Genomic DNA, 41,786 nt, shown 5'->3' with positions numbered 1-41,786 from the left:
CTTTGGGTGGTCTCTCCTTGGAATCGGCGGCTGGGCTGGGGTGAGCGCAACCCCTCCTGCCCCCCTGGGGCCCCCCGGGGGGCTCGTGCCCCCGCGCCGTCACCGCCCGCCCGCGGGCCGGCCACGGAAAGAAGCCGGGCCATCGGTGCCGGACCGGCAACCTTTCCGTCCTCGGCGGCCACTGAGTGGTGCAACGTCGACTCGATCTACCGGAATTGGATGGGCATGAGGGCAACGAAGCACGCCGACCCGCGGGCGCGGCGAAGGCAAGGACTGATCGTGGGCATTCCGTTGGCAGTGGCGGCCGTCGGCGTGCTGGTGTGCCTGGCCCTCGCGCTCCTCACGGGGAACGGGGGCGGTCCCGGCCCCGACGCCGCGCAACCGGCGGCCGCCTCCGTCGCGGTCACCGAGCCGAGCGCTCCGCCCGGTACCGGTGTCCCGGTCGAAGCCACGCCCTCGGCGTCGCCGTCGCCGGCCACCAGCCCCCCGCCCTCGGCCACCGTCACCCCGTCGCCGTCGGCCACGCCCACCCCCACGCCGCGACCGTCGACCACCACGGCCACGGCCACGGCGTCACCCTCGGCCGCCGCCGGCGGTGCCCGCACGGCACCGGTCACGACGTCCCCGGCCGGGCGGATCAAGCCGGGGTCGAGCTACCCGGGCGTCGCCACGTCCTACGACGCGGCCGACGGCAACGGCGCCTGCTCGTTCGGCCCGTCCGGCGACCTCATGATCGCGGCGATGAACCACACCGACTACGAGTCGTCCAGTGCCTGCGGGGCGTACGTGCTCGTCCGCGCCGCCAACGGGGCGAGCATCACGGTGCGGATCGTCAACGAGTGCCCGCTGCCCTGCGCGCCCGGGCAGCTCGACCTGAGCCACGAGGCCTTCGGCAAGCTCGCGGAGCTGTCGGTGGGCCGGCTCCCGATCACCTGGACGCTGCTGAGCCCCGTCACGGCGCCGGACACCATGTCGATCCGGTACAAGACCGGGTCCAGCCAGTGGTGGTGCGGGATCCAGGTGATCGGCCACCGGAACCCGGTGGCGACGCTGGAGGTGCGGACCGGCGGCGGCTGGCGGCAGCTGTCCCGCACCGACTACAACTACTTCCTCTCCCCCGACGGCAGCGGATGCGGCGGATCGATCAGGGTCACCGACATCTACGGCGAGCAGCAGACCGTCGATGGGCTCGCCGTGAAGCCGGACGTCGTCCAACCGACCCGCGTGCAGTTCGCCCGGCATTGACCGCGCCGCCCGTCTGTCGGCCTGCGGGCGTGACCCTCCGGGGCGGGGACCGCCCCGCCCCGGGAACGGGCACTGCTAGTCTCATGCCGACTGTTAACGTTCACATTGCAGGGAGAGGGCGACCGGGGGAAATGCTCCTCGATGACACGTCCGCGGAATTCCACGACTTCTTCGAACGCCACTACGCCGAACTCGCCCGTCTCGCCCACCTCCTGACCGGCGAGACGGACGCGGCGGACGATCTCGCCGCGGACGCCCTGCTCGCCCTGTGGCAACGCTGGGACCGGCTCCGTGCGGCCGACCACCCGCTCGCCTACGCCCGCGGAGTGGTCGCCAACATGGCCCGGGCCCGGATCCGCAGCGCGGTCCGCGAACGGCGCCGCGTCCTGCTGTTCTGGACCCGGAGCCCCGAGAAGACCGACGGACCGGACGTGGCCGCCGTGCTGGACGTCCGTGCGGCGCTCGCCCGGCTACCGTTCCGCAAGCGGGCGTGCGTGGTGCTACGGCACGCCTTCGACCTCTCGGAGAAGGACACCGCCGCGGCGCTGGGCATATCGGTCGGTACGGTGAAGAGCCAGACCTCAAAGGGGATGGCCGAGCTGGAGAGAGCACTCGGCGCACGAGCGGTCGGCGAACTGACGGCAGGAAGGAGGAACCGGTGAACGAGCACATCGCCCGGCAGCTGCGCGAGGCCGCCGAGGCCCACCACCCCGACCCCGCACGGATGCTGGCCCGCGTGCAGCGCGGCGCGGCCGGTCCCGCCGTCCGTCACCGTGCGCGGTCGGGCCTGCGGTCATGGCCCAGGGTCGCGCTCGCGGGCCTCGCCACCGCCGGCGTCCTGGCCACCGGCGGACTCGCCGTGGCCGCCATCGTCCGGACCCCGCCGCCGTCGGACACCGCCACCACCGCACCGGCCGCCCCCTCGCCGACGATCACGTCGACGCCGACGCGGTCCGCTCCCCCGACCGCCGCCCCGGCACCGGCCCCGGCGACCACCACGCCGCCCACCGGCACCCCGGTCGGCCCTCGCCCGACCCCGTCGGCGAGCAGCCGGGCCCAGAACGGCCCGCTGTGGTCGGAGGGGTCGGTCGACCCGCACAGCAGCGTCTACTGGGCCCAGAGCAACCTCACCCTCAGGACCACCCAGCCGCTCACCTCGCTCACGGTCGAACTGCGCGTCGCGCAGACCGGCGACGTGCGCGACACCGGCAACTGGCGGACCCTGCCCGACGACGACTTCACCGTCACCGTCCAGGAGACCGGCGGCGCACTGGTCTACCGCTGGGTGCTCAAGCCGGGCCGTTCCGTCCCGGCCGGGCAGCACGAGTTCGCCGGCCAGTACAACCACGCCACCGGCGTGCGCACCTCCGCGAACGACGGCTACCGCATCGACGCCCAGTCCGCGGGTGGCTCCGCGTCCGTCTGGGGAGGCTTCCCCCCGGGCCGGTGACGGCTGGACGGTTTCTCCGGAAGCGGCCCGTGTGAGCGTGCACACGGGCCGCTTTCCGGCCTACGTGCACGCTCACACAGCAGCCTGCCGGTTCGCGCATGGGCTCCGCGTTCCTCCCGCCGGATCGGGGAGGAACGCCGCCGAAGGCTGTCCGCGCTCCCCTTCGCGGACGCGAACGGGGCGCCCGCTCGACTGAGCGGGCGCCCCGAACCGGCCCGGACTCCGGCCCGCCGGATCACTGCCGGACGCACCTCACGAAGGCACCTCACGAAGGCACCCCACGAAGGCACCTTGCGAAGGCACCTCGCGGGCCGTCGGTCAGGCGCCGACCAGCTCCTTCTCGGTGGCGAGGGAGTCCGGAGCCGCCGAGGTGGCGGGCCTGCGCATCCCCTTGAGCAGGACGACCACTGCCGTGGTGACCACCGTGCCCGCAGCGACCGCGATCAGGTACAGGAACGGGCTGCCGATCAGCGGAAGCACCCAGATTCCGCCGTGCGGTGCACGCAGGGTGGAGCCGAAGGCCATCACCAGGCCACCGGCGGTCATGCTGCCGACCATGTTCGCCGGGATGACCCGCAGCGGATCGGCCGCCGCGAACGGGATCGCACCCTCGGTGATGAACGACGCGCCGAGCACCCAGGCAGCCTTGCCGTTCTCCCGCTCCTCGGGGCTGAACAGCTTGCGCCGGACGACGGTCGCCAGGGCCATGCCGAGCGGCGGGGTCATGCCGGCGGCCATCACGGCAGCCATCACCTTGAGGCTGCCGGCGTCGGGGGTGGTGCCCGCGGCGGTGAGCGCACCGGCCGCGAAGGTGTAGGCGACCTTGTTGAGCGGGCCGCCCATGTCGAAGGCCATCATCGCGCCGAGCAGCAGACCGAGCAGGATCGCGTTGGAGCCGGAGAGGCCGTTCAGCCAGTCGGTCAGGCCGTTCATCGCCGAGGCGATCGGCGAGCCGACCACCACGAACATCAGGAAGCCGACCACCGCCACCGACAACAGCGGGATCACCACGACCGGCATGATGCCCCTGACCGCCCGCGGCACGTTCCAGCGGATCATCCACAGCACCAGGAAGCCCGCGACCAGGCCTGACACCATGCCGCCGAGGAAGCCCGCGCCGACTGCCACCGAGACGGCACCGCCGGCGATGCCGGCCGCCAGTGCTGCCCGGTCCGCGATCGCCCAGGCGATGTATCCGGAGAGGATCGGGACCAGGAAGCCGAAGGAGATCTTGCCGGTCTGGAACAGCATCGCCGCCCAGCTGTGCGAGGAAGTCCAGTCGAAGTGGCCCAGCACGGACGGGGCGGAGGCGATCTGGTAGCCGCCGATCGCGAAGGCGAGGGCGATCAACAGTCCACCGGCCGCGACGAAGGGAATCATGTAACTGACGCCCGTCATCAGGTAGGTGCGCAGTCGCTGGGCCCAGTGCTCGCCCGCCGGTGCCTTCGGTGCGGCGACCCGGTCTGCGGCGGTACGTGCGCCGCTGCCGACCCCGGCGACCAGCCCGGCGGCCTGCGCGATGAGGTCGTCGGCGCGGTTGACGGCAGCCTTCACGCCCACGTCCACGGTCGGCTTGCCGGCAAAGCGGGCGCGGTCCCGGACCTCGACGTCATGGGCGAAGATCACCGCGTCCGCGGCCGCGATCACCTCGGGGGCCAGCAGCGTCGTCCCGGCCGAGCCCTGGGTCTCGACCTGGATCCGCGCGCCGACCCGGGCGGCAGCCAGTTCCAGGGCCTTGGCGGCCATGTAGGTGTGGGCGATGCCGGTCGGGCAGGAGGTCACCGCGACCAGCCGCAGCCCGCCCTCGGTGACCGGCTCCTGAGCGGTGACCGGCTCCTGAGCGGCGGCCGGCTGCGGGGTAGCCGCCGGTGCCTCCTCGCCGTTGATCAGGGCCGCGACCGCGCCCGGGCTCTCGGCGTCGCGCAGGGCACCGGTGAAAGCGGGGTCCATCAGCCTGCGGGCCAACGCGGCGAGGATCTGCAGGTGGGTGTCGTCCGCGCCGGCCGGTGCCGCGATCATGAAGACCAGGTCGGCGGGCCGTCCGTCCGGGGCGTCGAAGTCCACGCCCCTGGCGCTGCGGCCGAAGGCCAGGCTCGGTCGCGTGACATGGGGTGATCTGCAGTGCGGGATGCCGATGCCGTCGCCCATCCCGGTCGGGGCCTGGTCCTCGCGGGCGGCGACGTCGGCGAGGAAGGCCTCGAGGTCGGTGACCCGGCCCTCGGCGACCAGCCGCTGGGCGAGGGCGCGAAGCGCTTCGCTCTTGTCCTGGGGGGCGAGGTGGAGATCAACGAGTGCGGGTGTGATCAGTCCGCTGGTGTCGCTCATCGTGTCGGTCCTTCGACTGGTGCCTGAGAGTGTTCCCTTGCCCCCGGGAATGGTCGCCCTTCCGTCCCACACGGTCGGGCGTGGTGCCTCCGGCAGGAGGCGCCGGACGTTCGCCTGCGCGGTGCCCGCTCGGCCTGCTGGGTCGCAGTGGCCGCGCCGGCGCCGCGTTCGACGTCCGTCCGTCGGTGCCCTCCCACCGGGAGGGCCGTTCTCAACCGCGAAGCGGTCGTTCGAGCGGAATGTCCGCTGTCACGACCACGACGGCCGGGTCCAGGTCCGCCGGGGTCGGCATGACGCTCCCCGGCAGTTGTACGGCGGCGGCGCCGTGCGCCAAGGCCGCCGCGAGTGCCCCGGGGCCGGTGCCACCGGCTCCGAGGAAGCCCGCGAGTGAGGCGTCGCCCGCGCCCACGTCGCTGCGTACGGCGGCGACCGGTGCGCTGCCGTACCAGCTGCCCTCCTCGGCGATCAACAGCATCCCGTCCGCGCCGAGGCTGGCGAGGACCTGCTGGGCGCCGCACCTGCGCAGCTCCCCGGCCGCGTCCACGGCGTCGCCGACGGTGGCGACCCGGCGGCCCACGGCCTCCGCGAGTTCCTCCCGGTTGGGCTTGACCACGTCGGGGCGGGCCGAGAGCGCGGCGACCAGCGCGGGACCGGAGGTGTCCAGCGCGATCCGGGCACCGCCCGAGTGCACCTGCGCGACCAGCTCGGCGTACCACTCGGGCGCCAGTCCGCGCGGCAGGCTGCCGCAGCAGGCCAGCCAGTCCACGCCGGTCCCGGTGCCCTGTCCGGTGTGCTGGGCGTCGCGGACGCGGGCCAGCAGCGCGGCCGACTCGGCGGCACTGAGCTCGGGGCCCACCGCGTTGATCTTCGTGAGGCTGCCGCCGTCCTCGGCGATCGAGACGTTGATCCGGGTGTCGCCCGAGATCGCGACCGCCGCGACGTCGATGCCCTGGCGGCGCAGGAGGTCGGCGAGCACCTGCCCGGATGCGCCGCCCAGGGGGAGCACGGCGCTGGTGCGGTGTCCGGCGACCGTGAGCGCGCGGGAGACGTTGACGCCCTTGCCGCCCGGGTCGAGCCGGTCGTGCCCGGCTCGGTTGACCTCGCCCAGGGCGAGCGTTCCCAGCTCGTAGGTGCGGTCGAGGCTGGGGTTCGGGGTGATGGTGACGATCATGCGCGGATGACTTCCGGTCCGTGGTTCTCGATCTCGGCGGCCTGCTCGTCGGTCAGTCCGGTGTCCGTGACCAGTACGTCCACCTGGTCCAGCGAGCCGAACCGCGCGAAGTGGCGGGCGCCGTACTTGGAGGAGTCGGCCACCAGGACCACCCGCCGGGCACCGGCGAGCATGGCCCGTTTGACGGCCGCCTCGGCGAGGTCCGGCGTCGAAAGGCCCCCCTCCGGGGAGAAGCCGTTGGTGGCGACCACCGCGACGTCGGCGTGGATGTCGGCCAGGTCGCGCAGTGCCCAGGCGTCGACGGCGGCCTGCGTGCGGTGGCGCAGCCGCCCGCCGACCAGGTGGAGGGCGAGCTCCGGATGGTCGGCCAGCCGGGCTGCGACCGGGAGAGCGTTGGTGACGACCGTGAGGGCGCAGTCGGCGGGCAGCAGGCCGGCCAGCCGGGAGACGGTCGTCCCGGCGTCCAGGATCACGCTGCCCTCGCTGGGCAGCAGGGCCAGGGCCGCCTTGGCGATGCGCTCCTTCTCGGCCGCGGCGGTGGAGTCCCGTTCGGCCAGGCCGGGCTCCAGGTGCAGGGCGCCGGCGGGCAGCGCGCCGCCGTGCACCCGATGCAGCAGACCGGCCCGGTCCAGAGCGCTCAGGTCACGCCGGATGGTCTCCTGCGTGACGCCGAAGTCCTCGGCGAGCGTCGGCACGTCCACCCTGCCCAGTTCCTGGACAAGGCGGAGGATCTGTTGCTGCCGCTCGGGTGCATACATGTGGGTTTGCGTCCGTTTCATGTCCGTTCACGCCTGACGAGGCCCGACCATACGCGCTCGGACCGAAAAAGCAAGAGCTCGTTCAGCCTCCGGTTCGCCAGCGACGGACTGCCCGAATGTGTTGACATCCCTCGGTAACCGGGCGTAGAACCAATCGAAACAACACGCCAACGGGCGTGAAACCACGAACTGCCCGGTCTTCGCCACTGCCCCCGTACCGCGAAGACCCGGGCACGAACACGGTGGCCCGCGCTTCACCCTCCGCGCGGGCCACCGTGCCCAACTTCCCGCCGATCCGGCTCCCACCCGGACCGGCGATCGTCCCCCGAGGAATCCCGATGCACTCGATCCAGGTCACCGTCGGCACCGAGAGCGGCCTGCACGCCCGCCCGGCGTCCCAGTTCGTCCGGGCTGCCGCCCTGCAGCCGGCCAAGGTCACCGTCGGCCGCCCGGGCCAGACCCCGGTCGACGCCCGCAGCCTGCTCTCCGTCCTCGCCCTGGCCGCCGGCCGCGGCGAGACCCTCGAGCTCACCGCCTCCGGCGACGGAGCCCAGGACGCACTCAAGGCGCTCGCCGACCTGCTCGCCTCCGACCTCGACGCAACGGCATGAGCCGCCCGATGCGCGGGATCGGCGTCGGCCGCGGCAGTGCCGCAGGCCCCGTCGCCCGGATGGCATCCGCACCGACGCTGCCCGCACCGAGGCCTGTCACCGACCCTGCGGCCGAGGCCGAGGCCGTCCGCGCCGCCCTCGGCGCGGTCGTCGCCGACCTGGACGAGCGCGCCGCCCGCACGAGCGGCCCCGGCTCCGAGGTGCTCGCCGCCCAGGGCATGATGGCCGCCGACCCGGCCCTCGCCGACCGGGCGGCCGCCCTCGCCGAGCAGGGCACCGACGGCGCCCACGCGCTCGCCGCCGCCTTCGACGGCTTCCGCACCGCGCTGGCCGCCGCCGGCGGGTACTTCGCGGAACGCACCGCCGACCTGGACGACCTGCGCGACCGCGCCGTGGCCCACCTGCTCGGTCTGCCCGTGCCCGGCCTGCCCGACCCCGGTCACCCCTACGTCCTGGTCGCCGACGACCTGGCACCCGCCGACACCGCCCTGCTCGACCCCGAACGGGTGCTGGCCCTCGTCACCGTCCGCGGCGGGCCGACCAGCCACACCGCCATCCTCGCCAAGGCGCTCGGCCTGCCCGCCGTGGTCGGCTGCGCCGGCGCCGCGGCGCTCCAGGACGGCCGGCAGGTCCTGGTGCACGGCGCGGACGGCGTGGTCGAGCCCGATCCGAGTCCGGAGGCGGTCGACCGGGCCGGCGAGCACGAGCGCCGTCGCCGCGAGCGGCTGGCCGGATTCCGGGGACCGGGCCGGACCGCGGACGGCCACCCGGTCACGCTGCTGGTCAACCTCGGCGCGCCCCACGAACTGGCCGGCGCGGCCGCCGCCGATGCCGAGGGCGTGGGCCTGTTCCGCACCGAGTTCCTCTTCCTGGACCGCATCGAGGCACCGGGCCGCGCCGAGCAGGCCGCCGCCTACCGGAAGGTCTTCGCGGCCTTCGCCGGCCGCCGTGTCATCGTCCGCACGCTCGACGCGGGCGCGGACAAGCCGCTGCCCTTCGCGAGCTCCACCGACGAGGAGAACCCGGCGCTGGGCGTCCGCGGTCTGCGGACGGCCATCCGCGACCCGCAGCTCCTGGAGACCCAGCTCGCCGCGATCGCCCAGGCCGCCGAAGACAGCACCGCGCAGGTCTGGGTGATGGCCCCGATGGTCTCGATCCCGCGTGAGGCCGCGGAGTTCGCCGCCCTGGTCCGCGCACACGGACTGCCGCAGGCCGGCGCGATGATCGAGGTCCCGGCAGCCGCCCTGCGGACCGACCGGCTGGCCGAGTTCTGCGACTTCTTCAGCATCGGCACCAACGACCTGGCCCAGTACGCCTTCGCGGCCGACCGGACGCTCGGCACGCTCGCCGAGCTGCTCGATCCCTGGCAGCCCGCCCTGCTCGGACTGGTCGCCACCGCCGCCGCATCCGCGGCCGAGCACGGCCGTCCGATCGGCGTCTGCGGCGAGGCCGCCGCCGACCCGGCACTCGCCCTCGTCCTGGTCGGCCTCGGGATCACCAGCCTGTCCGCCGCACCCGCCTCGCTACCCGAGGTGCGGGCGGCGCTGGCCGCCCACACCCTCGCGCAGTGCCGCGAACTCGCCGAAACGGCCCTGCTCGCCGACGACGCCGCCACCGCGCGCAGCACGGTCCGGTCGCGCATGACGGGACACTGATCCGCTCCTCCGACATCGGGCGGTCGTCTCGTCCTCCCTCAAGCGGTCGGCCCGACATTCCCACGGGGTGACAGGATCCGCGGGCACCGTGCCCCGCCCACGACCGGATGCGGTCGCGCCGTGGACGGCCGCACGGCGTTCTTACGACAGTGCTTGACCAGTGGGAGCGCTCCCACTGTGCGGGATCCCCGTGAGCCGGTCAAGAGGCTTGAAGAGTCGAACACTTCCGCTCACCAATCCCGGCAACTCCTCTTTTCCTTTGCGGCAGTTGGCGCTACGGTCAGTGCCCACCAGTGGGAGCGATTCCGTCAGTCGACGTGCCGGGAGCGGCGCGTCCTCGCTGCAAGGAGTCGCTCATGCGACACCCCCCACCCCTCACAGCGCTGTTCGGCGGCGCGGTCCTCGCCCTGGTGAGTGCCGTGTCCGCCGCGGCGGGTGCGGGCCCGGGCACTGCCGCTCCGTTCGGCTGCTCCGTGGACTACTCCACGGTCAACCAGTGGGCCGGCGGCTTCCAGGCCTCCGTCGTCATCACCAACAACGGTGCACCGAGCAGTGGTTGGAGCCTCGGCTTCCACTTCACCGGTGGCCAGCACCTCACCCAGGGCTGGGGCGCCACCTGGTCCCAGTCCGGCACCGACGTCACGGCCACGAACGAGAGCTGGAACGGCTCGCTCGGGACCGGCACGAGCGTCACCCTCGGCATCATCGCCTCCTGGTCCGGCGCCAACCCCGACCCGGCCGGGTTCACTCTCAACGGCCTTGCCTGCTCGACCGGTTCGGGGTCATCCCCCGGCCCGACCGACACCCCGACCCCGACCAGCACCCCGACCTCGACCAGCACCGCGACCCCGACCACCACCCCTGCCCCGACCGCCGGTGCGCCCGAACTGAGCGTCAGCGGCAACCGGTTGACCGACCCGAGCGGCGCCACCCGCCGCCTGCTCGGCGTCAATCGCTCCGGCGGTGAGTTCATGTGCGTCCAGGGCCACGGCATCTTCGACGGCCCGGTGGACGACGCCGCCGTCCAGGCCATCGCGGACTGGAAGGCCAACACCGTCCGGATCACGCTCAACGAGGAGTGCTGGCTCGGCCTGGACGACATCCGGCCCGAGTACCGGGGCGCCGCCTATGTCGACGCCGTCAAGGAACTGGTGACCCGCGTCCTCGCGCACGGGATGACCCCCGTGGTCGAACTCCACTGGACGTACGGCCAGTACACCGGCAACTCGGCGGGCTGCCCGGACGTGCACGCCTCCTGCCAGAAGCCGATGCCGGACGCCCGCTACGCCCCGGCGTTCTGGACCTCGGTGGCGAACACCTTCAAGGACGACCGCCGGGTGGTCTTCGACTTGTTCAACGAGCCCTACCCGGACCGGGCCACCGCCACCACCGAGCAGGCCTGGGCCTGCTGGCGCGACGGCGGCACCTGCCCGGGCATCGGCTACGAGGTGGCCGGCATGCAGGACCTCCTCGACGCCGTCCGCGCCACCGGCTCGCGCAACGTCGTGCTCGTCCCCGGCATCGCCTACGCGAACGACCTGAGCGGCTGGCTCGCCCACGCCCCCTCGGACCCGACCGGCGATCTGGCCGCCGCCTGGCACATCTACAACTTCAACTCCTGCGCCGACGAAGCCTGCTGGACCTCCACCCTGGCCCCGGTCGCCGCCCGGGTCCCGCTCGTGGCGGGCGAGATCGGCGAGAACACCTGCGGACACGCGTTCGTCGACCGCGTCATGAAGTGGTCCGACGACCGCGGGCTCTCCTACCTGGGCTGGACCTGGAACACCTGGGACTGCTCCTCGGGCCCCGCCCTGATCAGCCGCTACGACGGCACTCCCACCGCCTTCGGCCTCGGACTGCGCGACCACCTGCGCGCCCTCGACGGACACTGAAAGGGACCCCCACCATGAGCCGCACCACCCCCACCCGCACCACGCACACGCACACGCACACCACCGTCAACCGGTTGCGCAGCAGCCGGACCGCCCTGCTCGCCGCCCTCGGCCTGCTCACCGCGACCGGCGCCACCGCCACCGTGCTGTCCACCTCGGCCGGCGCCGCCGCGGCCGGCTGCCGGGTCGACTACCAGGTCTCCAACCAGTGGGACACCGGCTTCGGCGCCAACGTCGTCGTCACCAACACCGGTGACCCGCTGAGCTCGTGGACGCTGGAGTGGACCTTCGCCGGCAACCAGCAGGTCACCCAGGGCTGGAACGCGACCATCAGCCAGTCCGGGGCCGCCGCCACCGCCCGTAACGTCTCGTACAACGGCAGCCTGACGACCGGCGGTTCCACCTCCTTCGGCTTCAACGGCTCCTACAGCGGCACGAACCCGGTGCCCACCGCCTTCAAGCTCAACGGCGTGCTCTGCAACGGCGCCACCACGACGCCGACCCCCACTCCCACCGGCACGCCGACGAGCACTCCCACGGCCACGCCCACGGGCACCCCGACGGGCACACCCACCACCCAGCCCGGCACCCGCGTCGACAACCCGTACGCCGGCGCGAAGGTCTACGTGAACCCCGAGTGGTCCGCGCACGCCGCCGCCGAGCCCGGCGGCGCCAAGGTCGCCGGCCAGCCCACCGGCATCTGGCTGGACCGGATCGCCGCCATCGCCGGCGCCAACGGCAGGATGGGGCTGCGCGCCCACCTCGACGAGGCGCTGCGCCAGAAGGGCAGCGGCGAGCTCGTCGTCCAGCTGGTGGTCTACGACCTGCCCGGCCGGGACTGCGCCGCCCTCTCCTCCAACGGCGAACTCGGTCCGACCGAGATCGACCGGTACAGGACGGAGTTCATCGACCCGATCGCGGCCATCCTCGCCGACCCCAAGTACGCCGGCCTGCGGATCGTCACCACCGTCGAGCTCGACTCGCTGCCGAACCTGGTCACCAACACCACGCCGCGTGCCACCGCCACTCCCACCTGCGACGTGATGAAGGCCAACGGCAACTACATCAAGGGCATCGGCTACGCCCTCAAGAAGCTCGGCGCCATCCCCAACGTCTACAACTACGCCGACGCCGGCCACCACGGCTGGCTCGGCTGGGACGACAACCTCGGCGCGTCCGCCGAGCTGTTCAAGCAGGCGGCGACCGCCGAGGGCTCCACCGTCGCCAACGTCCACGGCTTCATCGTCAACACCGCGAACTACAGCGCGCTCAAGGAGGACAACTTCACCATCGACGACAGCGTCAACGGCACCTCCGTCCGCCAGTCCAAGTGGGTGGACTGGAACCGGTACGTCGACGAGCTCTCCTACGCGCAGGGGCTGCGCACCAAGCTGGTCTCGCTGGGCTTCGACCCCAACCTCGGCATGCTGATCGACACCTCGCGCAACGGCTGGGGCGGCGCCGCCCGGCCGGCCGGTCCCGGGCCGCGCACCAGCGTCGACGCCTATGTCGACGGTGGGCGCTACGACCGGCGGCTGAACACCGGCAACTGGTGCAACCAGGCGGGCGCGGGCCTCGGCGAACGGCCGCAGGCTGCCCCGGCGCCGGGCATCGACGCGTACGTCTGGATGAAGCCTCCGGGCGAGTCGGACGGGGCCAGCAAGCAGATCCCGAACAACGACGGCAAGGGCTTCGACGGGATGTGCGACCCGACGTACACCGGTAACCCGAGGAACAACAACCACATGTCCGGTGCGCTGCCGGACGCGCCGCTGTCCGGCGAGTGGTTCTCCGCCCAGTTCCAGGAGCTGCTGAAGAACGCGTACCCGGCGCTGTGACACGGCGTTGAGCACCCCCGGCCGTCCGGAGCCCCGCGCGGCTCCGGACGGCCGGCCGGTCAGGAGGACTCCCGCACCACCAGCTCCGTCGGCAGCACCAGGCGGGACGGCTCGGTGTCCTCCCCCGCGATCTGCCGCAGCAGGAGCCCGGCCATCGTGCGGCCCATCTCCTCGATCGGCTGGCGGACGCTGGTCAGCGGCGGGTCGAGGTGGCGGGCCACCGGCGAGTCGTCGACGCCCACCAGCGCGACGTCGCCGGGCACGTCCAGGCCTCTGGCCCGCAGGACGGCGAGGGCGCCGACCGCCATCAGGTCGGAGGCGGCGAACACCGCGTCCACGTCGGGGCAGCGCTCCAGCAGCTCGCGCATCGCCCGGCGGCCGCCGTCCTCCGTGAAGTCACCGGTGGCGACGAGGTGTTCGTCCGCCGGCAGGCCGGCCGCCGCCAGCCCCTGGCGGTAGCCGGCCAAGCGGCCGTGCGCGGCGTCCATGTCCAGCGGGCCGGTGATGGTGGCGATGCGACGGCGCCCACGCCCGGCCAGGTGCTCCACCGCCGAGCGGCCCGCGCCCACGTTGTCGGAGTCGACGTACGCCACCGGCTCCTGCGGCGAACGGCGCCCGTTCAGCACGGCCGGCAGGCCCAGCGCGCGCACCTGGTCCGGCAGCGGGTCGTCCCGGTGGACGGAGACCAGCAGCACGCCGTCCACCCGCTGCGCGGCGAGGTACTGCTCGAAGCGCTGCCGCTCCTGCTCGGTGCGGATCAGCGTGAGCAGCAACTGCTTGTCCGCCGCGCCGAGTTCGGCACTCACCCCACGGATGATGTCCAGGAAGTACGGCTCCGCGAACAGCCGCGCCTCGGTCTCCGGTACGACCAGCGCGACCGCGTCCGTCCGGCTGCCGGCCAGCGCCCGGGCCGCCCGGTCGGGCACGTAGCCAAGCTCCGCGATGGCCCGGCCCACCGCCTCCCTCGCCTGTTCACTCACCCGCGACGAGCCGTTGATCACCCGCGACACCGTGCCGCGCCCGACCCCGGCCCGGGCCGCGACCTCCTCCAGGGTCGGCCTTCCGGTCTGCCGTCTGCTCACTGCCCCCGTGCCCTCCGTCGCCGCCGTCGGTCTCGCGCCCGCTTGGCAGAGGATCGTAGATCACCGGGGCGCGGCACCGCCATGGCTCGGCCGCGTTCAGGAAGTGACGGTGGCGTGCCAACGGCGGTGCGCCTGAGGGCAATTCGACTTCACCTCTTGACACCGGATCAGCTGAGGCAGGAACCTTCCGACATGGCGTGGGAGCGCTCCCATGCCTCCATGGGCCACCACCGGCGAGCCCACGTACCACCCCCGGACGACACCACCCCCGGACGAGGAGAGTGGAATGCGCACCACCGGCACCACCACCACCAGACGTCGACGCCTCACCGCGCTCATCGCCCTGGCCGCGGGCACCGCCCTCCTGGCCGGCTGTGGCAGCGGCGGCGGCACCGGCACGAAGGCCGACGGCGCAAGCGGCACCGTCACCCTGCGGATCGGCACCTTCGGATCCTTCGGCTACGACAACGACACCGGCGCCAAGCTCTACGCCGAGTACGAGAAGCTGCACCCCGGCATCAAGATCGTCGAGTCCAACGTGGCCGACGGCCAGAAGTACTGGGACACGCTCAAGCTGCGACTCTCCCGGGACAGCGGACTCGCCGACATCCAGGCCGTCGAGGTCGGTTACATCGCCGAGGCCACCGGGCCCGCCCTGGCGGGCAAGTGGGCGGACCTCGGCAAGACGGGCGGCGCGGACCTCGGCGCCTTCCTGGACTGGAAGGTGAAGCAGGCCACCACGGCGGACGGCAAGGTGATCGGCCTCGGCACCGACATCGGCCCGATGGCCATCTGCTACAACAAGGACCTGTTCGCCAAGGCCGGACTGCCGACCGACCGCGCGCAGGTCGGCGCGCTCTGGGCCGGCAGCTGGGACAAGTTCCTCGAAGCCGGGCGCGCCTACCAGGCGAAGGCCCCCGAGGGCACCGCGTTCCACGACTCCGCCAGCGGCCTCTTCAACGCCGTCGTCTCCAGCGAGCCGGTCCAGTACGCGGACGCCAAGGGCGAGTTGGACTACCGGAACAGTCCCGGGGTGAAGCAGGCCTGGTCCGTCGCCACCAGCGCCGCCACCGGCGGACTCACCGCCAAACTGCGGCAGTTCGACGAGAAGGGCACCTGGAACGCGGGCTTCAAGAACAACAGGTTCGCCACCGTCGCCTGCCCGAGCTGGATGACCGGGATCATCAAGGACCAGGCCGGCCAGGAGAACCAGGGCAAGTGGGACATCGCCCCCGCCCCGGTCGCGGGCAACTGGGGCGGTTCCTTCCTGGCCGTCCCGAAGTCCGGCCCGCACGTCAAGGAGGCCGCCGAGCTCGCGGCCTGGCTGACCGCGCCCGCGCAGCACGCGAAGGTCTTCGGCGTCAACGGCAACATCCCCTCCACCAAGGAGACCCTCTCCTCCCCCGCCGTCCGGAACGCCACCCTGCCGTTCTTCGGCGACACCCCGGTCGGCCGGATCTACTCGGAGGCCGCCGCCGGCATCAAGGCCGTCCCGATCAGCCGCTGGGACGGCCAGGTGAAGACCTTCATCACCGACAACGGCATCCTCGACATCGAGCAACGCGGCACCGATCCCGCGCAGGCGTGGGCCAACGTCAACAAGCTGATCGACGACAAGATCCAGAAGTAGTCACGGTGGACCTCATCGCCCCCAACACCCCATCAATCAGGCCGCGTTGGCGCAGCAGGCTGTACCGCTGGGACGTCCGCGCCGCGCCGTACGCCTTCGTCGCGCCGTTCTTCCTCTGCTTCGCGGCCTTCGGCCTCTTCCCGCTGGTCTACACCGGCTGGCTCTCCCTGCACCGGGTCGAGCTCGGCGGCGAGGCCCAGTGGCTCGGCCTGCGCAACTACACCGCCCTGTGGGACAGCGACTTCTTCTGGAACGCGCTCGGCAACACCTTCACCATCGGCGTGATCTCCACCGTGCCGCAGCTGCTGCTCGCCCTGGGCCTGGCCCATCTGCTCAACTACGAGATGCGCGGCCGGGGTTTCCTGCGGGTCGCGGTGCTCGCGCCGTACGCGACCTCGATCGCCGCCGCGACGCTGGTCTTCGCCCAACTGTTCAACAGCGACTACGGCCTGATCAACACCGTGATCGGCTGGGCGGGATTCCACCCGGTGGACTGGGAATCCTCCAAGTGGCCCGCGCAGATCGCCATTTCGGTGATCGTCACCTGGCGCTGGACGGGCTACAACGCGCTGATCTACCTCGCCGCGATGCAGGCCGTCCCGCAGGACCTGTACGAGGCGGCGGCACTCGACGGAGCCTCCCGGGCCCGGCAGTTCCTCAGCGTCACCATCCCGTCGATCCGCCCGACCATCCTGTTCACCATCGTGGTGTCCACCATCGGCGCCACCCAACTCTTCGGCGAGCCCATGCTGTTCGGCGGCAGCCTGGGGGTCAGCGGCGGCAGCGGCAACCAGTTCCAGACGCTCAGCCTGCTGATGTACGAGAAGGGGTGGGTGACCGGGGCGCTCGGCCAGGCCTCCGCGATCGCCTGGGTGATGCTGCTGCTCCTGCTGTCCGTGGGCGCCGTACAGGCGCTCGTCGTCCGCGTCCGTCACCCTCGCCGGAGGGGCTGAACCATGAGCACCGCATCCACGACACGCACCCGGTGGCGTCCGTCCGCCGGGCGCCAGCACCACGCCGGGCCGCTGACCTACGTCCTGCTCGGGCTCGCCGCCCTGGTCTCGCTCTTCCCGCTGTACTGGAACCTGGTCGCCGCCTCGCACTCCGGCGAGCGGGTGGTCGAGGCACCCGCGCCGCTGCTGCCGGGCCGGCACCTGTTCGACAACCTGGCCTTCGCCTGGAACCAGGTCGACATGGGCCGGGCACTGGTCAACACCACGGTCGTGGCCGGCCTGGTAGCCCTGTCCACCGTGCTGTTCTCCACCCTGGCCGGGTTCGCCTTCGCCAAACTGCCCTTCCGGGGCCGCAACGTGCTGCTCGCCCTCGTGGTCGCCACCATGACCATCCCGCCCCAGCTCAGCGTCATCCCGCTGTACGAGATCATCACCGACCTGGGCTGGGTGGACCAGCTGCAGTCGGTCGTGCTGCCCTCGCTGGTCGCCGCGTTCGGAGTCTTCTTCATGCGCCAGTACCTGGTCGAAGCCCTGCCGGTGGAGCTGGTCGAGGCCGCCCGGGTGGACGGCGCGCACAGCCTGCGGATCGTCTGGCACGTGGTCTTCCCGGTGGCGCGGCCCGCCATGGCCGTCCTCGGCATGCTGGTCTTCGTCCAGGCCTGGAACGACTTCTTCTGGCCCTTCATCGCCCTCACCCCGGAAGGCAACCCCACCCTCCAGGTCGCGCTCGCCGGCCTCGGATCGGGCAACCACAGCGTCGACCAGGCGATCGTGCTGACCGGCGCCCTCATCTCCACCGTGCCGCTGCTACTGGTCTTCGCACTGCTGGGCAAACACATCGTGGGCGGCATCACCGCCGGCGCCGTCAAGAACTGAACCTCCTCACCCCCGGGAGCAGCCCGTGCCCCTTCCCCCCGCCAGCCCCCTCACCCCTGCCACGACCCCACCCCCCGCCACGGCCCTGCCCCGCTTTCCGGCCGGGTTCCTCTGGGGCGCGGCCACCTCCGCCTACCAGGTGGAGGGCGCCACCGCCGAGGACGGCCGCACCGCCTCGATCTGGGACACCTTCTGCCGCACCCCCGGCAAGGTCTTCCAGGGGCACACCGGCGACGTCGCGGCCGACCACTACCACCGCTTCCGCGAGGACGTCCGGCTGATGGCCGAACTGGGCCTGACCGCCTACCGTTTCTCCGTCTCCTGGCCGCGCGTCCAGCCCACCGGCCACGGCCCGGCCGTCCAGCAGGGCCTGGACTTCTACCGCCGCCTCACCGACGAGCTGCTCACCGCCGGGATCACCCCCGTCGCCACGCTCTACCACTGGGACCTCCCGCAGGAGCTGGAGTCGGCCGGCGGCTGGCCCGAACGCACGACCGCCGAGCGGTTCGCCGAGTACGCCGCGCTGGTGGGCGAGGCCCTCGGCGACCGGGTCGAGCACTGGACCACCCTCAACGAGCCCTGGTGCAGCGCCTTCCTCGGCTACGGCTCCGGCGTCCACGCCCCCGGCCGCACCGACCCGGTGGCCGCCCTGCGGGCCGCCCACCACCTCAACCTCGGCCACGGCCTGGCCGTCACGGCACTGCGCGGCGTGCTGCCCGCCGCCGCCCGTCTGTCGGTCGCGCTCAACCTGCACGCACTGCGCCCGCTCACCCCGTCCGCCGCCGACCAGGACGCCGTGCGCCAAATCGACGCCGTCGGCAACCGGGTCTTCCTCGGCCCGATGCTGGAGGGCGCCTACCCGAAGGACCTGCTCGCCGACACGGCCCACCTCACCGACTGGACCTTCGTCCGCCCCGGCGACGAGGCCGCGATCCACCAGCCGCTGGACTGGCTGGGCGTCAACTACTACACGCCCACCGTCGTCTCGGCAACCGCCGAGGGCACCGCCCCCGCCCGCGAGGACGGCCACGGCGCCGGCGCCGGTACCCCCTGGCCGGGCGCCGACCGGGTCGGCTTCCACCCGGCCCCGGGCGAGCTGACCGCGATGGGCTGGGCCGTCGACCCCACCGGCCTGCACCAGCTGCTGACCGGACTGGCCCGACGCCACCCGAGCCTGCCACTCATGGTCACCGAGAACGGCGCGGCCTACCACGACGAGATCGGCGAGGACGGCACCGTCGACGACCCGGAACGCACCGCCTACCTCCACGCCCATCTCGCGGCCGCCCACCGGGCCGCAGCCGACGGCGCGGACCTGCGCGGCTACTTCGCCTGGTCCCTGCTCGACAACTTCGAGTGGGCGTACGGCTACGACAAGCGCTTCGGCCTGGTCCACGTCGACTACCCCACCCAGACCCGCACCACCAAGTCCAGCGCCCGCTGGTACGCCCGCGTCGCCCGCACCGGCGAACTGCAGCCGCCGACCGGCTCCTAGGAGCGCAGCGTCGAACGCCTCGTGACAGAGTTGGCCGGTGCCGGGCAGACCACCCGGCACCGGCCGCGACGCGCTCAACGGCGACCCGCCCCAGGAGACCCCGGCCGTCGCCCGCGGCCGCCTGTGCCACACCCCGTGACAGACCGTTCGCCGAACGGTGGACAGAGAGCAGGCGTCCTTGAACCAGCCCCCGACCCCCACGTCCGGCGGTCTGTTGATCATCGGCAGTGCCGCCCCGGCCGACACTCCCGGCGCCGGCCTGTCCACCGTCGGCTACGACGCCACCGGCACCATGGGTCTCCTTCGCACCCTGCCGGTCGACCGTCCGTCCTACGCGGCTGTCGACCCGACCCGCGCGGTCCTGCACGCCGTCCTGGAACAGAAAGCCGGGCAGGTCCTCTCCCTCCGGATCGATCCCCGCACGGGGACCCTCAGTCTGCCCGCCACCACCATGAGCGGTGGCATGGGCCCCTGCCACCTCGCGGTCCACCCCAGCGGTTCACACCTCTTCGCGGCCCACTACGGCGACGGCGTCCTCTCGGTCATCCCCACCGGCGCCGGCGACGCGGTCGCCGCCGCCGAGCCGGTGCAGACCGTCCGCCATCCCGGCCGCGAGGCCTCCGGCGAACTGCGCACCACCCCGCACGCCCACATGGCAGCCCCCTCGCCGGACGGACGGTTCCTCCTGTGTACCGACCTGGGCACCGACCGGGTCTACGTCTACGCCTTCCATCCGGCCACCGGCCGGCTCAGCGCACACCGAACCGTCCGACTGCCGGCCGGACGTGGCCCCCGGCACCTGGCGTTCCACCCGTCGGCAGGACACGTCTACGTCCTCAACGAACTCTCCTCCACCCTCACCGTCTGCACCTGGGACGCACTCTCCGGCCGCCTCGAACCCACCGCCGAGCTTCAGACGCGCCGGGATCCGGGTGCGCCGAACGCCAACCAAGCCGCCGCCGTCCGGGTGTCCGCGGACGGCCGCTTCCTCTACACGACCAACCGCGGCGACGACGCGATCGCCGTGCACGCCCTCCACGACGACGGGGCGGCCGTCGAGCTGATCGACGTCACCGCCTGTGGCGGGTCCTGGCCCCGCGACATCGCCCTCACCTCCGACGGGCGGCTCCTGTTCTGCGCCAACCAGGGTTCCGACACCCTGACGGCCTTCCACCGCAACCCGGCCTCCGGTCATCTGACCCCCGCCGGAGAGCCCCTCGTGATCACCGAACCCACCTCCGTCCTGCCGATCGGCCCCTGACCGGTGGAGGCGGCCGGCCCCGGCCCCGGACGGGGCCGGGCCGCGCCATGTCAGTAGCCGTAGATCATCTTGTAGGCGACCTCGGGTAGGAACTGCCCGGCGGTCGATCCGGCGCCGCCACCGCAGTTGCCGTCGGACTCGCCGGGCACCTTGATCCACAGCAGCATCTCGGCGCCGCCACCCCGCTGCGTGGGCGTCCCGATCCTCCTCCCCGCCGGGTTGCACCACGCGCCGTTGGAGCCGTTGCCGTTGCGGCTGGTGTCGACGACGTAGGGCTTGGTGAAGCCCTTCGCGGACTTCAGGGCCGCGTTGACGGCGTTGCCGTAGGCGACGTTCTCCGTCGTGGTGAGGTAGTTCGACACGTTCAGCGAGAACCCGTGCGCTCCGCTCACCCCGGCCGCGGCCAGGTGCTGGGCCATGGTGTCGGCGCTCAGCCAGCCGGGGTTGCCGGCGTCGAGATAGACCCAGGTGTTCGGGGCCTTGGCGTTGAACTGCGCGATGGCGTTGCTCAGCAGGGCGTTGCGCTCGGTGATCTGGGCCGGGGTCATGCAGCTCTCGTCGCCGAGCGAGTCGGGTTCGAGGACGACCACCGCGGGCCGGTTGCCGATGCCGCCGGCGAAGCCGGCGATCCAGGTCCGGTAGTCCGCGGCGCTTCCCGCCCCGCCGCCGGACTGCCCGGCGCAGATGTCGCGGTTAGGGATGTTGTACGCCACCAGGAGGGGCAGCTCGCCCTTGGCGGCGGCCGCGCCGGCGAAGGAGCCGGTCGCCGTCCCGATGGTGCCGCTCCAGTTGCCGAACCAGCGTGCCGTCGGCACGTCGGCGATCGATGACCGGACGGCGGGGGCGCGGCCGTCGCCCGGGTTGGCGTTGACCCACCGACGCGCGGAGGAATCGGGGTCGACGTAGAAGCCGCTGGTCATGGTGGTGGGGTCGGCGGCGTGGGCGGTCCCGGGGTGGACCGCGACCACGAGGGCGCCCAGCACCGGGGCCAGGAGCAGGGACCGCGTACGGAGCGAGCAGCGCATGGTGTTTCTCCACGGGGTGGGGGTGGGGGCGGGCGGGGCTCCCGGTGTCGTCGTCCTTGGAGCCCGTGTGGCCGTCCGGCCCGGTCCGGCTCCGCGCGCGTGGGCGGAGCCGGGACCGGGTCCGGGGCCGGGTCGGGGGCCGGGTCGGGGACCGAGCCGGAGCGGGTGGGCCGTCAGTTGCCCGGGTTGACGGTCGGGAACAGCTGGGCGAAGGTGTCGAAGGCGGTGGCGATGTCCGCCTCGGCCCAGAACCGGTGGTAGGTGAAGGTCGGCGCGGCGCCGCCGTCGAGGTAGGTCTGCACCTTGGACCATTGCGGGTCCTTGGTGTACCAGGGGCGGATCGACAGGAAGGTGTTGCTCGCCGAGCTGATCCGGGTGCCGTCCGGGTAGCTGCCGGTCCAGCCGGGCGGCACGTACAGGCCCTGGTGGGTGGTCGGCGAGTAGGCCTGGGTGAAGCGGCTGTAGTCGGCGCGGGTCTCGGCGGCCGAGTAGCCCAGGCCGTCGGTGTACCTGGCGTGCAGGGTGTCCAGGATGTTCTGGGCGAACTTCTGGGCGCTGCTGCTACCGGACTTGGCCGCGTAGTACGCGAGGGTCTTGGCGAGCGAGCCGGCCACGCCGACGTCGGTGCTGGTGCCGCTCGCGACGACGTGCAGGCCCGCGTTGCTTCCGGGGCTGGTGGCGTTCCAGGTGTCGGGCGCGCCGGTCCAGGTGAGCTTGTCGGGGGTGGTCAGGGTGCCGGTGGCCCGGTCGGCCCGGGAGACGGACATCGCCCACGGGATCCACTTGTCGAGGATGCCCTTCGCCCGGGTGTCGCCCGTGGCGTAGTAGTACTCGGCGAAGCGTTCCATCGACCAGGTCTGGAACCCGAACCACTGGTTGGAGGCGGGGTCGTGGTACTCGGGCTGCCAGTCGTAGTACAGGCCGTAGAAGGTCGGGTCGCCCGCCGGCGGTGCCGCGTCGTCGCCGTAGTTCCCGCCCCAGCTGTTGGTGGCGCCGCCGGCGATGCCGCCCTCGGTGGACTGCAGCCACTGGAAGAACTGGAGCTGCTTGTCCAGGCTGCCCGCCCAGTCGGTGGCGGCGCTCGGCGAGAGCGGCTTCAGGCCGGGGTCGTTGGCGAGCACCCACGCGGCCATCGGGTTCTGGTAGCCCTGGTGGGCGGCGGAGCCGGAGATCCGCCACGACCAGCTGCCGTCGGCCGCCCCTCCCCAGGCGAAGTACCAGGTCAGCAGGCCGAGTTGCTCGTTCGCCTTGGAGGTCCCGCCGGGGCAGGTGGTGGAGCCGAGGCAGTTGCCCGCCTGCTTGAAGTACTTGTCGTAGAGCGAGTAGCGCAGGTAGTCGCCGAGCTTGGCGGCCTTGGCGAGGGTCGCGGTGATGGCCGCGCTCTTGCCCTGCAACGTGGCGAACTGCTCCGCCCAGTAGGCGGCCTGGACCAGCCGGGCGTCGGCGTCGGGCGCGTCGGTGTACTTGTACTGCTTGCTGAAGGAGCCGCCGCCGTCGTTGAACAGGCTGAGGAAGCCGGAGCTGCTGTTGCCGTACGTGAACAGGTCGCAGTCGGGCTGCGGCACCGTCTCCCAGACCGACTCCTCCGGGCCGCGCTGGAAGGTGTTGATCAGGCTGGGCTTGCTGGTTCCGTCCTCGCACTGCCCGAAGCCGTACTTGTTGTCGGCGTCCAGCAGCCAGGCCGGGGCGTAGATGTCCGAGCTGCCGTAGGCCCGGCCCAGCTCCGCGGAGAGCGGGTCGGTGCCGACCGGTACACCGCCGTTCAACTTGGCCGGGTACTGGTCCGGTTGGGCCTTCTCGGGACCGTACTGGCCGGGCTTGGCCGGATTGTAGGTGCTCTGACCGGGCTGCTGGGCGTGACTGGGGATCAGGTGGGCCTCCAGGTTGGTCCAGGCGTTGTTGAAGCCCGTCCAGTCGCCGGTCACCCGGCCGTAGTCGGCCTCCAGCCACAGCCAGTAGCTGTAGGTCTCGGAGGTGGTCTCGTGGCCGTAGTCGGGAGCCTCCACGATCAGGGTTTCCACCGCGTGGTACGGGATGCCCTGCGGGCTGAAGTACCCGTTCGCCGGGTTCTTGAGCTTGCTGTAGAGGTCCAGGAAGTACTGGTCGTAGCCCGAGGTCTTCGCCGCCTCGGTCACCGTGACGGCGCCGGGGCCGAAGCCGGCCGCGGAGGCGGTGAAGGTGGCGGTCCCACCGACCTGCCCGGCATCGGTGCCGGCCGCGATGGTGACGGTCTGCGGGACGTTCCAGTTCCCGGGGGTGAAGGTGAGGCCGGCGCCGGATGTCACGCTCAGGTCCGGGTCGTTGCCCGAACGGTCCACCGTGACCGTGGTGTTCGCGGTCGGCGCCTGGGAGAGAGCGACGGTGAAGGTGCCGGTGCTCCCCTGCTGGACGGCGAGCGTGGCCGGGCTGACCAGGACGCTCGGCCCGGCCACCTTGATCGCGACCGGGCCGGAGGTCGTGGTGGCGCCGGCGTCGTCGGTGGCGACGGCGGTGACCGAGTAGTCGCCCGCCGCCACGTTCGCCCAGTCGACGCCGTACGGCGCGGTGACGGCGGTGCCGATCAGGGTGTTGGCGGCGGCCGAGGTCGAGGCGTAGAAGTCCACCTTCGAGACGGTGCCGTCGGCGTCGGCCGCGTCGGCGGCGAGCTTCACGGTGGAGCCCGGGGTGAAGGTCTGCCCGGCTGCCGGGGAGGTGAGCGAGACGGTCGGCGGCCGGTCGGCGCCGCGGCAGGGGGTGCCGTTGACGGTGAAGCCGGTGGGGGCGGTGTTGGCGGCGCTGTAGGAGAAGTTGGCGCTGGTGGTGTAGCCGGCGCCGGGGGCGATGGTGGTGGCGTAGCCGGGGTTGGTGACGGTGACGGTCTGTCCGGTCTGGCTCCAGGTGCCGTTCCAGCCGTTCTGGAGGGTCTGGTTGCCGGTGTAGGCGTAGCCGAGGGTCCAGCCGTTGATGGCGGTGGTGCCGGTGTCGGTGATGGTGATGTTGGCGGTGAAGCCGCTGCCCCAGTCGTTGACGGCGTAGCTCACGCCGCAGGACAGCCCGGCGGTCGCCGCCGCGGTGGGCACCGTGACGGCGCCGCCCGCCGCACCGACCAGGACGAGCGCGGTGGCCGTCGCGGTGAGAGTGAGCGGGTTGCCCCTGGCACGCAGGGTTTCGCGTCGCATGCGCGTCCTCCAGATGGGTGGGGTACCGCCACGCGGGTGGGGACGCGCGGCGGACGGAGGTGCTGCGAGCGATCGTGGGCTTGCGCGCCCGGCTTGGGAAGCGCCCGCAGGGCCCGGCGACGCCGGCCGGCGGGCCCTGCGGGGCCGGACAACGGCGGCGACCAGCGCGGAGCCGCGTCCCGGTGGCAGTGGGCCGCCCGGCTCGGCAGCGTGTAAGTTACAGCGTCCGCCGGGAGCGCTCCCACGGCCGTCGACGGTGTTTCACGGGCCCCGGCTTGATCCGTGGGGGATCGCCGGGTGCCCGGTGGTACGCGGAGGTGATCCGCCGCGCCGGGCTGCCCGACCCCGTGTGAGCGGGAGTGCCGGATCCCTTGACGCTGATCGCTCAACGGGCCAAGCTGGCAAGGGTGGTGGGTCGGCGCGGGTGACGGGTCCGGGGTGTGGTTCCCCTGTCGAGGACCGATCCAGGACGGCCCCATGCCCCAGCCCATTCCCGGCAAGGATCCCGCTCCGACGCTGGCCGAGGTCGCCCGTCTCGCCGGCGTCTCCACGGCGACCGCGTCCCGGGTGCTCAACCGTTCCGCCCGGGTCTCCACCGAGGCGGCGGCCCGGGTGGAACGGGCAGTGCGCGAGTTGGCGTACGTCCGCCGCCGGGCGCCCAGCACCCGGGCGACCGGCGTGGTGGCCGTCGTGGTCTTCGCGGATCCTCTGCAGTACCACGCGGACGCCTTCCCGGTACGGCTGCTGGCCGGGCTGCGGCGCTCCCTGTCCGGCGCAGAACGGGAGTTGGCCGTCTTCACGGTGCCCAGGCGCTGCCGGCGACCGCCGCTGGTGCGCTACCTGTGCGGCGGCCACGTCGACGGTGTGCTGCTGGTCGGCCCCTGGGGGGACACCTCGCTCGCCCGGTTGCTGCACGCGGCCGGGGTGCCCGTGGTGTCGCTGGGCCGGCCGCCGGAGCCGGGCACGGTGGCGTTCGTGGACGCTGACAACCTCGCCGGCGCCAGGGACGCGGTGCGACGGCTGTGCGCGTCCGGGCGTCGCTCCGTGGCCACCATCGCCGGGCCGCCGAACACCGCCGCCGGCGTGGACCGGCTGGCCGGCTACCACCAGACGGTGGCCGCGATGGCCGCGGCACGGCCGGCCGTGGCGTACGGCGACTTCAGCGGCGCCTCGGGCGAGCATGCGATGCAGCGACTGCTGGACCGGCGCCCCGAGGTCAACGCCGTGTTCGCCGCCTCCGACCAGATGGCAGCGGGCGCCCTCAGGACCCTTCGGCGGCACGGCCTGCGGGTCCCCGAGGACGTTGCCGTGGTCGGCTTCGACGACTCTCCTGTCGCCGCGCGGTGCCGGCCGGGGCTGACCACCGTCCGCCAGCCGGTGGAGGAACTCGGCTCCCATGCCATGGATCTGCTGCTGCGGAACCCGGCATGCGGCGAATCGGTGGTGCTGCCCACCCGGTTGGTCGTCCGGGCCTCGGGCTGAACGCGCCGCGCACCCGAGGCCGCCGGATGCGCCCGCGCCGTTCCGGAACCCGGTCGGTACCTGAGGTCACGTCAATCTCGCGTCTCCTGCCCACCCTTGACGCACCTTGTGCGCGGCTGGCTTCATTGGAAGTGGGAGCGCTCCCACGCCCTGGGCTCCCCTCTCCCCACCCCCAAAGGAAGGCCCCCACCCATGCCTCCCCTCCTCTCCGGCCGCGCACTGCCCCGACGCGCGGCCGCCGCGCTCACCGGCCTGGCCCTGGCCGCCGGCGGGCTGACCGCCACCGCGTTCGCCCCGGCCACCACCACAGCGGCCACGGCCACGGTCACCACCGCCGCCGACTTCCCCGTCCGCGTGAACCAGCTCGGCTACCTGCCGGACGGGCCCAAGCGGGCGACCGTGATCAGCTCCACGACCTCCCCACTCGCCTGGCAGCTGCGCGACGCCGCCGGCACGCAGGTCGCCGCCGGCACCACCACCGTGCACGGCGCCGACCAGGCGTCCGGCCAGTCCACGCACCTGGTGGACTTCGGCGCGTACACCGGCACCGGCACCGGCCTCACCCTGGTCGTGGACGGCCGGGCGAGCCACCCGTTCGACATCTCGGCGTCGCTGTACGACGGGCTGCGCGCCGACAGCATGTCGTTCTTCTACCAGCAGCGCAGCGGCATCGCCATCGACGCGGCCCTGGCCGGCAGCGCGTACGCGCGCCCCGCCGGCCACCTGGGCGTGGCGCCGAACCAAGGCGACACCAGCGTGCCGTGCCAGGCCGGGGTGTGCGACTACCGGTCGGACGTCCGCGGCGGCTGGTACGACGCCGGCGATCAGGGCAAGTACGTGGTCAACGGCGGCATCGCGGCCTGGGAGTTGGTCAACTCCTTCGAACGAGCCCACCGTTCGGGCGGCGACGCGGCGCTGGGCGACTCCACCCTGCGCGTTCCCGAGCGCGGCAACGGGGTGCCGGACGTGCTGGACGAGGCCCGCTGGGAACTGGACTTCCTGCTGCGGATGCAGGTCCCGGACGGCAAGCCGATGGCCGGGATGGCCTTCCACAAGATGCACGACGCGCAGTGGACCGGCCTGCCGACCCGGCCCGAACTCGACGAACAGCCACGCGAGTTGCACAAGCCCTCGACCGCCGCCACGCTCAACCTGGCCGCCACCGCGGCGCAGTGTGCCCGGGTGTACGCACCGTACGACGCCGCCTTCGCCGCCCGCTGCCTGGACGCGGCCCGCCGCGCCTGGACGGCGGCCAGGGCCAACCCGAACGTCCTCGCCCCGGCGACCGACAACACCGGCGGCGGCGCGTACGAGGACGCCGACGTCTCCGACGAGTTCTACTGGGCCGCGGCCGAACTCCTCGCCACCACCGGCGAGTCGCAGTACCGGGACGCGGTCACCTCCTCCCCGCACCACACCAAGCCGGTCGACGCGTTGTGGTGGGGCGGCACCGCGACGCTCGGCCGGATCACCCTGGCCACCGTGCCCGGCGTGGCCCTGCCCGCCGACGACGTGACGCGTCTGCGCGGCCTGCTGATCTCGGCCGCCGACGGCCACCTTTCCACCATGGCCGGACAGGGCTACGCGGTGCCGATCGCCGCCGACGGCTACGTCTGGGGGTCCAACAGCTCGGTCGCCGGCAACGCGATGGTGCTGGCCGTCGCCTACGAGCTGACCGGTGCCGCGCGCTACCGGACCGGCGCGCTGGAGGCGCTGGACTACCTGCTCGGCCGCAACGCGCTGGACCGCTCCTACGTGAGCGGCTACGGCGAGCGGGCCTCGGAGAACGAGCACCACCGGTTCTGGGCGCACCAGAACGACGCCTCGCTGCCGCACCCGCCGGCCGGCTCCCTCGCGGGCGGCCCGGACGCCGGCCTGGAGGATCCGGTGGCGAAGGCCCGACTGACGGGCTGCGCACCGGCCGCCTGCTACGTCGACGACATCGGCTCGTACTCCACCAACGAGGTGGCGATCAACTGGAACGCCTCGCTGGCCTGGCTCGCGGCGTTCGCCGCCGAACGGCGGGCGACACCGGCGCCGCCCGCGACGTCCTGCTCGGTGGCGTACCGGGTCGACAACGCCTGGAACGGCGGGTTCACCGCGACAGTGACCGTGCGGAACACCGGCACCGCCGCCGTCTCCGGCTGGACGCTCGGCTGGAGCTTCCCGGGTGACCAGCGGATCTCGAGCGGGTGGAACGCGGCCGTGGCCCAGTCCGGCAGCGCCGTGAGCGCGCGGGACGCCGGTTGGAACGGCACCCTGGCCGCCGGGGCGAGCGCGAGCTTCGGGTTCCAGGCGACGTACTCCGGCGCCAACACGGCACCGGCCCGCTTCACCCTGAACGGCACCGACTGCACCTGAGCACCGCCCGGGCGGTCTGCCCGCCGCGCCGTCACGGCGGGGCGGGCAGACCGCGCGGCTACGGCCGGACCGGGTCACCGCGACCGGCGCGACCGCGGCGACCTCCGATCATCCGAACGTCCACTGCTGGTTCCTGCCGCCGCTGCAGCTCCACAGCTGGACGGGCGAGCCGTCGGCGGTGGCCAGGCCGGCCACGTCCAGGCAGAGCCCCGACTGCACTCCGGTGATCGTGCCGTTCGAGTTCAGCTGCCACTGCTGGTTGGCCTGGCCGTTGCAGGACCAGACGACCACCTTGGTGGCGTCGGTGGTGCCCCTGGCGTTGGCGTCCAGGCACAGCGTGCTGCCGCCGACGGTCACGGTCAGCTGCTTCGATGCCGTACGGGTCCAGGTCTGGTTCTCGCTGCCGTTGCAGGTGTGGATCTGCTGCTGGGTGCCCGGCGTCGCGTTGTTCGCGTCGGTCAGGCACTTGCCCGCGGCCACCGCGTGCAGCGCGCCGGTCGTGGCGCTGCCGGAGGACCCCGCGTCCAGGCCCATGAAGTGGATGGCGTTGGCGGCCATCGCGGTTCCCTGGACGGGCAGTTGGTGCCCGGCCCCGACGATGCTGTACGCCTCGACCTGGGTGGTGCCGGCGCTGTTGTCGTACCGCGTACGGTTCCAGTTCACCGCGGGGGTGTCCGTGGCCGACGGGGTCTGGCTCACGCCGAGGACGTCGGTCCACTGCTTGATCTCTTCACCGAGGTTGTTGTGGCTCAGGATCGTGTCGGCGGTTCCGTGCCACAGCTGCACGCGCGGACGCGGACCGGTGTAGCCGGGATCCCCCGTGGTGCGGGCCAGTCCGCCCCACTGTTGCGGGCTCATGGACACCTTGCCCTGGGCGCAGTCCGCGTTCCAGCCGCGTACGGTGCCCGTGTGGAAGCAGTGGTAGGGCACTCCCATGAACGCCGCGCCCGCCTTGAACACATCGGGGTAGTCGGCGAGCATCACGTTCGTCATCATCCCGCCCGACGACTCGCCGGTCACGTACACGGCGTTGGCGTTGCCGCCGTAGTGCTGCTCCGTGTAGGTGATCATCGACATGAGCCCGACCGGGTCACTGCCGCCGTTGCGGGTCAGCGCCTGGTCCGAGGAGACGTCCCAGCAGCTTCCGCTCGGGTTCGTCGAGGGGTAGATGACGAGGAACCCGTACCGGTCGGCCAGCGACCCGAAGTCGGTGCTGGAGTACAGGTAGGGCCCCGTCCCCTGGCACCCGTGCAGGGCCAGCAGGATCGGTGGGTTGGCCCTGACGCTGCTCGGCACGTACAGGTGCATCAGCAGACCTGTCGGGTTGGTGCCGAAGTTCGTGATCTGCGTCAGCGAGGCGGCGGCCTGCGGGGTGGCAGCGGCCTGGGGCGCGGCCTGCAGGCTCAGGCCGACCGCGAGGCCGATCGCGGCGACGATGCCCAGGAGACGGGACGGTAACGAGCGGGATCGGAACATGGGACCTCTCCGTCGGGATTGCCAGGGGGTGTGGGGAAGGTTCCGTCGGCGGCCGGCCCGGTGACGGATCAGGTGCACCGGAAGTCCGCGTGCAGGCGCCGGGTGTGTTCCAGCGCGCGGACCGGGCCGTCCAGTCGGACGGTGGCGGTGAGCCGGACGTCGGTGCTGGAGGCGGAGACCCGCAGTTCCAGCTCGCCCGGCTCGACGATGCGTCGGCCGTCGCGTCCGGTGAAGGACGCGAGGTCGGCGGGGACGCGGACCCGGATCCGGGTCCGTGCCCCCGCGTCGAGGGTGATCCGCCGGTAGCCGATCAGCCGCAGGACCGGCTGGACGACGGAGGCGACGGGGTCGTGCAGGTAGAGCTGGACGGTCTCGCTGCCGCTCCGCTCACCGGTGTTGCGCAGGGTGAAGGCGAGGCCGAACTCGCCGTCGGTCGTGGCGGCGGCCTGCTCCACCTCCAGGTCAGTCCAGGCGAACGTGGTGTAGCCGATGCCGTGCCCGAATCCGAACGCGGGGGTCGGGTCGGTGCTGGACACCTCGCTGGGTCCGGCCAGGCGGGCGGCGAGGTAGGTGGAGGGCTGCACGGCCGGCCGGGCCGGGATGCTGACCGGCAGTCGGCCCGAGGGGTTGGTCCGGCCGCTGAGCACGGCGGCGATCGCCCCGGTCCCGGCCTCGCCGGGGAAGAAGGTCTGCACCAGGGCCGCCGCCTCGGTCGCCGCGCGTCCCAGCGCGTAGGGGCGGCCGGCGAGCAGCACCGGCACGACCGGCCTGCCGGTGTCCAGCAGTGCGTCGAGCAACTGCTGCTGCACGCCGGGCAGTTCCAGGGACTCGGCGTCGCAGCCCTCGCCACTGGTGCCGCGCCCGAACAGGCCGGCCCGGTCCCCGAGGGCGACGATCACGACATCGGCCTGCCGGGCCGCCTCGACGGCCTCGGCGAAGCCGGACGTGTCGAGCCCGTCGACGCTCGCCCCGGCCACCGTCCGGATCTCGCTGTCGGGGAACTCGGCTGCCAACGCCTGGCCCAGGGTGGGCAGTTCGATGCCGACCGGGATCCCGGGGTGCTGGCTGCCGACGTGCACGGGGAAGGCGTAGCAGCCCAGCACCGAGGTCGGGGTGTCGGCGTTGGGGCCGATCAGCGCGATCCGGCGGGGGCCGCGCAGCGGCAGGGTGCCGTCGTTGCGCAGCAGCACCACGGCCTGCTCGGCGATCTCCCGGGCGAGGGCGCGGTTCTCCGGGGGGTCCAGGTCGACCGAGCCGCGCAGCGCGTGCGGGTCGTCGAGCGGCCGACCGGCGATCGCCGCCGGGACGGCCTCCCAGTCCTGGTCCAGCAGGCCGAGTTGGGCCTTCTGCACCAGCACCCGGCGCAGCGCCCGGTCGACCAGCGACTCGGGCACGGTCCCGTCCTCGACGGCGCGCAGCAGCGGCTCCCCGTAGGTCTTGACGGTGGGCAGTTCCACGTCCACGCCGCTGGCCAGGGCGAGTGCGGCGGCCTCGGCCCAGTCTCCGGCGACGCCGTGCAGCACCTTGAGGAAGGCGATGCCGAAGTAGTCGGCGACCACGGTCCCCTCGAAGCCCCAGCTGTCGCGCAGCAGCCCGGTCAGCAGCGCCTCGTCGGCGGCCGAGGGGACGCCGTCGGTGTCGGTGTAGGCGTGCATGACCGAACGGGGCCGGCCCTCGCGCACCGCCATCTCGAAGGGCGGCAGGATCACGTCGGCACGCTCCCGCGCGCCCATGCCCACGGGGGCGAGGTTGCGTCCGGCGCGCGAGGCCGAGTACCCCGCGAAGTGCTTGAGCGTGGCGACGATCCCCGCCGACTCCAGGCCCTGCACGTAGGCGGTGGCCACCGTGCCGACCAGGTAGGGGTCTTCGCCGATGGTCTCCTCGACCCGGCCCCAGCGGGCGTCCCGGACGACGTCGAGGACTGGGGAGAGGCCCTGGTGGACGCCGACCGCGCGCATGTCGCGGCCGATGGCCGCGGCCATCCGCCGGATCAGGTCCGGGTCGAAGGTGGCACCCCAGGAGAGCGGCACCGGGTAGGCGGTGGCACCCCAGGCGGCGAAGCCGGCCAGGCACTCCTCGTGCGCGAGGGCCGGGATGCCGAACCGGTTCGCGGCGGCGATGCGCTGCTGGCTGCGGGCCAGTGAGAGCGCGCCCAGCGCCGGGTCGACCGGCACCGTGCCGAAGGGCCGGGTCAACTGGCCCAGCCCGGACGGGAGCAGGTCGTCGAGGGCGGGCGGATCCTCCATGTCGTGCTGGTGCGGGGCGACGTCTCCGCCCTCGTCGGAGGCGCCGACCCAGACGCCGACGAGCTGGGCCAGCTTCTCCGGCAGCGTCATCTCGGCGAGCACGGCGTCCGCGCGTTCCTCGGGGCTGAGCGCGCGGTCGCGCCAGCGGGCGGTCGGAGCGGTGGACGGGACGGCCAGGTTCATCGGATACCTCCGTGGATACCCCCGGCTTCAGCCGGGGGAGGAAACGGATTGCCCGCGTAGCGGGTCAGGGAAAGCCGAAGCGCCGTCAAGCTGGTGCGGTGTTTCGGTAGATGATCAAGCGTCATGTATCTATCAGGAATGGTGTTAGCGTGTGATCCGTGGAGACCACTTCGGTGAAGCGGGCGTTCAAGTTCCGCTTCTACCCTTCCGATGTGCAGGCAGCTGAGCTGTCGCGCACGTTCGGGTGTGTCCGGAAGGTCTACAACATGGCGTTGCACGCCCGTACGGAGGCGTGGACGCTGCGCCAGGAGCGGGTGAACTAGAACGCCACCAGCGCCATGCTGACGGCGTGGAAGAAGACCGAGGAACTGGCTCATCTCAACGAGGTGTCGTCGGTTCCGCTGCAGCAGGCGCTTCGGCATTTGCAGAGCGGCTTCTCGAACTTCTGGCAGAAGCGTGCCCGGTATCCCCGGTTCAAGTCCAAGCACAAGTCCCGTGCATCCACCGAGTACACCTCGTCGGCGTTCCGCTTCCGGGACGGCCGACTGAGGCTCGCGAAGATGACGGAACCGCTCGATATCGTGTGGTCCCGTCCGCTTCCCGCTGGTGCGCAGCCGTCCACCGTGACCGTCCGCCGGGACGGCGCCGGGCGATGGTTCGTCTCGATGTTGTGCGATGACCACCCCGAGCCCATGCCCGTCACCACGGCTGCCGTCGGGATCGACGCCGGGATCACCGCGCTGGTCACCCTGTCCACCGGGGAGAAGATCACCAACCCCCGCCATGAGCGCCGTGACCGCGAGCGCCTGACCAAGGCCCAGCGGGACCTGTCCCGCAAGGCCAAGGACTCCGCCAACCGGGCCGAGGCCCGGCTGAAGGTCGCCCGCGTCCACGCCCGTATCGCGGATCGCCGCAGGGACTTCCTGCATCAGCTCACCACTCGACTCGTGCGCGAAAACCAAACGCTCGTGATCGAGGACCTGTCTGTCCGCAACATGATCCAGAATCGGAAGCTGTCCCGTGCGATAGCCAACGCGTCGTGGTCCGCGATGCGGTCCATGCTGGAATACAAAGCCGGCTGGTACGGGCGGGAACTCGTGGTCGTCGACCGCTGGTTCCCCTCTTCCAAGCTGTGCTCGCAGTGCGGCACCCTGCGGGGCAGGATGGCGCTGAACGTCCGTGAGTGGGCGTGTGACTGCGAGACGACCCATGACCGGGACGTGAACGCGGCACGCAATATCCTGGCCGCCGGACTGGCGGTTGCAGCCTGTGGAGACGGTGTCAGACCTCAACGGAGCACTCCGGGCGGGCAGTCGTCGGCGAAGCAGGAAGTAGTCCCACCGCAGCGCACACGCGCAGCGGCTCAACCGCGAGGCTGAGGGGAATCCCCCTCGTCCACGAGGGAGAGGAAGTCAAGTTGCCGGTCACTTTCCTCCGACGCCCATGAGGCCTTGGACCAAGGCGCGTCGGGCGAACAGGTAGACGATGAGGACGGGGAGCGTCGACAGCACGACGGCGCTGAGCAGACCGGGCACGTCGACGCCGTGCTCGGTCTGGAAGTCGTACAGGCCGAGTGTGATGACCTTGGTGCTCTCCGACTGGGTGAGGATCAGCGGGAACAGGAAGCCGTTCCACGCCTGCAGCGCGGCGAAGACCACGACGGAGGAGAGACCGCCCCTGGACAGCGGCAGCACCAGCTGCCAGAACACCCGCCAGGGGGTGGCACCGTCCATGGCCATGGCCTCGTAGAGCTCGCCGGTGATGTCCCGCATCGCGCCGGTGAGGACCAGCGTGCACACCGGCAGGCAGAACGCCGCGGTGGGCAGGATGATTCCGAGCAGGTTGTCGTAGAGGCCGGCCTTGCTGATGACGTAGAACATCGGCACGATCACGGCCTGCGCCGGAATCGCCAGCCCCAGCAGGAAGATCCGGAAGACCGTGCCGATGGTCCTGCCCCGGGCCCGGACGATCGCGTAGGCGAGCGGGGGCACCACGAGCAGCACGATCGCGACCACGCTCACGGTGACGAGGAGCGTGTTGAGGAAGTCCCGGCCGAAGCCGTTGGAGAAGTCGTCGATGTAGTTCTGCAGGGTCAGCTGCGCGGGGAAGGTGAGCGGCCCCTGCGAGGAGTAGTCGGAGCGGGTCCGGAAGGTCGCGATCAGCAGGACGTACAGCGGGAAGCCGACCAGCGCCAGCCAGAGCAGCGAGCCGAGCCCGGCGAGGTGGTTGGGACGCCGTCGCATCAAAGTCCCTCCGTCGTGCTGCGCATCCTGTCGTAGCCGGACAGGCGCACGACGGCCAGCGAGATCAGGGCGGCGACCACCACGAGGACCAGGGCGATGGCCGAGCCCGCGCCGAAGTCGAAGCTCTTGAAGGCCTGTTGGTACATGTAGTAGGCGCTGTTGGTGGTGTCGGTGCCGGGGCCGCCCTGGGTGAGGATGAGGACGGTGTCGAAGGTGGTGAGGCCGCCGACCAGCATCAGGATCATCGACGTGATCACGGTGTTGCGCAGCTGCGGCAGGGTGATGTGGAAGAACTGCCGCACCTTGCCCGCGCCGTCGATGGACGCGGCCTGGTAGAGCACCTGCGGGATCGCCCGGGCGCCGCCCTGGTAGATCAGGGCGTGCATGGGCGTCCACTGCCACATGCCGACGAAGGTCAGCACCGCGATGGCACTTTTCTGACTACCCATCAGATTGCCGTCACCGAAGAGCCATTGCAGCTGCGACGGCACACCGAAGTTGGGGTCGAGGATGGCGCGCCAGACCACCGAGATCGCGGTCGCGGACAGCAGCAGCGGGACGAAGAAGATCGCGGACAGCACGGCACGGTTGCGTTGGCGACCGGCCGCCCACACGCCCAGCAGGATGCTCACCGGGGTCTGTACGACCACGCCGGCCACGGTCAGCACCAGGGTCAGACCGACGCTCTGCGTCATCACCGGGTCGTGCAGCAGCTTGGTCCAGTTGGCGAAGCCGTTGAACCGGGGGGCGTCGACGCCGTTCCAGCTGGTGAAGGAGAGCACCGCCACCAGGACCAGCGGCAGAAGCGCGAACATCAGGAAGAACACGGTCGCGGGCAGCGCCCAGGCAAGGCCCGGGCGGGTCACCCCGACGCCGGTCCGGCGAGGCCGCGCCCGCAGGCGGCGACCGTACCCGGACACCAAGGAGGGAGCACTCATGGCGATCCGTCTCAGGAGGCGGGCAGGGCCTGCATGGCCTTGATGAAGCCGTCCACGTCGAGCTTGCCGTTGAAGAACTGCTGGACGGCGGTGTGGATCGGCGCGTTGGCGGCCGGCGGGTACGCCTGGTCCCAGGACAGCTGGAACGACGGGGCGGCCTTGACCAGGTCGTACTGGTACTTCGAGTAGTCGGGGTTGTCCGCGGTGGCGAGGAACTGCTCGGTGTTGGTGGTGGTCGGCAGGTTGCCGATCGCCAGCTGTGCCTTCACGAACTCCTCGGAGTACATGAGCTTCAGGAAGGCGGCGGCTGCCTCGGGATGCCTGCTCTTCTTCAGCACCGAGTAGAAGTTGTTGGTGTTGCCGACCACGTCGGCCGGGTCGCCCTTGCCGCCGGCGATGGCGGGGAAGTTGCCGTACCCGAGACCGCTCTTGGCGAAGTCGGGGTTGGCGTCCCGCTGGGTGGCGTACTCCCAGGAGCCCATCAGCTCCAGGCCCGCCTTGCCCTTGGCCAGCAGGGCCGGGGAGCCGCCGTCGGTGAACTTGACCGAGTCGAAGTTCGAGCCGAACGCCCCGGCGTCGACCAGTTGCTTGAGCATGCCCAGGGCCTTCTTGGCGTCCTCGCTCTCCCAGGCGCTCCGGTCTCCGGACAGCGCCTTCCGGAACAGCTCGGGGCCCGCGACACGGTCGAACACGTACTCGTACCACATCAGGGTCGGCCACTGGTCGCCGCCGCCGAGGGCGATCGGGGTGATGCCCTTGGCCTTGAGCGCCCGGACGACGCCCAGCAGGTCGTCCCAGGTCTTCGGGGCGCTCAGGCCGGCGTCGGCCAGCACCTTCTTGTTGGTGAACAGCAGCACCGGCTGGGTGCCGCGCATCGGGATGCCGTAGGACTTGCCGTCGATCACCGCGGTGTTGAACACCGACGGCAGGAAGTTGCTCTTCAGCGCCGGGTCCGCGGCGATCATGTCGTCCAACGGGAGCAGCAGGTCGGACTTCACATAGGGCTGGATGCTGCCGCCGCCCCAGTTGAAGAAGACGTCCGGCGCCTGGGGGGTGTTGATGACGGTGTTGAGCTTGGCCTGGTAGTCCGCGCCGGGGATGGTGTCCAGGACGGCCTTGACCTTCGACGTCTTGTTGAAGGTGTCGACCAGTTGCTTCTCGACCTTGTTGCTGGCGTCCCCGTAGACCAGGACGTGGATCGTGCCGGAGCCCCCGCCGGCGGAGGAGGAACCGCCACTGCCGCAGGCGGTCGTCCCCGCCATGACCGCGGCCAGGCCGAGTGCAGCCGCTAAAGTGCGCCTCTTCATCACAAGTCCCCTAAAGTTTCGACCTGTTTCTCGAAATTACCGCTGGCCGGGACGCTAGGTTGCGGACAGGTTTCGGGTCAACCCCCCGGATCGGGGGTTACTGAAGCGTGATGCGCCAACTGCCCTGCGCCGCCCGTGCCTTATGCTGCCTCCATGGAAAAGGGCGATGAACTGGGACGGGTGACCCTCGCGGACATCGCGCGCGAGGCCGAGGTCTCCGTTTCGACGGTTTCGAAGGTCCTCAACGGCCGTACCGACGTGGCGGCGGCCACCCGCGTCCGCGTCGAGCAGGTCCTGAGCGGCCACGACTACCGGCGCGCCGCGCGCGGCGGCGGGGAAGCACCCCTCGTCGAGATCGTCTTCCACGAGCTCGACAGCCTCTGGGCGATGGAACTCCTGCGTGGCGTCGAGGCCGTGGCGAGCGAGCACGGAGCGGCGGTCGTGGTCACCCACAGCGGTTCACGCCGCGCCCCCGGGCCGGAGTGGATCGAGGCGGTGCTGCGCCGGCGCCCCCTCGGTGTCGTGCTGGTCTTCTCCAGCCTGCCGCCCGAGTTCAAGCGCCAACTGCGCGCACGCTCCATCCCGTTCGTGATCGTCGACCCGGCCGGCAACCCCGATCCGGACGTGCCCTCGGTGGGCTCGGCCAACTGGGCCGGCGGCCTCGCCGCCACCCGGCACCTGATCGAGCTCGGCCACCGGCGCATCGCCATCGTCACCGGCCCCGAGGACACCCTCTGCTCCCTGGCCCGACTGGACGGCTACCGCTCCGCGATGTCCATGGCCGGCCTGGCGGTCGACCCCGCGCTGACCGCCTTCGGCGACTTCCACACCGAGGGCGGATTCGCCCAGGCCGAACGGCTGTTGGAGCTCCCCGACCGGCCCACCGCGATCTTCGCCGGCAGCGACCTCCAGGCGCTCGGGGTCATGGAGGCCGCCCGGGTCCGCGGCCTGCGCATCCCCGAGGACCTGTCCGTGGTCGGCTACGACGACCTGGACATCGCGCAATGGACCAGCCCCGCACTGACCACCGTCCGCCAACCCCTGCGTGAGATGGCCGAACAGGCGACCCGTCTGATCCTCGCCCTCCGCACCGGGGAGGCCCCGGCGTCCCCCACCCGCCTCGAACTGTCGACCACCCTGGTGGTGCGCTCCAGCGCCGTGGCGCCCAGCCGGCCCTGACCGGAGCGGCACTGGCCCCCGCGCCGCGAGCAACCCCGACGGGGCACCGACATCCGGATCGCGAAACTTTCGCAGTTCTTCCGCGTTGATTGCGATCCACCCGTGGGGAACGTGGGGGAACCGCAGGGAAATCGGGAGGCTCCTGACCGAGCCCCTCGGCCCGGCGGTCGACCGCCGAGCGCCTGGCCAGCACGTTCACCGGCGGGGGCGGACCTGAGAGCGGGCGAAGGTATCGCTGTTTCGGTCGAAAGCGTTGACAACTTGTCGGGCTCAGGCCAACACTGGCGCCGTCGACAAGTCCGAGCGGCCCCGGATCCCGGCCCCCCGCGTCGCCAACCACCCACAAGCGCGGACTTGTTGACGACAAGCCGGTTCCGTGCAACCACTGCGCGACGCCGTCCGGGCGACCCCACCCTCGCGGCCGTCGGCGGCGCAGTGCTGCACTCCCACCCATCGGCAGGACGGATCACCCCCGTGAACTTTCCCCACCGCAAGAGCCGCAAGGTCGATCACCCCCGGCGGCCGGCCGGCAAGGCGCGCGTCCTCCCCCTGGCCCTCGCCGCCGTCCTGGTCGCGCCCGGCACCGCCGAGGCCGCGACCGTCACCACGAACCAGACCGGCACCGACGGCGGATACTTCTACTCGTTCTGGACCGAGGGCACCGGTGCGGCCTCGATGTCCCTGAACGGCGGCGGTCACTACAGCACCTCCTGGAGCGGCGCCGGCAACTTCGTCGCCGGCAAGGGCTGGAGCACCGGGTCACGCAACCCGGTGACCTACTCGGGCACGTGGAGCACCAGCGGCAACGCCTACCTCTCGCTCTACGGCTGGAGCACCAACCCGCTCGTCGAGTACTACGTCGTCGAGAACTACGGCTCCTACAAGCCCACCGGCGCGTACAAGGGCACCGTCACCACGGACGGCGGCACCTACGACATCTACGAGACGACGCGCTACAACGCCCCCTCCATCGAGGGCATCAAGACCTTCAACCAGTACTGGAGCGTCCGTCAGGCCAAACGGACCGGCGGAACCATCACCGTCGGGAACCACTTCGACGCGTGGGCCAAGTACGGCATGAACCTCGGCACCATGAACTACGAGATCATGGCCACCGAGGGCTACCGGAGCAGTGGCAGCTCCGACATCACGCTCGGCTCCTCCAGCGGCGGCACCGGCGGTGGAACCGGCGGCAGCTGCACCGCGACACTCTCCGCCGGTGACTCGTGGAGCGACCGGTACAACCTGAACGTCTCGGTCACCGGATCGACCCCCTGGAAGGTCACCGTGAAGGTGCCCTCCCCGGAGAAGATCAGCTCGACCTGGAACATCAACGCGTCCTACCCCGACGCCCAGACCCTCGTTGCCACCCCCAACGGCGCGGGCAACACCTGGGGCATGACCGTGATGAAGAACGGCAGCACCACGTGGCCGACGGTCTCCTGCAGCGCGAGCTGACGACCCGCCACCGCCCCAGGCGTTGACGCCGTACCACGCCTGCCGGAGATCTCACCTGCACCTGCGGGGCCGGGCCCGTGTCCGCCCTTGATTGTTAACGCTCACAGTCAGTGCCGGACAGTCGGCCGGGCGCCGCGCGGACACGCCCCCGCTGCCCCGGCAGGAACCGCTCCACCCGGCAGTACGCGCACGACTACCAGGACGACGCCCGCCCCCGACCGGTGCGCGGGCATCCCCCACCCGAGGAGAACGATCCGTCATGCCCTGGCTCCACACGAAACCCCTCCCCCGCAAGACCCTGACGGCGGCCGCGTGCATGCTCGTCGGTGCGGCCACCGTCGTCACCGCGAGCCCCGCGGCTCATGCCGCCGGGTCGACCACGCTGGGCGCGGCCGCTGCCGGCAGCGGCCGCTACTTCGGCACCGCCGTGGCCGCCGGCCGGCTCGGTGACGCGACGTACTCCACCATTCTCGACCGGGAATTCAACATGATCACCCCGGAGAACGAGATGAAGTGGGACACCATCGAACCCTCCCGCGGCAACTTCAACTTCGCCCCCGCCGACTCGATCGTCGGCCACGCCTCGGCGCACGGCCAGCGGATGCGCGGCCACACCCTGGTCTGGCACTCGCAGCTCCCGTCCTGGGTCAGCTCCATCGGCGACGCGAACACCCTGCGCGGCGTGATGGACAACCACATCACCACCGAGATGTCCCACTACAAGGGCAAGATCTACGCCTGGGACGTCGTCAACGAGGCCTTCGCCGACGACGGCAGCGGCCGGCACCGCAGCTCGGTGTTCCAGAACGTGCTGGGCGACGGCTTCATCGAGGAGGCCTTCCGCACCGCCCGGAACGTCGACCCCTCGGCCAAGCTCTGCTACAACGACTACAACATCGAGAACTGGACCGACGCCAAGACCCAGGGCGTCTACACCATGGTCAAGGACTTCAAGTCCCGCGGCGTGCCCATCGACTGCGTCGGCTTCCAGAGCCACTTCGGCGCCGGCGGCCCGCCGTCCAACTTCCGGACCACACTGTCCGACTTCGCCGCTCTGGGCGTTGACGTCCAGCTCACCGAGCTCGACATCGCCCAGGCGTCCACCACCGCGTACGCCAACGCGGTGAACGCCTGCCTCAACGTCGCCCGGTGCACCGGCATCACGGCATGGGGCATCCGCGACAGCGACTCCTGGCGCAGCGGCGAGAACCCCCTGCTGTTCGACAACAACGGCAACAAGAAGCCCGCGTACGGCGCGGTCCTCACCACCCTGGGCGGCAGCGCCAACGGCACGCCGGGCGGGGGCATCGTCTCCGGCACCGTCTACACGCTCTCCGACGTGGCCGCCGGACGCGTTCTCGACGAGCCCGCAGGACAGAACGGCAACGGCACCCCGCTCCAGGTGTGGGAGGCCGGCGGCGCCGCCAACCAGCAGTGGCGGGCCGCCCAGAACAGCGACGGCTCCTACACGCTCACGAACATCGCCAGCGGCCGCGCCCTGGACGAGCCGGCCAACCAGACGGGCAACGGGACGAAGATGCAGGTCTGGGACTCCAACGGCGGCGCCAACCAGCACTGGCGGGCCGGGCAGAACAGCGACGGCTCCTACACGCTGACCAACGTCGCCAGCGGCCGCGCACTGGAGATCCCCGGTGGTCAGACCGCCAACGGCACTCCCGTCCAGATCTGGGACTCCAACGGCGGCGCCAACCAGCACTGGAACTTCAAGTGACCTGAGCCGCGGGGGTGCGCGCTCACGGCAGGCGCGCACCCGCGTATGTGAGCGATAACAAAGCCGGGTGACAGCTCCATCCGTTCACGAAGGAGATCCCATGCACAAACGAGGTTCCAGTCGCAGGCCGGTGTCCGCGGTGCTCACCGCCGTGGTCGCGGCCGTGGCGGCGCTGGCGGCGATGCTCGTCGCAACCCCCGCTCAGGCGGACACCAGCGGCGCCTTGCGCGGTGCGGGTTCCGGCCGGTGTCTCGACGTGTCGAACGCCGACCAGCGCGACGGCGCGTCCCTGCAGATCTACGACTGCTCGGGCGGCACCAACCAGCTGTGGACGTCGACGTCCGGCAACCAGCTGACCGTGTACGGCAACAAGTGCCTGGACGTGCCGGGCCACGCCACCACGGCCGGTACCCGGGTGCAGATCTGGACCTGCAGCGGCGCCGCGAACCAGCAGTGGCGGGTGAACTCCGACGGCACGATCGTCGGCGTCGAATCCGGGCTGTGCCTGGACGTCGCGGGCGCCGGCACGGCCAACGGCACGGCGGTGCAGCTCTGGAACTGCACCGGCGGCAGCAACCAGAAGTGGACCGGCCTGTCCGGGACGTCGACCCCGCCGGGGGGCAACTGCAGCCTGCCGTCGACGTACCGCTGGTCGTCGACCGGTGCGTTGGCGCAGCCGGCGAACGGGTGGGCCTCGGTGAAGGACTTCACGGACGTGGTCTACAACGGCAAGCACCTGGTCTACGCGTCGAACGT

The 41,786-nt window shown here is 71.8% G+C and carries 28 protein-coding genes and 2 pseudogenes; 19 read left to right on the top strand and 11 right to left on the bottom strand.

What is annotated here, in order from left to right; translation table 11 throughout:
- Window positions 1-225 precede the first annotated feature (225 nt).
- From ACZ52J_RS39930 to ACZ52J_RS39920, 3 genes are all read left to right on the top strand, one after another.
- The gene (locus tag ACZ52J_RS39930; protein ID WP_465626014.1) at window positions 226-1,245 is read left to right on the top strand and encodes an expansin EXLX1 family cellulose-binding protein; all 1,020 of its coding nucleotides are present in this window, start codon (window positions 226-228) and stop codon (window positions 1,243-1,245) included.
- A 131-nt stretch (window positions 1,246-1,376) separates the two neighbouring features.
- Window positions 1,377-1,907, top strand: a complete 531-nt coding sequence (locus ACZ52J_RS39925) for a SigE family RNA polymerase sigma factor (protein WP_465626012.1) — start codon at window positions 1,377-1,379, stop codon at window positions 1,905-1,907.
- Window positions 1,904-2,695 carry a hypothetical protein gene (locus tag ACZ52J_RS39920; RefSeq protein ID WP_465626010.1) on the top strand — a complete coding sequence of 264 codons (792 nt, stop codon included), beginning with the start codon at window positions 1,904-1,906 and terminating at the stop codon, window positions 2,693-2,695. The genes ACZ52J_RS39925 and ACZ52J_RS39920 overlap by 4 nt, the downstream gene beginning before the upstream one ends.
- Before the next feature lie 318 nt (window positions 2,696-3,013).
- Here ACZ52J_RS39920 and ACZ52J_RS39915 read toward each other — a convergent pair whose 3' ends face one another.
- The 3 genes from ACZ52J_RS39915 to ACZ52J_RS39905 form a co-directional block, all read right to left on the bottom strand.
- A complete protein-coding gene (locus ACZ52J_RS39915; RefSeq protein ID WP_465626008.1) occupies window positions 3,014-5,020 on the bottom strand; it encodes a PTS fructose transporter subunit IIABC in 2,007 nt (668 codons plus the stop codon).
- A 211-nt stretch (window positions 5,021-5,231) separates the two neighbouring features.
- On the bottom strand, window positions 5,232-6,191 hold the full coding sequence (gene pfkB, locus ACZ52J_RS39910) for a 1-phosphofructokinase (RefSeq protein ID WP_465626006.1): 960 nt from the start codon (window positions 6,189-6,191) through the stop codon (window positions 5,232-5,234).
- Entirely contained in the window at window positions 6,188-6,949 is a 762-nt protein-coding gene (locus ACZ52J_RS39905; protein ID WP_360508141.1) for a DeoR/GlpR family DNA-binding transcription regulator, read from the bottom strand. Before ACZ52J_RS39905 ends, pfkB begins: the two co-directional genes overlap by 4 nt.
- 338 nt (window positions 6,950-7,287) lie before the next feature.
- Here ACZ52J_RS39905 and ACZ52J_RS39900 point away from each other — a divergent pair, with 338 nt between their 5' ends.
- From ACZ52J_RS39900 to ACZ52J_RS39885, 4 genes are all read left to right on the top strand, one after another.
- The gene (locus ACZ52J_RS39900) at window positions 7,288-7,560 is read left to right on the top strand and encodes an HPr family phosphocarrier protein (RefSeq protein ID WP_360508138.1); all 273 of its coding nucleotides are present in this window, start codon (window positions 7,288-7,290) and stop codon (window positions 7,558-7,560) included.
- Window positions 7,557-9,215: a phosphoenolpyruvate--protein phosphotransferase gene (ptsP, locus tag ACZ52J_RS39895; protein ID WP_465626003.1), complete on the top strand. Its 1,659-nt coding sequence runs from the start codon at window positions 7,557-7,559 to the stop codon at window positions 9,213-9,215. Before ACZ52J_RS39900 ends, ptsP begins: the two co-directional genes overlap by 4 nt.
- 356 nt (window positions 9,216-9,571) lie before the next feature.
- Window positions 9,572-11,107, top strand: a complete 1,536-nt coding sequence (locus ACZ52J_RS39890; protein ID WP_465626001.1) for a cellulose binding domain-containing protein — start codon at window positions 9,572-9,574, stop codon at window positions 11,105-11,107.
- 14 nt (window positions 11,108-11,121) lie between these two features.
- On the top strand, window positions 11,122-12,945 hold the full coding sequence (locus ACZ52J_RS39885) for a glycoside hydrolase family 6 protein (RefSeq protein WP_465625999.1): 1,824 nt from the start codon (window positions 11,122-11,124) through the stop codon (window positions 12,943-12,945).
- A 59-nt stretch (window positions 12,946-13,004) separates the two neighbouring features.
- On the opposite strand, the gene ACZ52J_RS39880 is transcribed toward ACZ52J_RS39885, so the two are convergent.
- Window positions 13,005-14,027: a LacI family DNA-binding transcriptional regulator gene (locus ACZ52J_RS39880; RefSeq protein WP_465625997.1), complete on the bottom strand. Its 1,023-nt coding sequence runs from the start codon at window positions 14,025-14,027 to the stop codon at window positions 13,005-13,007.
- Between the two features lie 286 nt (window positions 14,028-14,313).
- Between ACZ52J_RS39880 and ACZ52J_RS39875 the strand changes: the two genes are divergently transcribed.
- The 5 genes from ACZ52J_RS39875 to ACZ52J_RS39855 all read left to right on the top strand — a co-directional run bounded on the left by ACZ52J_RS39875 (window position 14,314) and on the right by ACZ52J_RS39855 (window position 20,242).
- Window positions 14,314-15,657: an ABC transporter substrate-binding protein gene (locus tag ACZ52J_RS39875; protein WP_465625995.1), complete on the top strand. Its 1,344-nt coding sequence runs from the start codon at window positions 14,314-14,316 to the stop codon at window positions 15,655-15,657.
- A 5-nt stretch (window positions 15,658-15,662) separates the two neighbouring features.
- The gene (locus tag ACZ52J_RS39870) at window positions 15,663-16,610 is read left to right on the top strand and encodes a carbohydrate ABC transporter permease (RefSeq protein ID WP_465625993.1); all 948 of its coding nucleotides are present in this window, start codon (window positions 15,663-15,665) and stop codon (window positions 16,608-16,610) included.
- A 3-nt stretch (window positions 16,611-16,613) separates the two neighbouring features.
- The gene (locus ACZ52J_RS39865; RefSeq protein ID WP_465625991.1) at window positions 16,614-17,486 is read left to right on the top strand and encodes a carbohydrate ABC transporter permease; all 873 of its coding nucleotides are present in this window, start codon (window positions 16,614-16,616) and stop codon (window positions 17,484-17,486) included.
- 25 nt (window positions 17,487-17,511) lie between these two features.
- Window positions 17,512-18,981, top strand: coding sequence for a GH1 family beta-glucosidase (locus tag ACZ52J_RS39860; protein ID WP_465625989.1), 1,470 nt, complete (start codon window positions 17,512-17,514; stop codon window positions 18,979-18,981).
- Window positions 18,982-19,159: 178 nt separating this feature from the next.
- On the top strand, window positions 19,160-20,242 hold the full coding sequence (locus tag ACZ52J_RS39855; protein WP_465625987.1) for a lactonase family protein: 1,083 nt from the start codon (window positions 19,160-19,162) through the stop codon (window positions 20,240-20,242).
- Window positions 20,243-20,292: 50 nt separating this feature from the next.
- Here ACZ52J_RS39855 and ACZ52J_RS39850 read toward each other — a convergent pair whose 3' ends face one another.
- Together ACZ52J_RS39850 and ACZ52J_RS39845 are read right to left on the bottom strand one after the other, a co-directional pair.
- On the bottom strand, window positions 20,293-21,267 hold the full coding sequence (locus ACZ52J_RS39850) for a glycoside hydrolase family 6 protein (RefSeq protein WP_465625985.1): 975 nt from the start codon (window positions 21,265-21,267) through the stop codon (window positions 20,293-20,295).
- A gap of 173 nt (window positions 21,268-21,440) precedes the next feature.
- Window positions 21,441-24,425, bottom strand: a complete 2,985-nt coding sequence (locus tag ACZ52J_RS39845) for a glycoside hydrolase family 48 protein (protein ID WP_465625983.1) — start codon at window positions 24,423-24,425, stop codon at window positions 21,441-21,443.
- Between the two features lie 477 nt (window positions 24,426-24,902).
- Between ACZ52J_RS39845 and ACZ52J_RS39840 the strand changes: the two genes are divergently transcribed.
- Window positions 24,903-25,907 (top strand): LacI family DNA-binding transcriptional regulator, encoded by a 1,005-nt coding sequence (locus tag ACZ52J_RS39840; protein WP_465625981.1) that lies wholly within the window; start codon window positions 24,903-24,905, stop codon window positions 25,905-25,907.
- Between the two features lie 192 nt (window positions 25,908-26,099).
- Window positions 26,100-28,268 carry a glycoside hydrolase family 9 protein gene (locus ACZ52J_RS39835; RefSeq protein WP_465625979.1) on the top strand — a complete coding sequence of 723 codons (2,169 nt, stop codon included), beginning with the start codon at window positions 26,100-26,102 and terminating at the stop codon, window positions 28,266-28,268.
- A gap of 108 nt (window positions 28,269-28,376) precedes the next feature.
- Here the strand turns inward: ACZ52J_RS39835 and ACZ52J_RS39830 are convergent, their stop codons facing one another.
- Window positions 28,377-29,744 (bottom strand): extracellular catalytic domain type 1 short-chain-length polyhydroxyalkanoate depolymerase, encoded by a 1,368-nt coding sequence (locus tag ACZ52J_RS39830; RefSeq protein ID WP_465625977.1) that lies wholly within the window; start codon window positions 29,742-29,744, stop codon window positions 28,377-28,379.
- Window positions 29,745-29,812: 68 nt separating this feature from the next.
- Entirely contained in the window at window positions 29,813-32,173 is a 2,361-nt protein-coding gene (locus tag ACZ52J_RS39825; protein WP_465625975.1) for a beta-xylosidase/alpha-l-arabinosidase, read from the bottom strand.
- A 158-nt stretch (window positions 32,174-32,331) separates the two neighbouring features.
- On the opposite strand from ACZ52J_RS39825, the pseudogene ACZ52J_RS39820 reads away from it, so the two are divergent.
- Window positions 32,332-33,552 (top strand): annotated as a pseudogene (locus ACZ52J_RS39820) (RNA-guided endonuclease InsQ/TnpB family protein).
- 45 nt (window positions 33,553-33,597) lie between these two features.
- On the opposite strand, the gene ACZ52J_RS39815 reads toward ACZ52J_RS39820, so the two are convergent.
- From ACZ52J_RS39815 to ACZ52J_RS39805, 3 genes are read right to left on the bottom strand one after another with little or no spacing between them, the layout of a single operon-like run.
- Complete coding sequence (locus tag ACZ52J_RS39815) at window positions 33,598-34,416, bottom strand: carbohydrate ABC transporter permease (RefSeq protein WP_465625973.1); 819 nt, start codon at window positions 34,414-34,416, stop codon at window positions 33,598-33,600.
- A complete protein-coding gene (locus ACZ52J_RS39810; RefSeq protein WP_360504466.1) occupies window positions 34,416-35,354 on the bottom strand; it encodes a carbohydrate ABC transporter permease in 939 nt (312 codons plus the stop codon). Before ACZ52J_RS39810 ends, ACZ52J_RS39815 begins: the two co-directional genes overlap by 1 nt.
- A gap of 11 nt (window positions 35,355-35,365) precedes the next feature.
- Window positions 35,366-36,661, bottom strand: a complete 1,296-nt coding sequence (locus ACZ52J_RS39805) for an ABC transporter substrate-binding protein (RefSeq protein WP_465625970.1) — start codon at window positions 36,659-36,661, stop codon at window positions 35,366-35,368.
- 153 nt (window positions 36,662-36,814) lie between these two features.
- Here ACZ52J_RS39805 and ACZ52J_RS39800 point away from each other — a divergent pair, with 153 nt between their 5' ends.
- The 4 genes and pseudogenes from ACZ52J_RS39800 to ACZ52J_RS39785 form a co-directional block, all read left to right on the top strand.
- On the top strand, window positions 36,815-37,840 hold the full coding sequence (locus tag ACZ52J_RS39800) for a LacI family DNA-binding transcriptional regulator (RefSeq protein ID WP_360504470.1): 1,026 nt from the start codon (window positions 36,815-36,817) through the stop codon (window positions 37,838-37,840).
- A 474-nt stretch (window positions 37,841-38,314) separates the two neighbouring features.
- A complete protein-coding gene (locus ACZ52J_RS39795) occupies window positions 38,315-39,298 on the top strand; it encodes a glycoside hydrolase family 11 protein (RefSeq protein WP_465625968.1) in 984 nt (327 codons plus the stop codon).
- Window positions 39,299-39,557: 259 nt separating this feature from the next.
- Window positions 39,558-41,027: pseudogene (locus ACZ52J_RS39790) on the top strand (glycoside hydrolase family 10 protein); the annotation flags it as partial.
- A gap of 103 nt (window positions 41,028-41,130) precedes the next feature.
- Window positions 41,131-41,786: RICIN domain-containing protein (locus ACZ52J_RS39785; protein ID WP_465625966.1), on the top strand; the 656-nt coding region annotated here is incomplete at its 3' end.

The organism is Kitasatospora sp. NPDC034035 (genome assembly GCF_055575755.1).
The sequence above is the reverse complement of the archived record's forward strand: the minus strand, read 5'-3'. Positions and strand labels throughout refer to the sequence as shown.

What these genes read in the sequence shown, in the direction of transcription:
- ACZ52J_RS39815 (WP_465625973.1), bottom strand. Translation starts at nt 34,416, where the DNA reads ATGCGACGGCGTCCCAACCACCTCGCCGGGCTCGGCTCGCTGCTCTGG.
- ACZ52J_RS39800 (WP_360504470.1), top strand. Translation starts at nt 36,815, where the DNA reads ATGGAAAAGGGCGATGAACTGGGACGGGTGACCCTCGCGGACATCGCG.
- ACZ52J_RS39825 (WP_465625975.1), bottom strand. Translation starts at nt 32,173, where the DNA reads ATGAACCTGGCCGTCCCGTCCACCGCTCCGACCGCCCGCTGGCGCGAC.
- ACZ52J_RS39905 (WP_360508141.1), bottom strand. Translation starts at nt 6,949, where the DNA reads ATGTATGCACCCGAGCGGCAGCAACAGATCCTCCGCCTTGTCCAGGAA.
- ACZ52J_RS39840 (WP_465625981.1), top strand. Translation starts at nt 24,903, where the DNA reads ATGCCCCAGCCCATTCCCGGCAAGGATCCCGCTCCGACGCTGGCCGAG.
- ACZ52J_RS39925 (WP_465626012.1), top strand. Translation starts at nt 1,377, where the DNA reads ATGCTCCTCGATGACACGTCCGCGGAATTCCACGACTTCTTCGAACGC.
- ACZ52J_RS39805 (WP_465625970.1), bottom strand. Translation starts at nt 36,661, where the DNA reads ATGAAGAGGCGCACTTTAGCGGCTGCACTCGGCCTGGCCGCGGTCATG.
- ACZ52J_RS39890 (WP_465626001.1), top strand. Translation starts at nt 9,572, where the DNA reads ATGCGACACCCCCCACCCCTCACAGCGCTGTTCGGCGGCGCGGTCCTC.
- ACZ52J_RS39885 (WP_465625999.1), top strand. Translation starts at nt 11,122, where the DNA reads ATGAGCCGCACCACCCCCACCCGCACCACGCACACGCACACGCACACC.
- pfkB (WP_465626006.1), bottom strand. Translation starts at nt 6,191, where the DNA reads ATGATCGTCACCATCACCCCGAACCCCAGCCTCGACCGCACCTACGAG.
- ACZ52J_RS39850 (WP_465625985.1), bottom strand. Translation starts at nt 21,267, where the DNA reads ATGCGCTGCTCGCTCCGTACGCGGTCCCTGCTCCTGGCCCCGGTGCTG.
- ACZ52J_RS39915 (WP_465626008.1), bottom strand. Translation starts at nt 5,020, where the DNA reads ATGAGCGACACCAGCGGACTGATCACACCCGCACTCGTTGATCTCCAC.
- ptsP (WP_465626003.1), top strand. Translation starts at nt 7,557, where the DNA reads ATGAGCCGCCCGATGCGCGGGATCGGCGTCGGCCGCGGCAGTGCCGCA.
- ACZ52J_RS39835 (WP_465625979.1), top strand. Translation starts at nt 26,100, where the DNA reads ATGCCTCCCCTCCTCTCCGGCCGCGCACTGCCCCGACGCGCGGCCGCC.
- ACZ52J_RS39845 (WP_465625983.1), bottom strand. Translation starts at nt 24,425, where the DNA reads ATGCGACGCGAAACCCTGCGTGCCAGGGGCAACCCGCTCACTCTCACC.
- ACZ52J_RS39900 (WP_360508138.1), top strand. Translation starts at nt 7,288, where the DNA reads ATGCACTCGATCCAGGTCACCGTCGGCACCGAGAGCGGCCTGCACGCC.
- ACZ52J_RS39810 (WP_360504466.1), bottom strand. Translation starts at nt 35,354, where the DNA reads ATGAGTGCTCCCTCCTTGGTGTCCGGGTACGGTCGCCGCCTGCGGGCG.
- ACZ52J_RS39875 (WP_465625995.1), top strand. Translation starts at nt 14,314, where the DNA reads ATGCGCACCACCGGCACCACCACCACCAGACGTCGACGCCTCACCGCG.
- ACZ52J_RS39930 (WP_465626014.1), top strand. Translation starts at nt 226, where the DNA reads ATGAGGGCAACGAAGCACGCCGACCCGCGGGCGCGGCGAAGGCAAGGA.
- ACZ52J_RS39865 (WP_465625991.1), top strand. Translation starts at nt 16,614, where the DNA reads ATGAGCACCGCATCCACGACACGCACCCGGTGGCGTCCGTCCGCCGGG.
- ACZ52J_RS39830 (WP_465625977.1), bottom strand. Translation starts at nt 29,744, where the DNA reads ATGTTCCGATCCCGCTCGTTACCGTCCCGTCTCCTGGGCATCGTCGCC.